Genomic DNA, 46,602 nt, shown 5'->3' on the forward strand with positions numbered 1-46,602 from the left:
GCACCTCGCCTAGGCTCGGTGTGCCCGAACGCAGGCTTGAATCCGTGGGCCGCCGTCATGGGCCATCCATGGCCCAGGACGGCTAACCCGGCGTCCTGCCGGGTTACCCACGGATTCAAACCTGCGTTCGGCCAGCGTGGTTTAACGGGGCGCCTAAGATCAAGATCAAAAGCAGATCAAGAGCAAGAGCAAAGCAAAAGCACGTGCTGCGCTGCGCTTAGTGTCCGGCCTCCAGCATGTTTTCCGGGCGTACCCATTGGTCGAACTGTTCGTCGGTCAGGTAGCCCAGGTCCAGCGCGGCTTCTCTTAGGGTCAGGCCTTCGGCGTAAGCCTTTTTGGCGATCTGCGCGGCTTTGTCGTAGCCGATGTGCGGGTTGAGTGCGGTCACCAGCATCAGCCCGCGTTCCAGGTGCGCGGCCATTTGTTCGGCGTCGGGCTCGAGGCCTGCGATGCAGTGTTCCTGGAAGTTGTTGCAGCCGTCGGCCAGCAAGCGGATCGACTCCAGCAGGTTATGGATGATCACCGGTTTGTACACGTTCAACTGCAAATGCCCCTGGCTGGCGGCAATGCCGATGGTTACGTCGTTGCCCAGGACCTGGCAGGCGAGCATCGACAGCGCTTCGCACTGGGTCGGGTTGACCTTGCCGGGCATGATCGAGCTGCCCGGTTCGTTGGCCGGCAGTTTGACTTCTGCCAGCCCGGCGCGGGGGCCGGAGCCCAGCAAGCGCAGGTCGTTGGCGATTTTCATCAGGGCCACGGCCAGGGTTTTCAGGGCGCCGTGCAGGGTCACCAGCGGTTCGTGGCCGGAGAGGGCGGCGAATTTGTTGGGTGCGGTCACGAACGGCAGGCCCGACAAGGCCGCCAGTTCGGCGGCAATCGCCTCGCCAAAGCCGTGGGGCGAGTTGAGCCCGGTGCCGACGGCGGTGCCGCCCTGGGCCAGTTCGCACACCTGGGGCAGGGCGCTGCGGATCGCGCGTTCGGCGTAATCGAGTTGGGCGATAAACGCCGAGAGTTCCTGACCAAACGTGATCGGCGTGGCATCCATCATATGGGTGCGACCGGTCTTCACCAGCTTCATATGGCGTGCCGACAATTCCGCCAGCCCGCCGGACAGGTGCGTGATCGCGGGCAGCAGTTGCTGGTTGACTGCCTGCACCGCCGCGATGCTCATGGCGGTGGGGAAGCAGTCGTTGGAACTCTGTGAGCGGTTCACATGATCGTTCGGATGCACCGGGCTCTTGCCGCCGCGGGCCTTGCCCGACAGCTCGTTGGCGCGCCCGGCGATCACTTCGTTGGCGTTCATGTTGCTCTGGGTGCCGCTGCCGGTCTGCCACACCACCAGCGGGAACTGGTCGTCATGCTGCCCGTCGAGCACTTCGTCGGCGGCCTGTTCGATCAGGCGCGCGATGTCGGCAGGCAGGTCGCCATTGCGGCTGTTGACCCGCGCGGCGGATTTCTTGATCAGGGCCAGGGCGTGCAGTACCGCGAGGGGCATGCGCTGCTCGCCGATGGCGAAGTTCACCAGTGAGCGTTGGGTCTGCGCGCCCCAGTAAGCGTCATCCGGGACTTGGACTTCTCCCAGGCTGTCGGTTTCGATACGGCTCATCGGGCACACTCCTTCAGGTTCGTTTGCGCAGTTTAGGCCGTGATCGACCCAGGGGGTTCCCTAAAAGACTTTTCATCGGATTCATCCACCGCAAATCCAGGCCCGACAAGGCCTGGGGTTGAGCCGCGAGGTTTTTTAGGCGCAGAATGGGCGCCCTTGGGGTCTGACCTCGCCTGCTAGAAAAGGAAACTCGATGACTCGTCTTCGTGCCATCTGTACCGCGGTTGCTCTGGTTTGCGCCAGCGGCCAGGTTTTTGCCGATACCGCCAGCCACAACGCCAGTGCCGAAGCCTTCCTTACCCTGGCCCACGCTGACAAGCTGGGGACCCCGGTGTACATGCAAGTGCAGCAAATGTTCGCCCAGCGTTTCGAACAGACCAAAGCGCCGGCCGCCAAGCAGTCCGTACTGGACAGCTACCAGGCCAAGGCCAATGCCGCCCTGGACCAAGCCATCGGCTGGCCAAAACTGAAACCGGACATGGTCAAGCTCTACACCAGCAACTTCAGCGAATCCGAGCTCAAGGACCTGGTTGCGTTCTACCAATCTCCATTGGGTAAGAAAGTCCTGGAAAAAATGCCGCAGTTGACCCAGCAATCGGCCCAGATGACTCAGGCCAAGCTGGAAAGCGCCGTGCCGGTGGTGAACAAGCTGTTGGAAGACATGACCAACGAGCTGACACCTAAAGCCGCCGCTCCGGCCAAGAAGAAGTAAGCAGGAATGACCATGCAACAGCGTATCGAAACGGCGCTTGCCGCCCTGGGCCCGGACCACTTGAGCGTGCTGGACGAAAGCCACATGCACAGCCGTGGGCTACAGACCCACTTCAAGGCCGTGCTGGTCAGCCAGCAGTTCGAAGGGCTTAACCGCGTCAAGCGCCACCAGAAGGTCTACGCCACCCTGGGTGACCTGATGAGCGAGTTTCATGCGCTGGCGCTGCATACCTACACGCCTGAAGAATGGGCGAAAATCGACGTAGCCCCGGCCTCGCCGACCTGCGCCGGCGGCCATAGCTGATGACCGGGTGTTTCTGACCCCCCGCATTTGCTAGAATCCGCAACGCGCCGCTTAGCCGGCGCGTTTTTTTTGCATCCGGTTCACCCCTTACGAGGGTAGCCACCTGGAGAGAACACCCATGACTCAACCGATTGTCGTGGCGGCACTGTATAAGTTCGTCACCCTCGAAGACTACGTCGCCCTGCGCGAGCCCTTGCTGCAGGCGATGGTCGACAACGGCATCAAAGGCACCTTGCTGATCGCCGAAGAAGGCATCAACGGCACCGTTTCCGGCAGCCGCGAAGGCATTGATGGCCTGATGGCCTGGCTGAAGAACGACCTGCGCATGGTCGATATCGACCACAAAGAGTCGTACTGCGACGAGCAGCCGTTCTATCGCACCAAGGTCAAGCTCAAGAAAGAGATCGTGACCCTGGGCGTCGAAGGCGTCGACCCGAACAAAAAAGTCGGCACCTACGTTGACCCACAGGACTGGAACGCGCTGATCAGCGACCCGCAGGTGCTGCTGATCGACACCCGCAACGACTACGAAGTCTCCATCGGCACCTTTGAAGGCGCGATCGACCCGAAAACCACCAGTTTTCGCGAGTTTCCCGACTACATCAAAGCCAACTTCGACCCTGCCAAGCACAAGAAAGTCGCCATGTTCTGCACCGGCGGCATTCGTTGCGAGAAGGCTTCCAGCTATATGCTCAGCGAAGGCTTCGATGAGGTTTACCACCTCAAGGGCGGCATCCTGAAGTACCTCGAAGAGGTGCCACAGGCCGAGACCAAATGGCAGGGCGACTGCTTTGTGTTCGACAACCGCGTGACCGTGCGCCACGACTTGAGCGAAGGTGACTACGATCAATGTCATGCCTGCCGCACACCGGTTAGTGTGGAAGATCGTACATCCGAGCACTACGTGGCGGGCATCAGTTGTCCACATTGCTGGGATAAGCTATCGGAGAAAACCCGTCGCAGCGCGATCGACCGGCAAAAGCAGATTGAACTGGCCAAGGCCCGCAATATGCCGCACCCGATTGGCTTCAACTACAAGCAAACCCCTTCCGAGGTCTGAGCCATGTCTGCGCGCCTGCTCTATGTGATGGACCCGATGTGTTCCTGGTGCTGGGGCTTTGCCCCGGTGGCCGAGGCGTTGGTCGAGCAGGCCCAGGTGGCCGGCGTGGAGCTGCACCTGGTGGTGGGCGGCTTGCGCACCGGCAGCGGCGCGGCGCTGGAGCCGGCGACACGGCGCTACATCCTGGAACACTGGCAGGCGGTCACCGACGCCACCGGGCAGACGTTCAAGCGTGACGGCGCGCTGCCTGAAGGTTTTGTCTACGACACTGAGCCGGCGTGCCGCGCCATCGTCACCGCGCGCAGCCTGGCGCCGGATTGCGCGTGGAAGCTGCTGGGGCTGATCCAGCATGCGTTTTATGTCGAGGGGCGCGACGTGACCCTCGCCAGTGTTCTGGTGGAACTGGCGGAAAAAGCCGGCATACCGCGCATCGAGTTCGCCGGGGCGTTTGACCGCGCCGAGCAGCACGCCGCCACCGCCGCCGATTTCACCTGGGTGCAGGATTTGGGGATCGCCGGTTTTCCGACGCTGCTGGCCGAGCGCAATGGCCAGTTGGCCTTGCTGACCAACGGCTACCAGCCGCTGTCCGCGCTGTCGCCGCTGCTCGCCCGCTGGCTGGAGCGAGCTGCCTGTGCCTGACCAGCCTGACGCCGAGCCCACCCACCACATTGATCGACTGACCTGGGCGGAAATACGCCGCCTGGCCTTGCGTCACAAAAAATCCCTGTGGGTCGCCAATGGTGTCGCCGTGCTGGCGACCCTGTGCAGCGTGCCCATCCCCCTGCTGTTGCCCCTGCTGGTTGACGAAGTGCTGCTGGGCCATGGCGATGCCGCGCTCAAGGTGATGAACCACGCGCTGCCCCTGGGCTGGCAGAAAGCTGCCGGTTATATCGGCCTGATGCTGCTGGTGACCCTGACCCTGCGCTGCGGTGCGCTGGTGTTCAACGTGGTGCAGGCGCGTTTGTTTGCGCGACTGGCCAAGGACATCGTCTACCGCATCCGGGTGCGCCTGATCGAGCGGCTCAAGCGCATTTCCCTCGGCGAGTACGAAAGCCTCGGCAGTGGCACCGTCACCACGCACCTGGTCACCGACCTGGATACGCTGGACAAATTCGTCGGCGAAACCCTCAGCCGTTTCCTGGTGGCCATGTTGACCCTGGTCGGCACCTCGGCGATTTTGGTGTGGATGCACTGGCAACTGGCGTTGCTGATCCTGCTGTTCAACCCGCTGGTGATCTATGCCACGGTGCAGTTGGGCAAGCGCGTCAAGCACCTGAAGAAACTCGAAAACGACAGCACCTCGCGCTTCACTCAGGCGTTGACCGAAACCCTCGACGCCATTCAGGAGGTCCGTGCGGGCAATCGCCAGGGCTTTTTCCTTGGCCGCCTCGGCCAGCGGGCCCGTGAAGTGCGTGACTATGCCATTCACTCCCAATGGAAAACCGACGCCTCCAGCCGCGCCAGCGGTTTGCTGTTCCAGTTCGGCATCGACATTTTTCGCGCGGCCGCCATGCTCACCGTGCTGTTTTCCGACCTGTCCATCGGCCAGATGCTCGCGGTGTTCAGCTACCTGTGGTTCATGATCGGCCCGGTGGAGCAGTTGCTGAACCTGCAATACGCCTACTACGCGGCGGGCGGGGCGCTGACGCGGATCAACGAGCTGCTGGCCCGTGCCGATGAGCCGCAATATGCCGGCGGCGCAGACCCGTTCACCGGGCGCGAAACGGTCGGTATTGACGTGCGTGGCCTGACGTTCGGCTATGGCGAAGACCGGGTGCTCGACCAGTTGAACCTCAGCATCGAGCCCGGTGAGAAGGTGGCGATTGTCGGCGCCAGCGGCGGTGGCAAAAGTACCCTGGTGCAACTGCTGCTGGGGTTGTACACACCGCAGGCGGGGAGTATTCGTTTCGGCGGTGCAACCCAGCAGGAAATCGGCCTGGAGACCATCCGCGAGCACGTCGCGGTGGTGCTGCAACACCCCGCGCTGTTCAACGACACCGTGCGTGCCAACCTGACCATGGGCCGCAATCGCAGTGACCAGGCCTGTTGGCAGGCGCTGGAAATCGCCCAGTTGGAGGCGACCGTCAAGGCCTTGCCCCTGGGCCTGGACAGTGTGGTGGGGCGCTCCGGCGTGCGCTTTTCTGGTGGCCAGCGCCAACGCCTGGCGATTGCGCGCATGGTCTTGGCCGAGCCCAAGGTGGTGATCCTGGACGAGGCGACCTCGGCCCTGGACGCTGCCACCGAGTACAACCTGCACCAGGCGCTGGCGCGGTTTCTCAGTGGGCGCACTACCCTGATCATTGCCCATCGACTCTCGGCGGTGAAACAAGCTGATCGGGTACTGGTGTTCGACGGTGGGCATATCGCCGAGGACGGTGACCATCAGCAACTGATCGCGGATGGCGGCCTATACGCCAAACTTTACGGACACTTGCAACAAGTGCGTTGATTTAGCCTACGCTGTGCTATCAGGAGCGGATGTCCGCGCGCGTATTTGGCTGTGCATGTGCAAGGGACTTCATGAAGCAGAAGCGGACTCTCGGAACGCCAAGGCTGTTGGGCATTGTCTGGCCCTTTATCGCCGTCGTATTGTTCCAAGTATTATTAGGTTGCATCAGTCTATATGTGCTTTCAGCGGTGCGCGTCTATGTGGCCGGCGAGAGTCTTTGGTCCAAGGGCCAGAAAGACGCCATCTACTATCTGACGCTGTACGCCGATAATCGCGACGAGGCCACCTACCTCAAATACCAACAAGCCATTGCCGTGCCTCAGGGCGGGCATGAGTTGCGTATCGCACTGGACCGCCCGGCCCCCGACCTCAACGCGGCGCGCCAGGGGATCATCAAGGGCGGCAACCACCCGGATGACGTCTCCAGTGTGATCTGGCTGTATCTCAACTTTCGCCATTTCAGTTACTTGGAAAAAGCCATCGAACGGTGGGCCGTGGGCGATGGCTATCTGGTCCAGCTGGACGACCTGGCCCAGGCGATGCACCGGGCGATCACCACCAGCCAGGTCCGTGATGACGATGTGCGGCAATGGAAGGCGCAAATATTTGCCATCAACGACGGCGTGACGCCGGCGGCAAAGGCGTTCAGCGATGCCCTGGGTGAAGGCTCGCGTTTCATCCTGCGGCTGTTGCTGATCACCAACCTGGCCACGGCACTGTGCCTGATCGCCCTGGCGCTGCTGCGTACCTATAAGTTGTTGACGCAGCGGCACGCCTTCGCCGATGCCCTGCAAGTGGAGAAGGAGCGGGCACAGATCACCCTGGAGTCGATCGGCGATGGCGTGATCACCACCGATGTCGATGGCGCCATTACCTACATGAACCCGGCCGCCGAGGCACTGACGCGTTGGACATCGGCCCGTGCCCAGGGCCAGCCCTTGGCGGCACTGTTCAACCTACTCGATGACGATGCCCAGCCCGATGCTTTCGCCCTGATCGAACACATCACCAAGGGCCACTTGAGTGGCGGCAGCGAACACTCCAAAACCATCCAGCGCCTGGACGGCAGTACCGTCTCGGTGACATTGGTGGGCGCGCCGATCCGCAGTGCCGGCAAAGTCAGCGGTGCGGTGCTGGTGCTGCACGACATGACCCAGGAACGGCAATACATCGCCAATCTTTCGTGGCAGGCGACCCATGACGCATTGACCGGCCTGGCCAACCGTCGTGAGTTCGAGTTCCGCTTGGAACAGGTGCTGCAACACGTCGGGCGTGAGCACAACGGGCGGCATGCCTTGATGTTCCTCGACCTGGACCAGTTCAAGCTGGTCAACGACACCTGCGGCCATGCGGCAGGCGACGAGCTGTTGCGGCATATCTGCGCACTGCTGCAATCGGATCTGCGGGACGGCGACACCCTGGCGCGCCTGGGCGGTGATGAGTTCGGTATCCTACTGGAGAACTGCCCGGCGACGGTGGCGGAAAAAATCGCCGAAAGCCTGCGCCACACCGTGCAGAACCTGCATTTCGTGTGGAAGGGCCGGCCATTCATGACCACCGTTAGCATTGGCCTGGTGCATATTTCACAGATCCCGACCACCCTGGAAACGTCGCTGCGCGCCGCCGACATGGCCTGCTATATGGCCAAGGAAAAGGGCCGCAACCGCGTGCAGGTCTACCATCCCGACGACTCCGAACTGTCCCTGCGCTTCGGCGAGATGGCCTGGGTGCAACGCTTGCACATGGCTTTGGAAGAAAACCGCTTTTGCCTGTACTCGCAGGAAATCTCGCCCCTGGGGCACACCGACGCCGGCAGTGGGCACATTGAAATCCTGCTGCGGATGCACGACGAGTCCGGCCGGATCATCCTGCCCGACAGTTTTATTCCGGCCGCCGAACGTTACGGGTTGATGAGCTCCCTGGATCGCTGGGTGGTGGACAACGTGTTCAACCTCATTGCCCGCTGCATGCATGAGCGCCCGGGCCGGCCCATGGCTATGTGTGCGATTAATCTGTCAGGCATAACTATTGGTGATGACGCTTTTCTCGGTTTTTTACGCGAGAAGTTTGCGGCTTACAGTGTTCCGCCAGAAATGATTTGTTTTGAAATAACTGAAACCTGCGCTATTGCAAATTTAGGCAGCGCAATTCGCTTTATTAATGAACTCAAAGAGTTAGGTTGCCATTTCTCACTCGATGACTTCTGCGCCGGAATGTCCTCATTCGCTTATCTGAAACATTTACCTGTAGACTTCTTGAAGATCGATGGAAGTTTCGTAAAGGATATGCTGGACGACCCGATTAACCGCGCCATGGTCGAAGTGATCAACCACATCGGCCACGTCATGGGTAAACGCACAATTGCCGAGTTTGTTGAAACGCCGCACATCGAACAGGCTCTACTTGAGATCGGTGTGGATTACGCTCAGGGCTACGTGATTGAACGCCCGCAATTGTTTACCTTTGATAGCTTGCAGTGTCGACCTGTGCGGCCGCAGCCTCTGTTATTCAAGGCGCCCGGCACATTCCGCTGAAACATTTGCTGGTCTGTACAATCACACTTAAAAAGGAGCCTTACAGTGATCGACACCTTCAACAGAACCGGCCCGCTTATGGAAGCCTCGAGTTACCCCGCCTGGGCGCAGCAATTGATCCAGGGCTGTAGCGAAAGCAAGCGCCGAGTTGTCGAGCACGAACTGTATCAGCGCATGCGTGATAACACGCTGAGCGCCAAGACCATGCGCCAATACCTGATCGGTGGCTGGCCCGTGGTTGAACAGTTTGCCTTGTACATGGCACAGAACCTCACCAAGACCAAGTTTGCCCGTCATCCTGGCGAGGACATGGCGCGGCGTTGGCTGATGCGCAATATTCGGGTGGAATTGAACCACGCCGACTATTGGCTGCATTGGGCCGGCGCCCACGGCGTCAGCCTCCAAGAGCTGCAAGCACAGAACGTAGCGCCGGAACTGCACGCACTGAGTCATTGGTGCTGGCACACCAGTTCGGCCGATTCGTTGATCATTGCGATCGCCGCCACCAACTACGCCATCGAGGGCGCGACGGGGGAGTGGTCCGCGTTGGTGTGTTCCACCGGCGTTTATGCCGCAGCCTTCCCAGAGGAAGACCGCAAGCGCGCAATGAAGTGGCTGAAGATGCATGCCCAGTACGACGATGCCCACCCTTGGGAAGCACTGGAAATCATTTGCACGTTGGCCGGCATGAACCCCAGCCGACAACTGCAGGCAGAGCTGCGCCAGGCCGTGTGCAAGAGCTACGACTACATGTACTTGTTCCTGGAAAGCTGCATGCGCCTGGAGAACGAAAAGCCTGCGGCCGCGACTGTTCGCGAGCGCCTGGTGCGCGTCGCCAGCGAAGCGTGATGTAAAACGCGTGGCGGGGATCTACCCCGCCATTGCCAAGCGGTTGCGACCTTCGCGCTTGGCTACATACAGGGCGCTGTCGGCCCGGCGCAAGAGGCTTTCGGCAGACTCGCCAGCCAACAACGTCGCGCAGCCCAGACTCACCGTCAGATCGATGCGTATGTCATCCGCCCAATATTCCTGGGTCTGTGCCGCCTGGCGCAGCCGCTCGCCGACGATCGCCGCCGCTTCCCGGCCGGTGTTGGAGAGCAGGACCAGAAACTCTTCCCCGCCAAACCGGAACACCATGTCCATATTGCGTAGCTGGCCCTTGATTGACGCGGCCACGGCGCGCAGTACCTTGTCGCCGACCGCATGGCCGTGAGTGTCGTTGACGCGTTTGAAGTGATCGATGTCGAGCATCAGCAGGGACAACGGGTTCGAGTGTCGCCGCGCCATGTCGATTTCGCGCTGCAGGGTCTGGTCCATGGCGATGCGGTTGCCGGTTTCGGTCAACGGGTCACGCAGGGCGCTGCGGGTGGCGGCGCGATAGAGCAGGGCGTTGCGCATCGGGTAGAGCAGGGTGGCGAGCAGGGATTCTAGCTGACCCAGTTCTTCCTCCAAAAAGCGTTGGTTGCGACGGAATACCAGCTCGCCCAAATGTTCGCCTTCATGGCTCAAGGCGTAGCTCACCGAATGATGGCCGCGATGGCCGAATTCCAGGCGTAGGTCGCTGGGCTGATGGACGTAGTGCATAGCGTCAAGGGGCACCAGGCGCTGGATCTCGCGAAAGAACAGGCCGAGGATGCGTTGCGGTTCCAGGCTGGTCTGCAATTGCAGGCCCAGTTGTTGGCGCAGTTGAACAACCGTGGTGGGGCGGTGCGGGAGAGAGGATGGCTGACCAAAGCCCAGGCGTTGCAATTTGGCACTGTCAAAGTCGATTGCGTGAGTCTGGGGCGGGGTTTTCATAAGCAGTCGGCCTCTAAGCACTTAGCTGTCTTACAGGCTCGATGCGAGTGGCGAGTACCAAGCGTCTTACTGTTCCTTCAGTTCCGTAAAACATTGGAAACAGTTTAAACCGCTTTGCCAGGGGTTATAACCCCTGGGCACTGCCACACGTCTTGTCATCGCATAACCTGCTTGAAAGGGTTAGAGCGAGATTCATGCCACTTTGTTGTTTTTTAATAAAATCCTTATAAATCAAAGGGTATTCAGTATGTCAAAAACAGCCGCTGCAGCTTAATGTCAGTTATTTGGCAGGTTGATGGCAGGTTGATGGCAGTTTTACACGCCGTGCTGAACCAAGGTGCTCGGGTCGATCTGCTCAATCGATGTCACACCGGTCAGTGTCATGGCCACACGCATTTCCTTGGCGAAGATATCCAGCAGGTTTTCCACCCCGTGCTGGCCATCGGCGGCCAGCGCATAGGCGGTCGAGCGCCCCAGCAGACACGCTTTGGCGCCCAGGGCGAGCATGCGCACTACGTCGAGCCCGGAGCGAATGCCGGAGTCCACCAGCACTGTCAGGTCGTCGCCTACCGCTTGGGCAATCGGCGGCAGTGCCTTGGCAGTGGAGAGCACGCCGTCCAATTGGCGGCCACCATGGTTGGAGACCACGATGCCATCGGCTCCGAAGCTCACCGCGTCCTTGGCGTCCTGCGGGTCGAGGATGCCCTTGATAATCATCGGGCCTTTCCAGAACTCACGTATCCACTCCAGGTCTTTCCAACTGATCGACGGGTCGAAGTTGTTGGCCAGCCAGCCGACGTAATCTTCAAGGGTGGTGGGCTTGCCCAGGTACTTGGAGATATTGCCCAGGTCGTGCGGGCGGCCCATCACGCCAACATCCCATGCCCATTGTGGTTTGGTGACGGCCTGCAGCATCCGGCGCGCCGAGGCATACGGTCCGGACATGCCCGAGTGCGCATCCCGGTAACGTGCGCCCGGCGTCGGCATATCGACGGTGAACACCAGCGTCGTCACCCCGGCGGCCTGCGCCCGTTCCAGCGCATTGCGCATAAAGCCGCGGTCCTTGAGCACATAGAGCTGGAACCAGATCGACTGCGCGCTTTGCGACGCCACTTCCTCAATCGAGCACACCGACACTGTCGACAGGCAGAAGGGAATCCCCTTGTTGGCCGCCGCCTTGGCCGCCTGCACCTCGCCGCGCCGCGCGTACATGCCGGTCAAGCCCACTGGGCTGAGGATGATCGGCATGGCGTGTTCCTGACCGAACAACGTGGTCTTCAGACTCAGGCTATCCACGTTGCGCAGAATGCGCTGGCGCAGGCTGATCTCGGCCAGGTCCGAACTGTTGGCGTGCATTGTGTGTTCGGCGTAGGCGCCGCCGTCGATGTAGTCGAACAGGAAGCGCGGCAGCTTGCGCTTGGCGGCAGCACGGTAATCGGATGCCGACGAAATGATCATGAACAGTGTCTCCGCAGGGCAAAGGGGGATTACGGTAAGCAAACATCTGGCATGATAAAAACAACTTTTATCGCTAGCGTCCAGTCGCAAAAGGAATACCGATGAACCTGAGAACACTGCGTGTCTTCGTCGAGGTGGTGCGTCAGGGCGGGTTTTCCCAGGCGGCGCAGGTGGTGTCGCTGACCCAGTCGACGGTGAGCAAGGCGGTCAAGACCCTGGAAGACGAGCTGGGCGCGCCGCTGCTTAATCGCCTCGGCCACAAGAATGAACTTACCGCCGCCGGCGAAATTGCCTACCGCCGCGCCCTGGTGCTGCTCGCCGAGCGCAGCGACCTGGTCGCCGAGATCAACGACCTGCGCGAGCTCAAGCGTGGCCTGCTGCGTATCGGCCTGCCGCCAGTGGGATGCGGCGTACTGTTCGCGTCCATGTTTGCGACCTACCGCAACCGCTACCCGGACATCGATATCGAACTCACCGAGCACGGCAGCAAAAAACTGCGCGAATGCCTGGAAGCCGGGGAGGTCGATCTGGCGGCCCTGCTACTGCCGGTGGACGAAGGCTTCGACTACCAGCCCGTGCGCAATGAGCCACTGATGGCCGTGCTGCCCATGAGCCATCCGCTCGCGCGGCGCAAGCGCATCGACTTCACCGACCTCGCGGATTCACCGTTCATTCTGTTCGAAGCCGGTTTTGCCCTGAACGCATTAATCCTCACCGCCTGCGAACGCAAGGGCGTGACGCCCAGGGTGACCGCCCGCAGCGGGCAGATCGACTTCATCGTCGACCTGGTGGCGGCAGGGCTGGGCGTCGCCTTCCTGCCACGCATGCTCGCGCTCAAGCACCAGCACGCCGGCATCGCGCTGATTCCTTTGGACGAACCCCACACCGACTGGCACATCGCCCTGGCCTGGCGCGCCAGCGCCCACCTGCCACCGGCAGCCCGGGCCTGGCTGGACTTGGCCAAGGAAATGGCCGTCGCGGGATAGAGGCGCACGCCAACTGTCCGAATGCGCCGATCAGGCGCTACGGAGTGCTTGACTTATCCTTTTTAATCAGTAACATACGGCAAATTCCGCGATAGCTCAGTTGGTAGAGCAAATGACTGTTAATCATTGGGTCCCTGGTTCGAGTCCAGGTCGTGGAGCCAGATAGGGAAAAGCCTGCAGCGATGCAGGCTTTTTTTTGCCTTGGATTTGACCCAGCAACCCAAGGCGGGTCGGGTAAGACCACGGTTGGCGCCAATCTGGGCGGATTTTGCGCCGATGCAGGCATCCGCACACGGCTCATCGATCTTGATACCTGATCCGCGCGATAAGTGGATGTGTACGGCAACATCGTGCAGCAGACTTTAGAGGTAGGTATTCCGCGCTCTCTAGCCAGCAAAAAATCGTATTCGCTAGCACTCAAATCACTGTCGATTTCTCGGTGGAGACGTCGTTGTAGTCAGCTTACGATAGCGCGATCTGCACCTGTCTTCTCTCGCCGGGGTACTACTGAATGACGCGACTAAGTACGGTTTTCCGTAACCTTCACCAGGATAATTTGTTGGTACTTGCCAACGTGGGTGATGCCGGCAGCGCACGTATTGTCGAGAGCGTGGGGAGTAAGGCGGTAGCGACCAGCAGCGCCGCTGTGGCTTGGGCGAATGGTTACCAAGATGGTAATCAGCTTCCCCTGAAATTGTTGACTACTACAGTGGAGTCAATGGTTCGTGTGCTGACAGTACCCCTCACAGTCGATGTCGAAGGTGGCTACTCCGACGATCTTGAATCGGTTGCCAAAGTCATTGATTGCGTGGTTAGGGCTGGGGCCGTTGGAATCAACATTGAAGACGGTGCGGGGAGCATCGATCTGATTTTGCGAAAAATCGAAGTGGCAAAGAAGGTGGCAAGCACACGCGGGATCGATCTGTTCGTGAACGTACGAACTGACGTGTATCTCAGATGTTTGGTAGCACCAGAACGACAACTGGCAGAAACCATTTCCCGTGCATCGTTGTTTGAGCAAGCCGGTGCTGACGGCTTTTTTGCAGCTGCAATGGTTGAGGAGTACGACATTGCCACGCTGTGCGAGGCAACTAGATTACCTGTCAACCTGCTTTCTTGGAGCGGCCAACCAGAGATACATGAATTGGCGAGACTAGGCGTCAAACGACTAAGCGCAGGTTCCAGCATTGCTGAGTTCTTATTGGGTGCAAACAACGCGCTCGCCAAGAGTTTCTTGCGCACGGGAAGGCTTTTTGAGCACCCATTGGACGCATTTACATACAGCGATCTGAATGGCCTTATGGCAAAAACCAACTGAGCCAAGATTAATCATTCACGTATTAATCTGTAATCCGCCTGAAAATTGCCACTGTTTCCCACGTCTAAAAATGATGTTCACGCCCAATGCAGGATGAGGCTACGGTCTATGAGATCTTACAACAACGATCTTCCGCCCAGAGGCGAGATGGTCAGCGCGATGCTGTGTAGCGACAGCGCCTATGAGGGCGTTTTTTTTACGGCTGTCAAAACTACAGGTATCTTTTGCCGCCCTACGTGTGGAGCACGCAAGCCAAAACCCGAGAATGTAGAGTTTTTTTCGCAGGCGAACGAAGCTATGGCAGCAGGCTATCGGCCGTGCTTACGATGCAAGCCGTTGGATCTCGCAGCTACCGCGCCAGATTGGGTCAAGGGTCTACTAGCCTCTATATCTGCATCGCCTGATGCTCGCTGGAGTGATGCTGAACTAACTAAGCGTGGTATCGACCCGCTACGGTTACGCAGGTGGTTCAAACAAAATTTTGGTATGACTTTTCATACATGGATGCGTTCCAGAAGGCTCGGTATTGCCTTAGGTCGCATTGCTGTGGGCGAAACGCTGGATAACACGGCTTTTGACTTAGGGTACGAGTCATTAAGTGGCTTTAGAGATGCCTTCAAAAAAACATTTCAAATTTCCCCTGGCAAGTCGGCCGAAACGTCGCTCCTGCTATATCGCCATCTGACTACGCCATTGGGGCCGATGATTGCTATGGCAGAGGAGCGAGGTTTGGTGCTCCTCGAATTTCTTGACCGCCCGGCGCTCACTGCTGAGTTAAATGAATTGCGTGGGCGTTATGGGTATTCAATTGCACCGGGCGAGCATCCCCACATCAAGCAGATCGAAGTGCAGCTGAAACTTTATTTTGATGGAACGCTAAAAAAGTTTTCAGTACCGCTGCACATGCCAGGCAGTTCTTTTGACAGGCTTGTGTGGGCAGCGCTTCTAAAAATCGACTATGGAACCATTTCAACCTACGGTGCCGTCGCTGGGAGCATCGGCAAGCCAGGTGCAAGCCAAGCGGTGGGCAATGCAAATGGACACAATCGCCTGTCCATTGTCGTCCCCTGTCACCGTGTCATAGCGACAAATGGTGCGCTCGCCGGATATGGCGGCGGACAGCCACGGAAAGAGTTTTTACTGCGTTTGGAAAAAACTGCTTTGCAGATGACGCAGCAGCATGAATTCCTATTGAATTAGTTACTAATCAGAATATACGCAGACACAGCTACGCCTCAGATTGTCTTTCTGTAAGCATTCGGGAGCACTCCTTGGCGAGCGTCTGGTTGACCCGGTAATCCAGGCGACCAACGTGATTTGCAGGAAGCCGTCTCACGTCTGGAAGCTAACCGGTGACAAATGAATGTCCGACTATTATAATTTGATTATCATTGATCGATTTAGGGTACAGGCCATTCCATGGAAAATAAGACTGCACGATTAACGGTGCTCATTGATCCCGTCAAGAAAAAAGCCCTTGAGGAGCTTTGTGCGTCTCAGGATCTGACGCCTTCTCAGGTCGTTCGTCAGCTTATTAGGGACTACCTGGAGACGCATGGCGTGTCCTACGCGACCAAAAGCAAAATTGCGGCCAATGGCAAATAATTCATCCCTGCATGAGCGGGCACGACAAATGCCTGCTCATCGCGCCTCATTCACGCCTGCCCCTCACGTCTAGTCCTGGGTCTCGTTAGTCGGGACATGGCTGACCAGTGCGCCGCTGAAGTCAGCATGATAATGCTGTGAACCAAGCGCCTGAAGAATCCCTGCCTTGTCGAGCTTGCCAAGCACTTTCTCGTTGGCTTCGCACAGCTTTACGACAATGTTGCGTTTTTGCAGTTGCTCTATCACTTCGAGCAGCGTTTGCAGGCCCGTGATATCCATAAACGGCACTCGCTTCAGGCGAATAATCAACGTCTCGGGATCGGTGTGCGTTTGCGCCAAAGCACGCTCAAGGGTTTCTGCTGCGCCAAAGAAAAGGGGGCCCTCAATGGTGTAAACCAAAACACCGGTAGGAAGATGTGTATGCCCATTCATGCGCAACTCCACCTCCAGCTCTTTTTCGACCATGAGCTGTACCTCCACGGAGGAAGCCATACGACGCATAAATTGCAGCATGGCGAGAATGACCCCGATGTTCACGGCGATCGTCAGGTCACTGAAAACGGTCAGGCCGAAGGTGATTAAAAGGATGGCAACGTCTGCTTTGGGGGCTCGTTTGACCATGCGCTTGAAGTGCTTCAGTTCGCTCATGTTGTAAGCGACCACGAACAAGATCGCCGCCAGCGCGCAAAGTGGGATATCCGAAGCCAAAGGAGCCAAGAAGAAGATCAGCAGAATCAACGTGAGGGCGTGCGTAAAACCCGCGATTGGGCTATTGCCGCCATTGCGGACGTTGGTTGCTGTTCGAGCGATCGCGCCTGTCGCAGCAAAGCCACCAAACAGCGGGGTAACCAGGTTGGCAATGCCTTGGCCGATTAACTCCTGATTGGAGTCATGTTTGGTGCCGGCCATCCCATCGGCGACAACCGCCGACAACAGTGACTCGATGGCCCCCAGCATTGCGATCGCAAACGCCGGGCCGATCAACTCAATGACCTGTGGCAGCGTTATTTGAGGAAGGCCTATTTTGGGAAGCCCTTGGGGAATGCCCCCAAAGGCACTCCCGATCGTGGCCACGCCGTCGAATTGAAAATAGGCATGCAATGCCGTCACCACGACCATGGCGATCAGGGGGCCAGGAACGCGCTTTACGCCGGGCAGTCTAGGTGTGAGGACCACCAGTGCCAGGCTCAGCAGGGCTAACAGTGTCGTGGGTACATGAAGGTTGGGGAATGCTTGGATGAGGTGCCACAGCCGCTCGTGGAAATGCTCGCCACTGATTTTCGGCAAGCCCAAAAAGTCTTTCCATTGTCCAACCCAAATGATCACCCCGATGCCGGCAGTGAATCCAACAATAACGGGATCAGGGATGAACTTGATGAGTGCGCCAAGTTTGGTGATACCGAGCAGTAATAGAATTGCCCCGGCCATCATTGTTGCGACCTGCAAGCCATCAACGCCGTACTTGGCTGTCACGCTGGCCAGAATGACGATGAACGCCCCTGTGGGGCCAGCAATCTGAAGCCGGCTTCCGCCGAACAGCGAAACCAGCAAGCCACCCACAATGGCCGTGTAGATCCCCTGTTCTGGCTTGACGCCGGAGGCGATGGCAAATGCCATGGCCAAGGGCAGCGCTACGACGCCGACGATGACCCCCGAGACGATATTTCTAAGCCAATGTTCGCGCCCTAACAAGCCCGCTTTCCAAGCTTCTCGTATCGCAATCATGACTAGCCTCGTTCTGGTGGCATGTGCATACTATTCACACCATGTGATAATAGCAAAGCAATTGGTCTAGCCTCGGCACACCACCTGCGACGCTCTAGATTCAGTGTTCAGAGAGCTGGACCCTATGCCCGGAGACCCCGCATGAAACGCGAAGATGTCAAAACCAATCACGGGGAAGGCATGCACTTCGACACGCATGTGATAGCCAATCCGGCCAACACGCACGAGTGGATCATTCTGTTCAAAAAGGATGCAGGGAGGAGCTATTTTCTGGTTAATGACAATGAGGAAGTGGAGTCATTTGGACGCCTCGATGATCTGATCCATGAGCTTCGCGAGCTGGGTATCAAGTCCGCTGAAGTTCATTTCTGACAGCTGCACTCAGGAAGGTTGATCATGTCTGTAAAGATTGAGCGGTGTTAAAGAAAGAATCGATGCCCCCATCCTTTCCGCGAATTCACCCTGCCTCGCCTAACACGGATCAACACTGATCCGAACCAATGAGCCACGCCGACGCCCTTATGTAACCGGGTCAAGCACTCGCACGAGTGTCGAAGCGCGTGGGTCAGCGTCCAAGACGCAATGAGAAAACCCTGAATCCAGATGTGCCGCGCTTAGGTCGTGGCCCATTGGGTATTCGTGCGCGCAAAAAAATGGCCACACAAGGCGGCCTAAAACGGGTTCAAGCATAGGAGGGCGCGATTGGCCAAAAAATACAGGCCCGCCCTGAAGTCTTAGGGCCAATAGCGTTGGTCTGGCGCTGATAAACCCCTTCATCAGCAGCATTCAAACCGGCAATTTGATCCTGGTCTGTGGCTCAGGACCTCATTGTCTTGCATTATAATAGTGTTAACATAAAATTATAATCAACGTCTAATTAGGGGCTCGCATGACTACCGACTTCAAAAAGGCTGCATTGGATTACCATGAATTCCCAACCCCAGGAAAAATCGGCATTGCGCTGACCAAGCCTGCCGACACCGCCGCCCAGCTCGCACTGGCGTACAGCCCAGGCGTAGCCGAGCCCGTTCGCGAAATCGCGAGGGACCCGGAGAACGCCTATCGCTTTACCGGAAAAGGCAATCTGGTGGCCGTGATCACAAACGGTACGGCCATTTTGGGCCTCGGCAATCTAGGCCCCTTGGCCAGTAAGCCGGTCATGGAAGGCAAAGCGTTGCTGTTCAAACGGTTTGCCGGCATCGACTCGATCGATATCGAAGTCAATGCTGAGAGTTCCCAGGCCTTTATCGACACAGTCGTGCGTATTGCTGACACCTTTGGTGGCATCAATCTGGAAGACATCAAAGCCCCTGAGTGCTTTGAAATCGAAGAAGCCCTGATCGAACTGTGCAGCATCCCGGTCTTCCATGACGACCAACACGGCACCGCCATCGTCACCGCGGCCGGTATGCTCAATGCGCTGGAAATTCAGGGTAAAACGCTGGAGAACGCGAGAATCGTTTGCCTCGGCGCGGGTGCCGCAGCCACGGCCTGCATGCGCCTGCTGCTCAGTCTTGGCGCGCAAAAAAGCAATCTGTACATGGTCGATCGCACCGGTGTCATCCACTCCGCCCGCAAAGACCTCAACCAATACAAAGCACAATTTGTCAACGACGGTGGCCCGCTTACGCTGATGGAAGCCATGAGCGGTGCCGACGTGTTTGTGGGGCTATCTGGAGCCAATCTTCTTCCTGCGCAAGCGCTGGCGGCGATGGCTCCCAAGCCGATCGTGTTTGCCTGCTCAAACCCCGACCCTGAAATCAGCTACGAACTGGCCATGGCCACACGTGATGACCTGATCATGGCGACCGGCCGTTCTGACTACCCGAACCAAGTAAATAACGTTCTGGGCTTTCCGTTCATCTTTCGCGGGACCCTGGATGTTCGGGCAACCCGGATCAACGAAGCGATGAAAATTGCGGCAGTGGAAGCACTGCGCCAACTGGCCAAAGAGCCAACCCCTGTGGCAGTGCTGCAAGCATTCAATGTCGATAAGCTTGAGTTTGGGCGCGATTACATTCTCCCCAAAGCACTCGATGCTCGCCTGCTCGGCGCAATCGCCGGCGCAGTGGCCAAGGCCGCTATCGACACCGGCGTTGCGAAGCTGCATTACCCAACGCACTACCCGCTGTAAGCTGAGATCAATCAGGCTGATGTGCGGCAGTTGCACGACCTTTTGCGCGGTTGGCAACTGTCGCACTCAGTGTGCATCCAGCCGCCGCAGCGCCTGAATATCGACAGCCCACCATTTGCAAGATCATCCGTTCTTGAACGATCCGAGCCACAACTCGTCTTCCTTTTATGCCTGCCTAAACGCGACCTCGCCCTGCCACGCACAGGCGTTCTAAGACCTTTGTCTCATCGGGAAAACGCCGCTTTCCACCACGTGGAATTAGCATTGTATGTTAATGTTATGCGCGTCATCGGTGGAGCAAATGACTGCACGCTTGATCCGGGCGCTCGCTCGTAGCAGCCGCGTTCATGCCCGTTTTGTGCGACGCGAGAGCTGACACCCACTCAGGTTGCTCGTCAATTGATCCGTGATGACCTGCGCAGTCACGGCGCGGAGGATGACACACGGCACTCTGCCGCGGTGAAAGCCGTCAGACAGTCAATGCCTATCAGCAGACTCGTGACACCAGTCTCAATGCCCCCATCAAAACAGCAGGCTGACAAAGCGCTGTTAAGGAAGAGACCATGAGCAAAACCATCGCAATCATCAAGGGTGACGGCATCGGCCCCGAGATCATGCAAGCGACGCTACGCGTACTCGATGCCCTTGACTGCAATCTTCAGTATGACTTCGTTGAGGCCGGTTTGGAGGCCTTGCAGCAGCATGGGCAACTGATGCCGCCCGTGTCCATCGAGACGATCGCCAAACACGGTGTCGCACTCAAAGGCCCTCTGACCACGCCGATTGGCCGCGGCTTCTCCTCGATCAACGTTCACCTTCGCCGCCACTTCGATCTCTACGCCAACGTCCGACCGGCGATCAGTTTCCCTGGTACTCGTTCACGCTTCGAAGATATCGATATCATCACGGTGCGCGAAAATACCGAAGGGGCGTACCTGCCAGAAGGGCAAAGTATTTCTGAGGACGGCGAAGTTGCTCTGGCGAGCATTCGCGTAACGCGCACAGCCTCCGAACGCATCGTGCGGTACGCGTTCGAGCTGGCTCGTAGCAAAGGCCGTAAAAAAGTGACCGCGGTGCACAAGGCCAACATCATCAAGTCTTGCTCCGGGTTGTTCCTTGAGGTGGCGCGTGAAGTTGCGGCGGATTATCCGGAAATCGAATTCCACGAGATGATCGTCGACAACGCCTGTATGCAGTTGGTGATGAATCCCCATCAATTTGATGTCATCGTCACCACCAACCTGTTTGGCGACATCCTTTCAGACTTGTGCGCAGGCCTGGTCGGTGGCTTGGGTTTGGCGCCGGGGTCCAACATCGGCGCCGATGCGGCCATCTTCGAAGCGGTCCATGGCTCGGCGCCGGACATCGCCGGCAAGAACATCGCGAACCCATGCGCATTGTTGTTGGCTGCCGCAGACATGCTTGATTACCTGGGCATGGTGGACAAGGGGACACGCGTGCGTACCGCTATCCGCGCTGTTCTGGAAAACTCCCGTGATCAAGTGACAGCCGACATGGGCGGGGCCGGCACCACTGAGTCGTTCGCTGACGCCTTGGTGGCCTACGTGCGTGGCTAAATAGCGCATCAGGAATCACGCGCGTCGTCCGATTCGCCAGCTCACTACGAGCTGGCGATTTTCTGCGTGTGTTCTACGCTGACCTACCCCGAGGGCAGCCTGCCGGGCTAAATCTTCTTATGCCCCACGGGCCGATCCGGCCATCCCTCAGCGTTCTTGCACCGTCGAGCGCTGTGCAACATGAAAATCAATTTGACTGACTAAGTTCCACGGCGCGCTACGGAAGTAGCAATACTGTGTTGTCGTAACGTTAGCGTTAATAGAAATTCATTAAATATTATTGTTTGCTGCTATCGCGCTTGTCGGCGGACGACAATGTGCGAGGGAATGAGTGCGGGGCTTCAATACGCTCTTTTAGCTTTTCTGCGTAATCTTTTGCACCCTGCTCATTGCGAAATTGAATGCGCCTGGCTCCAATGCACACAGACCATAGCGGTTCACTCTGGCTAGACAGCTGCTCGATTTTGACGGACATGACGACACTCCAAGGAAAACAATTCAAAAGTGAATTTCAGCAACCTTGATACCGATTTCTCGCAGTTCATGAATCAAATCATCAAGGTACCGGAAGGGTTCGATTTCTTCGTTGTCATTGACTAGGAAGAAGCTTCTTCCTGCATCCTTTTTAAAGAAGACGATCCACTCCTGGGTGTTGGCCGGGTTGGCAATCAAATGGGTATCAAACTGAATGCCTTCAGCGTATTTGGTTTTTACGTCCTCACGTTTCATACGGGTCTCCAAGCGCTCACGTATTGCTGTTCTCATGCATGTATTTACCGCCCCGCAATTGATTAAAAGACCTCGCCCCTGTCTGAAGCAGGGGCGAGTCGATTGCCTTTCTATTATCATTGCATGATAATATTATGCACATATGAGCCGCTGGAGGCTAGTCATGAGCAGGATTGTCGAGGCACCTGAGCCACGAGGGGCCGAGGAGGTCCGCCCAAGGCGTGGCTTTAAAGGTGCACGACCCTGCGGCCGGTTTTGCGTGATTGTTGAAGACCCCATAGGGCGTCATGCGCAAAGGCTCCAGATGAGCGCCTCGCAACAGCGGATCGCCCTTGCTTTTGATGCAACGCGTAAGGTTTTTGAATTTTAAGGACGGCAGTCATCATGCGCAAAACAGCAATTGAGAAGCGCCTTCCGCTGAATGCTCCGACCCTGGAACCAGGGCAACGAGTATTGGTTTGCCATGAGCAATGCGTCGTCGTTCAGCAGCGAGAAACAAGAATCTATCAAGTTGTATTCGACTGCAAATCACCCAAAACGATTCGAATTTTTTGGGCCGAATATGAGTGGATTTTCATCGGCAGGCTTAAGCAGCACGCCGAGAAAGATCCGTCATTGGAAAGCTTTGTATCAACGCTAAGAGCGGGTCTAAAGACTGTCTGGCGATAAATACGGTTCTGATCGATAACCCGCCGGGCCAAATCCAGCACAGACGGGCCTACGTCTTGCTGCTGCCGTGCTTTGCATAAAGTACGAACTTGATTGGGATAATCGTAGGGATATAAATCAGCAGGGTCTCATTGCAAAACAGATGCTTGTTTATCTATTCGAGTCAGGGGCGTGCCAGACAGAGAAAAGCCTGCAGCGATGCAGGCTTTTTGGGGCCTGGGATTTGCTCCAGCAATCCAGGCGCACAGCATGAGTTCGCCGAGTATCGTTTCAGTCCAGCAGGCGCTTCAACCCGGCGACGCCAACCGGCGGCTCCGCCGTCCAGGGCACCACGATGACGGCATGCTGGGTTTCGTCGGCCACCCTCGCCATTTGTTTGCGCTCGCTATCCAGGCGCGCTCGCAGCAGCGGGTCTGTCGTATCGGTGGCCAGTAACGACTTATTGACCACCCAGGCAAACGGTTCGATGTTGGCCCTGCGTAAGTCATCCTGCAGCGCCGCCGCCTGAGACACCGGTGTGGCTTCGGGCAGCGTCACGAGAATGATTTTGGTGTAGTCCGCATCTTGCAGGCGCATCAGTGGCGTGACGATGTGGTCCGAGGCTTTGCCTTTGAATTCGCGAACCATCTGGCGGTGATAGGCGCCTGTGGCGTCCATCAGTAGCAGGGAGTGCCCCGTGGGAGCGGTGTCCAATACCACAAATGCGCTTCTGGCTTGAGCAACCACGCGGGAGAACGCGTGGAACACCGCGACCTCTTCGGTGCAGGGGGATCGCAGATCCTCGATGAGCAAGGCTATTTCGTCTTCCGTCATACCTGGCGCGCGGGAAGCGATGATCTTGTTCACGTATTTTTGGGTCTCGACCTTAGGGTCGATGCGGCCGACGCTGAGTCCCTGCACCTCGGCGTTGAGGGTTACCGTCAGATGTGCGGCAGGGTCTGTTGTACTCAGGTGCACGGACTTGCCATGCTGCACGAGGCCCAATGCGATGGCGGCGGCAATGGTGGTTTTGCCAACACCGCCTTTGCCCATGACCATGATCAAGCCGTGCTGGTCGTGAGCTAACTCGGCAATCAACTCCGAGAGTGCGTGATATTCCAGGCGTGCCGGTGCCGGGGTTGCAGTGCTGGCTCGGCGAGCAAGCTCCGGGGTCAGCAGTGCGCGAAGCGCGGGCAGGCCTACGGAGTCGACTGCCTTGAGTGGGATGTAGTCGGCTGAAAGCTGGCGCAGTGACGCGGGCATCTCGTCGAGCGCCTGCTGGCCTACGGACTCAATCGCCGCTGCGATCGGGTCATGCAAATTGCTGCGTTTAAACACCGCATTCACCACCAGGCGCTGGTTTTTCAGGCCCAACTCACGGAGCTCATCGCTGGAGCGTGCCGCCTCGCCGAGCGCGCCTTTATCAGGGCGGGTCACCAGTACAACAGTGGTCAGGGCTGGATCGTTGAGCGCCGCCAATGCCTGATTGAATAGCTGCTCCTGCATTTTCAAGCCCGAGTGCGGCCCCAAACATGACGCACCACGATCATTGCCCTTCAAAAAACCGCTCCACGCTTTTGGCAGGCTCAACAGTCTGAGCGTGTGCCCCGTGGGCGCGGTATCGAACACGATGTGGTCGTAGGCCGCGCTGCCCTGCGACAGCAGGTGCGAGAATTCATCGAAGGTTGCGATTTCAGTCGTGCATGCCCCTGAGAGTTGCTCGCGCACAAGCGCAATGTCTTGATCGCTGGCCTGGGCGCCCATTTGCTCGACAACCCGGGCCCGATAGTCAATGGCTGCGGTCCCTGGGTCGATATTGAGCACGGACATTCCAGGCACGTGCGGCACCGCGACAGGCTGATTGCTTAACTCAACGCCGAGCATCTCATCAAGGTTCGAGGCGGCGTCTGTGCTGACCAGCAGCACGTTCTTGCCTGCGTCAGCCAGTGCGATTGACACCGCGGTGGAGACCGACGTTTTGCCGACGCCGCCCTTGCCGGTGAAGAACATATATCGGGTGGGTTGATCGAGCAGTTTGAGGGTGGACTGCATGGCACGCTGACTCCCTTGCGGAGCATGACTGGGTATCGGAGTTTAGACCGGTGTTCAGAATCGCCAAGGTGGTCATATCAATCAAACGCTGATTTTTGCCGTCCATTGAGCGCAATTGTCTGTGCAGGAGGGCTGCAACTCGCGGCCCAAGCATAGAGCAGGGGCCGCCCTGCGGCACTAACCTGGTTTTTCACGGTCAACAGCCCCCGCACCACCGTCGGTGGTCATCCGTTTACCCTTACCAAAAAGATCTAAAGCATGCACTTACGCAACATTGCAGTCGGGTTGTCGGCCCTTGTTTTGCTCTCGACCGGGGCCCACGCCCGCAGCCTGCCCAACCTCTATACCGCCACTGAGCAACGCGCGTCCTTTGATGGCTGTGCCGATCTTTTTCCCGCCGCGAAACCCATCAACACCGCCACCGTGCCTGCTGGCATGCGCCCCCTGGCCCTGTGCTCGGACAATTTCGCGGTGCTCTATTCGCAGACCAGCAAGACGCCGCTGGTGGTGGTCGAGCGCCTGAATGCCGCGCAGTTGCAGGATGCCAAAGGTGAGGAACGCACCAATCTGTTCTACCCCGACCCGCGCATCCCTAAGGGTGGGCGCGCGGAGTTGAGTGACTACCGCAGCCAGCATCCGGCCGTCGACCGTGGCCACCAATCCCCGGCCGCCGACGCACCGAACGCCCATGCCATGGCACAGTCGTTTGCGCTGTCGAACATGGTGCCGCAAGACCCTGTCAACAACCGTAAGATCTGGAGCAAGGTCGAGGCGGATGTGCGCAAGTTCGCCAAGCGCGCCGGCGGCGATGTGTTTGTGTTCACCGGCCCGTTGTTCGACCCAGGCTACGGCACCATCGGCGACAACAAGGTCTGGGTGCCGACGCGCCTGTTCAAGCTGGTGTACGACGCCTCGTCGCAACGCGCCTGGGCTTACGTGCTGCCCAACGCGCAGACGCGTATCCAACGGCCGATGGACTATGACGCGTTCGTGAAGAGTACCGGGCTGAAGTTGCTCGGTAATCTTCCGGTCTCCGGGTCAGTCGGACGCTCGTAAGGGGGCGAGTCGCCCGGCGTCGTCGCTACGCTGCATCGAGCGTGCGAAACTCGACGGTGAGGTGACTCACTTCATGCACCGGTTTGAGGCGTTCGCGAATGCTGTCGGCATCCGCTGTGGCGTGGCCGACGACGCTCACGATTGCCGCATGCACACCTGGCCCTACCTGCCAGACGTGCAAGTCGGTAATCGTCGCGTCGCCCGCTTGTTCCACCAGTTCCCGGATCTCCGCCGCAACATGCACGTCGGTCTGATCGAGCAGGACGCCGGCGGTCACGCCCATCAGGCTCCAGGCCCAGCGTGCAATCACGATGGCGCCGACGATGCCCATCGCCGGGTCCAGCCAGACCCAACCCAGATACCGCCCCGCCAGCAACGCAGCGATCGCCAGCACCGAGGTCAGCGCATCGGCGAGCACATGCACGTAGGCGGATCTCAGGTTGTTATCGTGGTCATGGTGGCCGTGGGCATGCTCGTGGTCGTGGTCATGCCCGTGGTTATGACCGTGGCCGAGCAACAGCGCACTGACGATATTGACCACCAGCCCTACGATAGCAATCAGGGTTGCCGTCCCAAACTGCACCTCGGTCGGCTGCAGCAGGCGCATGATCGACTCGATGCCAATGCCCAGGGACACCAGCGCCAGGATCAGCGCCGAGGCAAAACCGCCCAGATCGCCGACCTTGCCGGTGCCGAAGCTGAAGCGCGGGCTGGACGCATGGCGCCGGGCGTAGGCATAGGCCGCAGCGGCGATGCCCAACGCGCCAGCATGGGTGGCCATATGAAAACCGTCGGCCAGCAGGGCCATCGAGCCGGTCAGGGCGCCGGCGGCGATTTCCGCGACCATCATCACTACCGTCAGCATCACCACCCATAAGGTGCGCTTGGCGTTTTCTTCGTGAGCCGCGCCGAGGAAGACATGCTCGTGGGTGTGACCGTGCGTGTGATCAAGGCTCATTTGGAGTACCGCCGAATGGCTTCAAGCAGCTCTTCGACGCCCTGGTTACGTTCTTCCTCGCTGAGGGATGGGTCCGCCACATGCGCGCGGGCATGTTCTTCGATGATTTCTTCCATCAAACCGTTGATGGCGCCGCGTGTGGCGGCCACCAGGTGCAGGGTCTTGGCGCAATCGCTGTCCGATTCCAGTGCTCTTTCCACCGCTTGAATCTGACCGGCAATGCGTTTGACACGCTTGATCAGACTGTCTTTGTTGGCCGCTATATGGCTCACAATATACCCCCCCTACCTATGATTCGCGGATCATCGCATACCCCGTCCCCCTATACAATCCTTCAGCTCGGATGCCGATTCCTCCGGAGACCGACCCCTCGGTTTATACTCGATGGCTTCGTAATCAAACCCCTTCAAACGAATTGAGATACCTCATGAGCACCTCTCTTTCCACAACCTCTGCGCGCAAGCCCGTCGCGCCCCTGGTGGCTTTTGTGCTGCTGGTACTGGGCGCCGTGTTCCTGCATAACCTTGTCGGCGCGCGCCAGGTGCTGTTGCTGGTCGTCGGCGCCGCGCTGGGCTTGACCCTGTACCACGCGGCCTTTGGCTTTACCTCGGCCTGGCGTGTGTTCATCAATGACCGGCGCGGCGCCGGTTTGCGTGCGCAAATGGTGATGCTGGCGATAGCGGTGTTGCTGTTCTTCCCGGCGCTGGGGGCGGGCACGTTGTTCGGCCAGCCGGTGGTTGGGCTGGTAGCGCCGGCCGGGGTGTCGGTGGTGTTCGGAGCGTTCATTTTTGGCATCGGCATGCAGTTGGGCGGCGGCTGTGCGTCGGGCACCCTGTTCACCGTGGGCGGCGGTAATGCGCGCATGTTGGTGACGCTGTTCTTCTTTATCTGTGGTTCGTTGATCGCCACGCACCATGTGGGCTGGTGGTTTGCACTGCCGGCGTTGCCGGCGACGTCCATCGTCAAAAGTTTCGGGGTCATGCCCGCGTTGCTTTTGAACCTGGCAGTGTTCGGCCTCATCGCAGCCGTCAGCGTGCGCTTGGAAAAAGCCCGTCATGGTCAACTGGAAGCCGGGGTGACCAGCGAGCACCGAGGCGTGCGCCGTTTTCTGCGTGGGCCCTGGCCCTTGGTGTGGGGCGCGATTGGCCTGGCCCTGCTCAATTACGCGACCCTGGCACTCGCCGGTCGACCGTGGGGCATCACCTCGGCGTTCGCGCTGTGGGGCGCCAAGGTGGTGAGCGGCCTGGGCGTGGAGGTGGGCAATTGGGCGTTCTGGCAAATACCGGGCAATGCCAAGGCCCTGGCCGCGCCGGTGTGGGAAGACATCACCAGCGTCATGGACATCGGCATCCTCCTCGGTGCGCTCCTGGCCGCCGGCCTGGCCGGACGTTTCGCCCCCAGCCTGAACATTCCTGCGCGCTCGCTGGGGGCTGCGGTGATCGGTGGCCTGCTGCTCGGTTATGGCTCGCGCCTGGCCTACGGCTGCAACATCGGCGCGTACTTCAGCGGCATCGCCTCGGGCAGCCTGCATGGCTGGGTGTGGCTGGTGGCGGCGTTCATCGGCAACAGCGTCGGCGTGCGGTTGCGCCCGTTTTTCTTTGCCGGCGAGCGGCCGCAGGTGGCGTTGAGCGGGTGCTGAGCGATTGTTTCCGGTGATGTGCACCTTGCGCTGGGTCGCTTTTTAGCCCCGATCTGTGCATTGAATTGCCTTCCGTTGCGCCAATAATCGGGCCCTGCAATCCCCCGAATTTTGAACGCTATACGGAATGCACTGATGAGCGCCGCATCATAGTCTTAAAGGATGCCCAGCCAGATACTCGCGATCATCCCTGCACGCGAGCCCTCTGGCTGAACACTCTGTTCCAGCTACTCGAACATCCGAAGTTGACCCCATGGGGGTCTACGCATGCGTAAGCCCAGTCAACGTATCCGCAATGGTCTTGGTCCGTTGCGCAGTCCCCTCCGTCGCACGGCTTGACGCCTCCAGCGCATCGAGCATTTCGCGCAAGGCACCGACGCCGCTGGACTGGTCTTCAATCTGTTGGGCAACACGCTGGATTTCGCCGGATAACAGGTCGATATCCACGCCGATTTCCGCCGCATTCTTGCGGGTGATTTCCGCCAGCTTGCGCACCTCGTCCGCCACCACCGCAAAACCCCGGCCCAGGTCGCCTGCGCGCGCGGCTTCGATAGCCGCGTTGAGCGCCAGCAGGTTGGTCTGGCCGGCGATTTGTTGAATCACCTGTACAATCGACTGGATACGCAAACTCGAACCGGCCAGGGTCCGCGCGCCGACCACGGCATCATCGGCCTGGCTGGACAAGCCCTCGACCGTCGCACCGGCTTTCGCAGACACGGTGTTCTGCTGGTCGATGGTGCCAACCAGTTCATCCATCGAGGCGTGCAACTCGCCGGAGTAATGCTTGATCTGCGAGGAGATTTCCGCGTGTTGACGTTCGGCCTGGGCCAACACCTGGCCCAGGTCCGCCAGGCCCTCGAACACCGGCAAAATATTGCTGTCCAGCCCGCGGGGATTCAGGGCGCCGCTGAAGTCATTGTTTTTGAACGCCGCAATCTGCTTGACCACTACATGGTTCAAACCCGCCAGTTTATTCACCTGGCGACGTAGGAAGAAGGCTTTGAACTCGCCGTAGTGCGCAATGAAATTGTCCGCGTACTCGTCGCTGAAGCTGGCGCCCTTGGCCACCCGAAAGAAGAAAATTGCGGTCAGTGTCTGGTTCAGGTTCAAGCCCAGGATTTCACCAAAAGTCGACAGCCCTGCCAGCGGCACATCGCCAAACGTCCCGGCCATGCTGCCCAACTCGGTGGCGTTGTTCAGCCTGCGCAAAATGCAGTCATTAAGAATGCCCGCCACCGGCTGCCCGCCCTTGCCGCGCAGAAACTGTTCGTAGTCCACGCGGGTGGCCTCACGCAACGGCGTGCGTCGCACCATCACCAACTCCTCGCCGGGTGCCACGTCGCAATACAGTTGGACGATCTGGTGTTCATAGTCGATGCGTGCGATGGAGCGCACGAACAACTCACCGCCCACGCGGATGGCAAACGAGTAATCCGCCAACTTCGGTTCCAGCGCCTGGGGCGTGCAATTGAAGGCGTCACACAGCGCCTGCACCATGCTCTTGATATTGCCCGCGCTGTCGATCACCTGGTCAATCGTGCGGTCCTCTTCGGAGGCGGTCAGCACGCTGAAGGTCAAATCCGCCGGTTTGAAGTTCTGGCTTTTAAATACGCCATAACGCACATTCGCGGCGGTCTTCAGGAACACGATTTGTGCGTGGTTCTGGTAACTGCGCTGGCCGTCATGGATCAGCGTTTTCTGGAAATCCAGCTTGCCCCCGGCCGACCCGCCGACAAACAGGCAGGTGAAACGCCCCGATTCATACAGCGCCTCCATGAAAAACGACTCCGACGCCGACAACCCGTCGAACACCACATAGGCCAGCGTGTCGCGATGGTCGATCGGTGTGTGTACCTGCACGCGCTTGATATTGTTCGTCAGCTTGGCAATCCGCTCCTTCATGCCCATGCGCTTGCCGCCGCTGCGGATGTCTTCACACTCCAGCGGCACCATCACCACTTCGGCGGAGGCGATCAGGCTGTCGTCAAACAGCTGCAGCACAATCCGGTCCCAGCGCTCGCCGGTGGTGCAATACAGCGAATTCGCCGCGTTGCACAACTCGCCAGCGGAGGTACACAGGCTGATGCTGGTTTGCGGGAAGCGGCGCTTGAGCTTCGCGGCGACCTGGTCGATGTCCAGATGAGGGGAAATGAAACCGGTGATCAGCACCGGCGCGATGCGCAGGTTAGCCAATGAAGACTCCAGCTCATTGGCGGTGCAGGTGAGGGTAGCGGTGCCTTGTCGATCGGCCCGGGCTTTTTTTAGGAAGTTGAGTGGGTTCATGGCGACGGGCTCGATCCAGTGAGGGGACGCATGCAATAGGCTTGCGGCTAATAAGGTTATCGGCCGATGTGGCGGAGACTGGAGGAGGAGAAGCGCGGAGGCGGAGAGTTGACGAGGTGCAGGGGGCCAATTTTTACCGGCATTTACATCCGAACGGGTGGGTATCTCTGCACAACCCTGCAAGCACAGAAACAGCATAAAAGTGGGGAAGGAAAGTTTGCGCATGTATAAAACCATGCGCTCGCTCAATCGATAAAAGCTCAGTCTTTACGGTTGCGCTGTCCACACGGCCAGTTCATAGCCGTCAGGATCAATGAAGTGGAACCTGCTTCCACCGGGGAACGAAAAGGTTTCGCGGGAGATCACCGCGCCCACAGCCTTGAGCCGCCGCTGTGCGTCCTCGAGATTGTCCGAATACAAGATGACTAAAGGACCGCCCGGCCGCACCGGCTCCCCCTCGGTGAAGCCACCGGTCAGCCGGCCATCGCTGAATTCGGTATAGGTCGGGCCGTAGTCGACGAACGTCCATCCGAACGCGTGGCCGTAGAACGTTTTGCTGCGGGCAATGTCGCTGACATTGAATTCAATATTGTCGATCTGTCGATCTTGACCACGAACGCTCATGGCTGCCTCCTTGGCGAATGTCCAAAGTGGCGATTGTAACGGATCGGTCGTTGAAGTGGCGCTGGGAGCAAGGCGCTAAGCCTTGCCATACGCCATGTACTCGTTCTGCAACACGATGTGATCTGCCACGTACTTCGCATCATGCCAAACCCCGTAGATAAACGACGACGCCCGGTTCACCAGATTCGGCAGGCCCAGGAAGTAGATCCCGCTCTGTGCCGAAATCCCGCGTTTGTGGAACGGTTCGCCGTTCTCGTCGAACGCATCGACCTTCAACCAGTTGAAGTCGAACTTGAAACCGGTGGCCCACAGAATCGTGGTCACGCCGGCTTCGGCCAGGTCCAGGCTGAGGATCGGGTCAAGCAGGCATTGCGGGTCGGGCAGCAGTTCCCAGGCTTGCGGTTCTTCGGGGAACGGCAAGCCGTTTGCCTCGATATAGGCATCGGCGTCGCGCAGTACCTCGAAGTACGCTCGATCCCCCTCTGCCACGTTGGCGGCCAGGCCAGGGGCGAAGGTCATGACGCCTGCGTTCCAGTGTTCAGTGGCGCCCACCAGGGTGATCCCTTGGTGTGCGAGGCGGCGGAAGTCGACGGTCTTACCGCCTTCGTAGCCGCTGACGGCAAAGGCTACGTGTTTTTTCTTCGGCTGGATTTTGACTTCGTCCCACAGGCCCAGGGCGCCGAGCCACCAGCAATAGTCGCGGCCGCGGTAGGCGCGGGGAGGGCGGTAGTGTTCGCCGACCGAGAGGTACACGGTTTTGCCGGCCTTTTGCAGTTCTTCGGCGATCTGCGAGCCGGAGGCACCGGCGCCGACCACCAGCACAGCGCCTTCGGGCAGTTGGCCCGGATTCTTGTAGGCGCAGGAATGCAACTGATGCAGCGGCGCGCTGGTGGGGACGATGTCCGGGATCGAGGGGCGTTGGAACGGCCCGGTGGCGGCCACCACGTTAGCGGCCTCGATCACGCCCGCCGAGGTGGTCACCTTGAAGCCGGGGCGACCGACATGGCGCTCCACTTGCAACACTTCGACGCCGGTACGCACCGGGGCGTTGAGCATCTCGACATAGGCTTGGAAGTAATCGGCCATGCGCTCCTTGGGCGGGAAGGCTTCGGGGGAGATGCCCTCGAATTTCAGGCTAGGAAAGCGGTCGTGCCAGGCCGGGCCGTTGGCGACCAGCGAGTCCCAGCGCTCCGAACGCCAGCGCTCGGCGATGCGGCTGCGCTCCAGCACGATATGCGGCACGCCCATCAGCGACAGGTGCTCGCTCATGGCGACGCCGGCCTGGCCTGCGCCGACTACCAAGGTGTTGATTGTTTCGACGGACATAGGCGTTTCCTGAAAAGTTAGAGGTTTATCTGCAACACCGCAGAGCCGCATTTGATCGATGATCGGCCTGCTCACTGCTGCGGCTCTTTGAGCAGCTCGGCCAGCGCCGTGAGTGCGAGTCGGTAACCCAGCGCGCCCAACCCGGCGACCACGCCGGTGGCGGCTTTGGACACGTAGGAGTGATGCCGGAAGCTCTCGCGCTTCCAGATATTGCTCATGTGCGCTTCGATGATCGGGCCGTCGAACGCCAGTAGCGCATCGAGGATCGGCACCGAGCTGTAGCTCAGTCCGGCGGCGTTGATCACGATGGCGTCGGCGTTCAGGCGGGCCTCTTGAATCCAGTCCACCAGCACGCCTTCATGGTTGCTCTGGCGAAAGTCCAGGGTCAGGCCCAACTCAGCGGCGTGGCCCTGGCAACACGCTTCGATGCTGGCGAAGCTGGCGCTGCCGTAGGTGCCGTGCTTGTCCAGCCCGTAGAGGTTGGCGTTGGGGCCATTGAGGAAGTACACGGTGTGGGGCATGGGGTTCTCCGGCTTGTTCCGCGAGGTGCAACACGACTTCGGCGTCGGCCGCCTTCATACGGTCCAATCGTCCGGCACCACGGCGATCACATCGATCTCCATCAACCACTCGGGTTGGCCCAGGCCGGAAATCACCAGCCCGGTGGAAATCGGGAACACGCCCTTGAGCCATTTGCCGACCTCCTGATACACCGGCTCGCGGTAGCGCGGGTCGATCAAATAGGTGGTGGTCTTGACGATATGGGACAGGTCGGAACCCGCCTCCTCAAGCAGTTGCTTGACGTTTTTCATCGCTTGTTCGGCCTGGGCGCGCGGGTCGCCGAGGCCGACCAGGTTGCCGTCGAAATCAGTGCCGATCTGGCCGCGCACATAGATGGTGTTGCCGGCGCGCACGGCCTGGCACAGGTCGTTGTCCAGCGTCTGGTTGGGGTAGGTCTGCTTTGTGTTGAACATGCGGATGCGGGTGTGGGTGGGCATGGCTGGCGACTCGTCGGAAGCGGGATGCAATCAGCTTCACATCGCCTGTTGCCGGGCGAAACCAGCATTTGTGCGGGGTAGTGCTTAGGAAAAACCGAAGCCCGTGCTGGTCATCGCCCTGCGCAGGCCCCGCGCCTATCCCGGCATGAACCCTGCAACACGCTGGGCATACAGTCATTACCGAGGTACAGGCCTGATGCTCAGTCGTATTACTCAGCGCCAACTGGAATATTTTGTCGCGTCGGGCGAGGCCGGCAGCATCAGTGCCGCCGCTGAACGCATCCATGTCTCCTCGCCGTCGATCTCGGCGGCGATCACTCATATGGAGGCTGAGCTGGGCATCCAGCTGTTTATCCGGCATCACGCCCAGGGCATTTCCCTGACGGCAGTGGGGCGTCTGGTGATGCAAGAAGCCAAGCAGATCATGGAACAGATGAGCAACCTCTACACCATCGCCTCGGAGTCATTGAACACCGTGCGCGGGCCGCTGCGGGTGGGCTGCCTGGAGTCGCTGGCGCCGATGATCACCCCCGAGTTGGTGTTTGGCTTTGGTCGCGCGTTTCCGGGCGTGCGCGTGACCCAGGCCGAGGGTAACCACGAGGAACTGCTGGAAAAACTGCGCAGTGGCGAGCTGGACATCGCCCTGACCTACGACCTGGTGACCAGCCCCGACATCGACTTCCAACCCCTGGCACACCTGCCGCCGTATGTGATGGTCGGCGAGTACCACCCGCTGGCGAGTCTGTCGGCGGTCAGCATGCAGGACCTGGAGGCGTACCCGGTGGTGCTGCTCGACACGCCCTGGAGCCGCGACTATTTCCTCAGCCTGTTTATGCAGGCGGGCACCACGCCGAACATCATCATGCGCTCCACCAACCTCGAAACGGTGCGCGCCATGGTCGGCAACGGGATCGGTTATTCCTTCGCGAATGCGCGGCCCAAATCGAACCTGTCCCAGGACGGTAAACGCGTGATCCGCCTGCGCCTGGCGGGCACGCACCGACCGATGAAGCTGGGCTACGCCACGGCGAGCAACACCCAGCTGTCACGCGTGGTGTCGGCGTTTGCCGAGCGCTGCCGGATGTTTGTGTCTGACCAGTACATCCCCGGCATGGCACCGCCGAGTTTTTTTGACCCGCATGCGGTGCGCTCGCTCAGCAGTGTGAGCTGAATTTGCACCAAAAGGTCGCGTGTTCGGCGCGGTGAGTTCAGGCGCGCACCCTTTCGGTCAGGTCATGCGGCCTATCCAATGTGGGAGGGGGCTTGCCCCCGATTGCACTGGGTCAGCTTGCTGATGTGTTGCTGATGCGCCGCTATCGGGGGCAAGCCCCCTCCCACATTGATTTTTGGTGGTTTCGAGGGCGGCGGCGGGCTGCGTAGGTTCTGCCTACCCAGTGGACCGGGTTTTACGAATTGACCCCAAGGGCCCGTCCCCACGACTCTGATTTCATTGATGCAGATCAATTTCCTTCTTTTGGGGCAGGGCACCGCGACGATGACATTCGACTGGAATTACACGTTTGGTCTGCTGGGCGACGCCGAGTTCTGGCGCGCGACCTGGACGGTGATCAAGCTCAGCACCTTGACCTGGGTCTTGAGCATCGGTCTGGGCTTTCTGCTGGCGCTGGCCAAGCAATCCAGGCATGGGCTGCTCAGCGTTCCCGCTCGTGGCTATATCTGGCTGTTTCGCAGCCTGCCGCTGTTGGTGCTGTTGATCTTTATCTACAACCTGCCGCAAGCGCTGCCCGGCACTTCGGCGATTCTGGCCGACCCGTTCTGGTCCGGCTTGCTGGCCCTGGTGATTTGCGAAACGGCGTATGTGGCCGAGATCCATCGCGGCGGTTTGCTCTCGATCCCCAAAGGCCAAGGCGAGGCGGCGCGGGCGTTGGGCTTGAAGTTTTTCGGCACCCAATGGCGCGTGGTGATCCCCCAGGCATTGCGGGTGGCGCTGCCGTCCCTGGCCAACGAATACATCTCCATCGTCAAGCTCACCTCCCTGGTGTCGGTGATCTCGCTCACCGAAATCCTGATGGTCGGCCAGCGCCTGTATTCGCAGAACTTCCTGGTGATCGAAACCATGGCGGCGGTGGCGTTCTTCTACGTGTTTATCGTCACCGTGTTCGACTTCCTGCTCAAACGCCTGGAGCGCTTTCTCGACGTCAACCAGCGCAATGTGTCGCGGGTTCCCGATGCGGCGGTGCTGGCCCTGGCCACACAACAACGGGTCGCGCTGCAACGTCCGGCCACCAGCGGGGCCCCGGCGCTGCAAGCCACGCGGCTGCACAAGGCCTACAACGACATCGAGGTGCTGGGCTCGGTCAACCTGCAGGTCCTGCCCGGTGAAGTGGTGTCGGTGATCGGGCCGTCGGGGTCGGGCAAAACCACCTTGATTCGCCTGCTCAACGGCCTGGAGCAACTGGACAACGGCGAGATCAAGATCAACGGCCAGCCGTTCATTCACCTGAACAAAACCGGCGCGCAGAAACCGCAGTACATCGAGCACGCCGAGCATCGCTTGAACATCGGCATGGTGTTCCAGAGCTTCAACCTGTTCCCGCACTTGAGCGTGCTCGACAACCTGCTGATGGCGCCGAAATACCACGGCCTGGGGCGCACCGACGAGCTCAAGCAACAGGCCTACGCGCTATTGCACAAGGTCGGCATGCTCGACCACGCCTGGAAGTACCCGCACCAACTCTCCGGCGGCCAGCAGCAACGCGTGGCCATCGCCCGCGCCCTGATGATGCGCCCGCAGATCATGCTGTTCGACGAGCCCACCTCGGCGCTCGACCCGGAGAAAGTCAACGAAGTGCTGCAGGTCATCGAAGCCTTGGCCGAGGAGGGCATCACCATGGTGATCGTCACCCACGAGATGAATTTCGCGTTCAAGGTCTCCGATCGCATCGTGTTCATGGAGAAGGGGCGTGTGGTCTGCGACGACACGCCCGCGGTATTGCGCAGCGGCCAGAACCCACGCGTGGAGGCGTTCCTCAAGGACGTCTCGCTGGCGTGACCCCTCTAACGTTCAGGAAACATAAAATGATCGAGCAAGATGAAATCGAGCAGTTCCGGCGCGACGGATACCTGGTGGTGGAAGGCGTGTTGTCGATGGACGAAGTGGCCGCGCTGCAGCACGACTTCGACCAGTGGGTAGAAGAAAGTCGCGGCCATGATCAGGGCTGGGGCACGACCTTGGATGGCCGCGCACGCTTCGATCTGGAGGGCGACCATCGCGCCGATCACCCGTCGCTGCGCCGGGTCAGCTCGCCCACCGAGATTTCCCCAGTGTATGAACGCGTGGCGTTGCATTCACGCATGGCGGCGATTTCCGCGCAGTTGATCGGCGCCAGCGGCGCACGCTTTCACCACAGCAAGATCAATTCGAAGCTGCCCCACACCGCGACCCAGGTGAAGTGGCACCAGGACTTTTTATTCACGCCCCACAGCAACGACGACATCATCACCGCCTTGCTGATGGTCAGCGAAGTGACCCCGCAAAACGGCCCGCTGAATGTGATCCCCGGCAGCCATAAAGGCCCGCTGTGGTCGCACTGGCAGAACCAGCGTTTCACCGGTGCGGTGGACGACGCAGTGGTCGCGGAACACTGCCGGCAACCGATCGCCTGCTACGGCCCGGCCGGTTCCGTGTGCTTCATGCACACCCGCTTGCTGCACGCCTCCAGCCCTAACGAGACTGAACTGCCGCGCACCCTGTTCATCAGCGTCTACGCCGCTGAAGACGCGCTGCCATTCGGCGAAAACCCTCTGCCCAGCGCACATGCCGGCCTGCTGGTAGCCGGTGAAGAAAGTGGCTTGATACGTTCCACGGACAACCAACTGCGCTTGCCGCAGAAACCCCGTGGTGCGTCTTTCTTTGTGCAACAGGCCGGACAAGATTCTGCCACTGCCTAACCTCCCCACTCCCTTGCAGGTATTGACCATGACAGCGTTTCGTAAAAGTGTTCGTCCCCTTGCCGTGTGCCTGCTGGGCGCAGCGGTTGCGATGACCTCGTTGGCGGCTTCGGCGTTCCAGCAGGACGGCAAGATCATCGCCGGTTCCGATGTGACGTTCTTCCCCTATGAATACATGGATAACAACAAGCCGGCGGGCTTCGATATTGAGTTCATGGACGGCCTGGGCAAGGTCATGGGGCGCAAGGTCGAGACCCTCGACACGCGCTTTCCCAACCTGATTACCGGCCTGCAGGCCGGGCGTTTCGATGTGACCAACTCGTCGATGTACATCACTGCCGAGCGGGTCAAGGTCATCGACATGATTCCCTACCTGAAAAGCGGCGAGTCGATCCTGACCCTCAAGGACAGCACCTTCCAACCCAAGACCCCGGAAGAGTTCTGCGGCCACAAGATCGGTTCCATGGGCGCTACGTCCTGGCTGGCGCAGATGAACAAACTGTCGGCCGAGTACTGCGTGGCCAAAGGGTTGAAGCCGATCCAGATCAGCGAGTACAGCACCGACCCGCAAACCACCCAGGCCCTGCTGGCCCATGCGGTCGAAGCGCAGATCACCGACGCGGCCGTGGCACGTGGTGTGATCGACAAACTGGGCAGCCGCGTGGTGATTTCGTCCGACGCCTTGATCTACCCGGTGCTGAACGGCTTCGGCGTGAAGAAGGGCAATGACACGGTCAAGCAGGCCTTGCTCGACGGTCTGGAGAAGTACCGCACCACGCCGGAATACGCGGCCTTGCTCAAGAAGTACAACTTCGAGGCGCCTACCGATGCCGACCTTGCGGCGCTGATGCCCAAGTAAGCCTATTGCGCGGCCGCAGTCTTGCGGCCGCGCCCTGCGGAGACCGATCCATGGCGTTATCCCTCGAAGAACAGACGCGCATCGACCTGGCGGCGACCTTTCGCATCGTTGCCCACCTGGGCATGCACGAGGCGGTGGCCAACCACTTCAGCGCTGCCGTGTCGGCCGATGGCAAACAGTTTTTGCTCAACCCGAAGTGGAAGCACTTCTCGCGCATTCGCGCCAGCGACCTGCTGCTATTGAACGCCGACGACCCCGCCTGTGCCGACCACCCGGACGTGGACGCCACCGCCTGGTCGATCCACGGGCAGATCCATCGACGGCTGCCGCACACCCGTGCCGTGCTGCACTTGCACCCGGTCTACACCACGGCGGTGGCGTGCCTGGCCAAGCCGCACATCCCGGCGATCGACCAGAACACCGCACGCTATTTCAACCGCGTGGCGGTGGACGAGCTCTACGGCGGCATGGCCGACACCGAGGCCGAAGGCGCACGCCTGGCCGGCTTGCTCGACGGCAAGAGCCGCCTGTTGATGGGCAACCACGGTGTGATGGTGACCGCCTCGTCTATCGGTGAAGCGTTCGACGATATCTGGACCCTGGAGCGCGCCTGCCAGATCCTCGTCACGGCGTGGTCCACCGGGCAGCCGTTGCGGGTGTTGTCCGATGAAGTGGCGGAAAGAACCGCGCGGGGCTGGGAAGGCATCACCGATTTCTCGCGCCGGCATTTTGAAGAAATGAAGCACATGATGATCGATGCCGATGCGTCGGTGCTCGACTGAGGAAGCCCTATGACCTTTTCCGTTGTCGCCCGCTGTGCCGAGACGGGCCAGTTGGGGATCGCTATCAGTTCGTCGAGCATCGCCGTGGGCGCGCGTTGCCCGTGGCTGCGCCCCGGTGTAGGCGCGGTGGCGTCGCAGAACATCACCCTGCCGAGCCTGGGCCCGCAGATTCTCGACCTGCTGGAGCAGGGCATGGCGCCGAGTGAGGCCGTGGCGGCGGTGTTTGCCGGGCAGGACCACCGCGACTATCGGCAGGTGACGGTGATCGATGGCCTGGGCCGCACCGCACATTTCAGTGGCTCGCAAACCCTTGGCATTCATGCGGCGCTGAGTGGCGAGCAATGCGTGGCGGCCGGGAACATGCTGGCCAATCCCGATGTAATCGCTGCGATGGTCGGCGTGTTCGAGAACGCCTCCGGGCCTCTGGCGGACCGGCTGCTCGCCGCGATGCATGCTGGCCAGGCCCACGGCGGTGAAGCGGGGCCGGTGCATTCGGCGGCCCTGATGGTGGTCGATGAGCTGTTGTGGCCCATCGTCAGTCTGCGCGTGGACTGGGCCGACGCCGACCCGATTGGCGCCCTCGATCTGCTCTGGCAGGCCTATCGCGGGCAACTGCAAGACTACCTCGACCGCGCCCTCAACCCGCACATCGCGCCGGGCTATGCGGTGCCGGGAGATGACCGATGAGCCACAGCCGTGACCTGCTGGCGCAACTGGTGCGCTTCGACACTACCAGCCGCGAATCCAACCTCGCGCTGATCGACTTCGTGCGCACGTATTTGCAGGGCCACGGTGTCGCCTGTGAACTGGTGTTCAACGAACACAAGAACAAGGCCAACCTGCTGGCGACCATCGGCCCGGCGGATGTGCCTGGCATCGTGCTGTCCGGGCATACCGATGGGGTGCCGGTGGACGGCCAGCGCTGGAGCGTGGCGCCGTTCGACCTCACCGAAAAAGACGGCAAGTTGTACGGGCGTGGTACCGCCGACATGAAGGGCTATATCGCCTGTGTGTTGGCCTGTGTGCCGACGCTGGTGCGGGCGTCGCTGCGTATGCCGGTGCATATTGCGCTGTCCTATGACGAAGAGGTGGGCTGCCTGGGCGTGCGTTCATTGATCGAAAGGTTTCACGCGCAGCCGGTCAAGCCGTTGTTGTGTGTGATCGGCGAGCCCACCGAACTCAAGCCGGTGCTGGGGCACAAAGGCAAATTGGCCGTGCGCTGCGACGTGCAGGGTGCGGCGTGTCATTCGGCCTATGCACCATCAGGCGTCAACGCCATTGAGTACGCGGCCTGCTTGATCCGGGAACTGGTGCGGCTCGGTGAGGAACTCAAGGCGCCGCAACACCTGAACGTGGCGTTCGATCCGCCGTTTTCCACGGTGCAAACCGGGGTGATGAGCGGCGGCAAGGCGCTGAATATCGTCCCGCAGCAGTGCTGCTTTGATTTCGAAGTGCGCTCGCTGCCGACCCAGGACCCGTGGCAGGTGGCGCACCAGTTACGTTTGTATGCCGAGCAAACCCTGCTGCCGGCGATGCGGGCGGTGAGTGCGCAGTGCGCGATCGGCTTCAGTGAGTTGTCCAGCTATCCGGGGTTGGCGACTTCGTCGCAAAGCCAGGCGGCTGAGTGGGTCGCGCAGTTTTGCGGTTCGCAGGACTTCGGCACCGTCGCCTTCGGCAGCGAAGGCGGGCTGTTCGATCAGGCGGGGATTCCCACCGTGGTGTGCGGACCCGGCAGCATGGAACAGGGGCACAAGGCGGATGAGTTCATCAGTCTGCAGCAACTGGATGCGTGTGATCGAATGCTGGAGCGGGTGGTGGAGTTTGTGCGTCAATAGCCCTCGCACTGACACTCGTGGTGAAGAAGGAACCGCAGTTGAACGAACACACATTGTCCATGCGCCTGGAGCGCGTAGCCGCGCATGTGCCGGCTGGGGCGCGGTTGGCGGATATCGGCTCCGACCATGGCTACCTGCCGGTGGCGTTGCTGCGTCGTGGCCTGATCGCGGCGGCGGTGGCGGGGGAGGTGGCCGCGACGCCATTCCAGGCCGCCGAACGCACCGTGCGTGAAAATGGCCTGGAGCAACACGTCAGCGTGCGCCTGGCCGATGGCCTGGCAGCCATCACGGCTGCCGACGCGGTCACCGCGATCAGCGTCTGCGGCATGGGCGGCGAGACGATCCGCAACATCCTCGACAGCGGCAAGGCGCACCTCACCGGCCAAGAGCGCTTGATCCTGCAACCCAACGGCGGCGAGCAACCGCTGCGCCAATGGCTGATGGACAACGGTTACCGCATCCTGGTCGAAGAGTTGTTGCGGGAAAACCGCTTCTACTACGAAATCATCGTCGCCGAGCGCGCCGAACCGGTGGCGTACAGTGCCGAAGAGTTGTACTTCGGTCCGCTGCAGTTGCAGGCCCGCAGCCCGGCCTTCCTGGCCAAGTGGCAGCGCCTGCTGCGGCAAAAGCAGAAAACCCTGGCCAGTTTCGAGCAGGCTCGCCAGGCGGTGCCGCAGGCCAAGGTGCAAGAGGTCGCCCGGCAGGTGCAGTGGATCACCGCGTTGCTGGCGTGAGCTGGCCTTTCATTGCCGCACCGGGTTGATCGAACCCACTCGCTACTCGGTCGTTCCCTTGATTGAGTGCTTTCGCCCCATTTTCGAGCACTGCGCGCGATTTTTTGCGTGCCGCACCGCCTATTCAGGGGCTCGCTAGTGGCGGCTCGTATCTTGCTTGGGCCTTCCCAATCAATGACATGGCACTTTGCCGTGATTCATTTCAAGGCTTCGTCCATCGTTGCCTCGCGTGGGTTGTTTTGGGGAGTAGTCGGCCATGCACAGTCTGTTGTCACCCGGTATCCGCCTGCTCGGACGTTTCGGCTTCGCCCGCAAATTCCAGATCCTGTTCATTCTGTTCATGCTGCCCCTGGTCGGGAGCCTCTGGATGATCGGGCTGGACTATCGCGACAAACTTGCGGTGATTTCCAGCGAAAAGTCCGGCGTTTCTCAACTACTGGCCCTGGACGCGTTAGATGGCCAATTGATTGCCCAGCGCAACCTCGCCTCGCGCTGGAAAGCGCTGGACCTGCTGCGTGAACCGACGCCCGCAGCCAAGGCGGCGATGGACAAGCTGGATGCGAACAACCCGCTTATCCTGCAAAGCCTGCAAGCTCTGGGCGATGCGCTCAAACAACAGGGCGCGAGCGTCGACACCCTGGCGCGCTTCGACGCGTTGCAGGCAATGGTCAAGGGGATGGATGTGCAATCCCTGCGCACCGTGGGCTGGTGGCCGGACGGCTACGATCGCTTCACCTCGGCGCTGACCGCCATGCAAACCCTGCGCGAACAGATCACCCTCGACGCCGGCCTGATCCTCGACCCCTGGCTGGAGACTTATCTGCTAATGCAGATTTCCACCCAGCACACGCCGGACCTGATCGAGCGTATCGGCCGCATGGCCAGTATTGGTCAGTCGTCCATCGCCTCGGGGCAGTTCACGTTGCAAAGCCGCTTGCAGATGCGCGACCTGCGCGGCCGTATCGGCGATGCGCGAGACCAGTTGGTCAAGGCCGCTGCGTCGCTCAAGGCCAAACCATACCTCGGCCTGGAGCCCTGGACCGCGCAGTACGATAACAGCCTGCAACAACTGGACAGCGAGCTTAAAGTGCTCGACGACGGCGTGTTCGGTGGCACCATCAAACTCGACCCTGCCGGTTTCGAGCGCAGTGTCGACACGATGCTCGGCAGCCTGGGCGCGCTGCGCAACCAGTCGCTCCGCTCGCTGGATGCACGCCTGACCTATTACCACGATCGCGCCTTGCAGCAATTCATCCCCGTCGCGGCCATCTTCAGCCTGCTGGCCCTGGCGGCGCTCTACCTGTTCATGTGTCTGCAAGCCTCGATCCGTCGCAGTGCCAGCGGCATCACCACGCTGGCCCAGTCCCTGCGCGACGGCAACCTGTGCGTGGAAGTGGCTGTTGACGGCCGCGATGAACTGGCTGCGATCAGCGCCGCGCTCAACGTGGCGGTGGTGCAACTGCGTACCAGCCTGCTGGGCGTAAATCACGAGACTCAGCAGCTTGGTTCGGCGGTGCTCACGCTCAACTCGCAATCGGGCAGCACCCTCACCGACGTCGAAGACCAGCAATACCAGATCAGCCAGATCGCCGCAGCGGCTACGCAACTGGCCGCCACTTCCATGGGCGTCGCCAAAAGCTGTGAACAAGCCTCAGGTAGCGCCCAGCACACTCGACGCATCGCCGAAGACAGCAGCCGCGATAGCCAGCGCACCACGGCCAGCATCCAGCAACTCAACCGGCGCCTGACCGACACCGCCAACGCCCTGGAACAAGTGAGCCAACAGGGCCAGCAGATTCAGTCGGTGGTCGACACCATTCGTGGCATCGCCGAGCAAACCAACCTGCTGGCACTTAACGCCGCCATAGAAGCCGCGCGCGCCGGCGAACAGGGCAGGGGCTTTGCGGTGGTCGCTGATGAAGTGCGCAGCCTGTCGCAACGCACCCAGGCCTCCACCGCGCAAATCGCTAGCACCGTGGACAGCTTGCGCGCCACGGTCAGCCAGGCGGTCACATTGATGAGCGCCGCCTGCGCTCAGGCCCTGACCGACGCCGAGTCCGTCACCGGGCTGGGCACGCGGCTGGGCGAGATCGCCGGGGCGGTGCAGAACGTCACCGACACCCTGGCGCACATCGCGGCGGCGGTGGAAGAGCAGGCGACGACGGCGGATGAAGTGAGCGGCAATATCCAGCAGGTGGACCAGGCGGCGGGGCGCTTGCTCGATGGCGCGCGGGCGGTGAACCGGGCTGCGGATACGCTGAGCAAGGGGAGCCGCGCGTTGAGTGACAACACCGCACGTTTCCGCCTGAGCTGAGTGGGCTGCCGAGAGAGCTTTGCCGGGGGTAAACCCGTCCAAATGTGGGAGCTGTCGAGCTTCAGCGAGGCTGCGACAGGATCACCTCGGTGTGCCTGCTAAACCTCAGCGCCTGCATCGCAGCCTCGCTAAAGCTCGGCAGCGCGTGCAGGGCGCCGGTTCAAGCACTCGCCAAAGGCCTCATCGCCCGTCACTTCGCAAACGCATACTCCCCACCCTGTTCCAGCGCCTTGCGATACGCCGGTCGCGCCTGGAACCGCTGCACCCACGCCGCCAGGTTCGGATACGCCTGCAACTTGCCCTGTGCGTTGGCGATTTCGCCGATAAAACTCATCTGAATATCCGCGCCACTTAATTCGTCACCCACCAGATACGGCGTGTGCGCCAGCGCATCGTTGAGATAACCCAGGTAATTGGCCACCTCGGACTCGATTCGCGGATGCAACGGAGCGCCGGCGTCACCCAGGAACCCGACGTACAGGTTGAGCATCAACGGCAGCATCGCCGAGCCTTCGGCGAAGTGCAGCCATTGCACGTACTCATCAAAGGCGGCGGTGCTTGGGTCCGGTTGCAGGCGGCCCGCACCGTGGCGACGGATCAGGTAATCGATGATCGCGGCGGACTCGATCACCACGCGCGAGCCGTCTTCAATTACCGGGGACTTGCCCAGCGGATGAACCGCCTTGAGTTCCGGCGGCGCCAGGTTGGTCTTCGGGTCACGCTGGTAACGCTTGATCTCGTAAGGCAGGCCGAGCTCTTCGAGCAGCCATAGAATGCGCTGCGAGCGCGAGTTATTGAGGTGGTGGACAGTGATCATGGGAACTCCGCTGGGCGAGAAGGGGCGAGGAACAGACTGCTACGCCGCTATAGAGTGCCTTGAATCAGGTTTCGTTGTCTGGGGAACTGCTGGCGTCCTGATCGGACCCCTCCGCCAGTTTCAAGCGGTCCGCTTTACTGACGTATTTATCTTTGCTTTTAGGTGCCAATTTGGCACTGGCCTTCTTTGCGTTGGCCTTTAATAGCTGATTGATCTTTTTACGACGGTTCATGATTGCTACTCAGCAGGTGAATGCCGGAATGATATCAGCTTGAAACAGTGAGCCACTGCAACCCGATGGCGTTCGAGGCAGGCGCTATCGCTTGGTGGTAACGGCATAGGGGCCTGGGTGTCATATTTTATTCATGAGTGCGTCGGACACTCATGCGCGGTTTTCATTTTGGACAATGGATTTTAAGGAAAGCAATGTCGCACATCATGCGGGTCGTGACCTCCGGCTCCGCCTATCTGGATATCGACGCCTTCGCCTGCTGTATCGCCTACGCCGAGCTGTTGAACCATCAAGGTATCAATGCTCGTGCAGTCAGCAGCGCACCGCTCAATTTCAGCATCCCCAACACCCTACTCGACTGGCCCTCTGCCCTGGACAACTACTTGCCCGGTCCAGGCGATGAATTTGTCCTGGTGGATGTCTGCGACCCTCACCACTTTGACCCGCTGGTGGTACTCGACCAAGTGGTCGAGGTGATCGATCACCATCCGGGCTTTGAAACCTACTGGGCGCAGACCCTGGGTACTGCCGCCGACATTCGCCCTATAGGCGCGGCGGCGACCCTGGTTTTTCTGCGCTGGGAAGCGGCAGGCCTGTTGCCGATGATCAGCCAACACAGTGCTGCCTTGCTGGCCACGGCAATCCTGGACAACACCCTCTATTTCACCGGGCAACTGACCACGCCGCAGGACCGGCGCGCCTATGAGTGCCTCGCACGGTGCGCGCGGCTGGCTGCGAATTGGCCCGAGCAGTATTTCGCCGAATGCCAGGCTGCGATCGAGTCCGACCTGATCGCAGCCCTGGCGGCTGACCTGAAACGGATGACCGTCACTGACCAACTGCCACACCTGTTCGCGCAGATGACGGTGTGGGACGCCGGGGCGCTGATACGGCGGCATCGGCCGGCGATTGCGCGCTGGCTTGCGGGGCAGGGGGACGATTGGATGTTGAACGCAATCAGCATCCGGGAGAGCAAGGGGTACTGGTTGGCGGAGGCGGTGGCCAGCCAGCAGAAGCTGAGCCAGCTACTGTCTATAGAGTGGCAGGAAGGAATCGCGGTGATCGAGCCGTCGTTGCAGCGTAAGGACCTGCTGAAGTTGGCGTTGTCGGCGTCATCCTTTCAATAATGTGCTCTACGACCTTGGAAGTTTGCAGCCTGACAGCCCAGGCTCCTGGGTAAGGAAAAGAATTTTCAGGCGGGGGTTGACCACGTAATTTAATCCTGTATTATTTTCCTCCCGCTAACGAGCAGTTCACTGCTGGTCTGGCTTAAGTAGTTGATTTCCTTAGTGAAATTAAAAACTTTTAAGGTTGCTACTTCGGGGGGTGTGCTGTAGAGTGCGCTCCTCGGTTGAGACGAAAGATCTTAACCAACCGCTCTTTAACAACTGAATCAAGCAATTCGTGTGGGTGCTTGTGGGGTCAGACTGATAGTCAACAAGATTATCAGCATCACAAGTTACTCCGCGAGAAATCAAAGATGTAACCAACGATTGCTGAGCCAAGTTTAGGGTTTCTTAAAAACCCAAAGATGTTTGAA

At 59.8% G+C, this 46,602-nt stretch carries 43 protein-coding genes, 1 tRNA gene and 1 pseudogene; 29 read left to right on the top strand and 16 right to left on the bottom strand.

The features are described 5' to 3' along the window. Positions 1-217: 217 nt before the first annotated feature. Entirely contained in the window at positions 218-1,606 is a 1,389-nt protein-coding gene (locus ACP7CJ_RS27645) for a class II fumarate hydratase (RefSeq protein WP_276194126.1), read from the bottom strand. Positions 1,607-1,799: 193 nt separating this feature from the next. Between ACP7CJ_RS27645 and ACP7CJ_RS27650 the strand changes: the two genes are divergently transcribed. From ACP7CJ_RS27650 to ACP7CJ_RS27680, 7 genes are all read left to right on the top strand, one after another. Beyond that, the gene (locus tag ACP7CJ_RS27650; RefSeq protein ID WP_010567461.1) at positions 1,800-2,318 is read left to right on the top strand and encodes a DUF2059 domain-containing protein; all 519 of its coding nucleotides are present in this window, start codon (positions 1,800-1,802) and stop codon (positions 2,316-2,318) included. A 6-nt stretch (positions 2,319-2,324) separates the two neighbouring features. Continuing rightward, entirely contained in the window at positions 2,325-2,621 is a 297-nt protein-coding gene (locus tag ACP7CJ_RS27655) for a BolA family protein (protein ID WP_426102641.1), read from the top strand. 118 nt (positions 2,622-2,739) lie between these two features. Next, the gene (locus tag ACP7CJ_RS27660; protein ID WP_276194125.1) at positions 2,740-3,681 is read left to right on the top strand and encodes a rhodanese-related sulfurtransferase; all 942 of its coding nucleotides are present in this window, start codon (positions 2,740-2,742) and stop codon (positions 3,679-3,681) included. A 3-nt stretch (positions 3,682-3,684) separates the two neighbouring features. Further along, positions 3,685-4,320 carry a DsbA family protein gene (locus ACP7CJ_RS27665; protein WP_426102643.1) on the top strand — a complete coding sequence of 212 codons (636 nt, stop codon included), beginning with the start codon at positions 3,685-3,687 and terminating at the stop codon, positions 4,318-4,320. After that, positions 4,313-6,130 (top strand): ABC transporter ATP-binding protein, encoded by a 1,818-nt coding sequence (locus ACP7CJ_RS27670; protein WP_426102645.1) that lies wholly within the window; start codon positions 4,313-4,315, stop codon positions 6,128-6,130. The genes ACP7CJ_RS27665 and ACP7CJ_RS27670 overlap by 8 nt, the downstream gene beginning before the upstream one ends. 71 nt (positions 6,131-6,201) lie before the next feature. Continuing rightward, on the top strand, positions 6,202-8,664 hold the full coding sequence (locus ACP7CJ_RS27675; protein ID WP_276194122.1) for an EAL domain-containing protein: 2,463 nt from the start codon (positions 6,202-6,204) through the stop codon (positions 8,662-8,664). Between the two features lie 78 nt (positions 8,665-8,742). Next, a complete protein-coding gene (locus ACP7CJ_RS27680) occupies positions 8,743-9,513 on the top strand; it encodes a TenA family transcriptional regulator (RefSeq protein WP_426102677.1) in 771 nt (256 codons plus the stop codon). Between the two features lie 21 nt (positions 9,514-9,534). Here the strand turns inward: ACP7CJ_RS27680 and ACP7CJ_RS27685 are convergent, their stop codons facing one another. Together ACP7CJ_RS27685 and lldD are read right to left on the bottom strand one after the other, a co-directional pair. Then, positions 9,535-10,461, bottom strand: coding sequence for a GGDEF domain-containing protein (locus tag ACP7CJ_RS27685; protein WP_426102647.1), 927 nt, complete (start codon positions 10,459-10,461; stop codon positions 9,535-9,537). A gap of 315 nt (positions 10,462-10,776) precedes the next feature. Next, entirely contained in the window at positions 10,777-11,919 is a 1,143-nt protein-coding gene (lldD, locus tag ACP7CJ_RS27690) for an FMN-dependent L-lactate dehydrogenase LldD (protein ID WP_426102649.1), read from the bottom strand. A gap of 101 nt (positions 11,920-12,020) precedes the next feature. On the opposite strand from lldD, the gene ACP7CJ_RS27695 reads away from it, so the two are divergent. The 6 genes and pseudogenes from ACP7CJ_RS27695 (at position 12,021) to ACP7CJ_RS27720 (ending at position 15,828) form a co-directional block, all read left to right on the top strand. Then, positions 12,021-12,905, top strand: a complete 885-nt coding sequence (locus ACP7CJ_RS27695) for a LysR family transcriptional regulator (RefSeq protein WP_276194118.1) — start codon at positions 12,021-12,023, stop codon at positions 12,903-12,905. A gap of 85 nt (positions 12,906-12,990) precedes the next feature. Continuing rightward, a tRNA-Asn gene (locus ACP7CJ_RS27700) sits at positions 12,991-13,066 on the top strand. Positions 13,067-13,087: 21 nt separating this feature from the next. Beyond that, a pseudogene (locus ACP7CJ_RS27705) lies at positions 13,088-13,216 on the top strand (ParA family protein); the annotation flags it as partial. Positions 13,217-13,416: 200 nt separating this feature from the next. Beyond that, complete coding sequence (locus ACP7CJ_RS27710) at positions 13,417-14,223, top strand: isocitrate lyase/PEP mutase family protein (RefSeq protein WP_426102651.1); 807 nt, start codon at positions 13,417-13,419, stop codon at positions 14,221-14,223. Positions 14,224-14,331: 108 nt separating this feature from the next. Then, positions 14,332-15,423, top strand: a complete 1,092-nt coding sequence (locus ACP7CJ_RS27715) for a bifunctional transcriptional activator/DNA repair enzyme AdaA (RefSeq protein WP_276194112.1) — start codon at positions 14,332-14,334, stop codon at positions 15,421-15,423. Between the two features lie 219 nt (positions 15,424-15,642). Beyond that, a complete protein-coding gene (locus ACP7CJ_RS27720) occupies positions 15,643-15,828 on the top strand; it encodes a ribbon-helix-helix protein, CopG family (RefSeq protein ID WP_019694382.1) in 186 nt (61 codons plus the stop codon). Between the two features lie 69 nt (positions 15,829-15,897). Here ACP7CJ_RS27720 and ACP7CJ_RS27725 read toward each other — a convergent pair whose 3' ends face one another. Next, entirely contained in the window at positions 15,898-17,553 is a 1,656-nt protein-coding gene (locus tag ACP7CJ_RS27725; protein WP_276194111.1) for a SulP family inorganic anion transporter, read from the bottom strand. Positions 17,554-17,694: 141 nt separating this feature from the next. Between ACP7CJ_RS27725 and ACP7CJ_RS27730 the strand changes: the two genes are divergently transcribed. From ACP7CJ_RS27730 to ACP7CJ_RS27740, 3 genes are all read left to right on the top strand, one after another. After that, positions 17,695-17,925, top strand: coding sequence for a hypothetical protein (locus tag ACP7CJ_RS27730; protein WP_198717600.1), 231 nt, complete (start codon positions 17,695-17,697; stop codon positions 17,923-17,925). 517 nt (positions 17,926-18,442) lie between these two features. Then, complete coding sequence (locus ACP7CJ_RS27735; RefSeq protein WP_276194110.1) at positions 18,443-19,687, top strand: malic enzyme-like NAD(P)-binding protein; 1,245 nt, start codon at positions 18,443-18,445, stop codon at positions 19,685-19,687. Between the two features lie 563 nt (positions 19,688-20,250). After that, positions 20,251-21,264 (top strand): isocitrate dehydrogenase, encoded by a 1,014-nt coding sequence (locus ACP7CJ_RS27740; protein WP_247398167.1) that lies wholly within the window; start codon positions 20,251-20,253, stop codon positions 21,262-21,264. 277 nt (positions 21,265-21,541) lie between these two features. Here the strand turns inward: ACP7CJ_RS27740 and ACP7CJ_RS27745 are convergent, their stop codons facing one another. After that, a complete protein-coding gene (locus tag ACP7CJ_RS27745) occupies positions 21,542-21,739 on the bottom strand; it encodes a hypothetical protein (protein WP_247398169.1) in 198 nt (65 codons plus the stop codon). Between the two features lie 23 nt (positions 21,740-21,762). Further along, the gene (locus ACP7CJ_RS27750; RefSeq protein ID WP_017845892.1) at positions 21,763-21,993 is read right to left on the bottom strand and encodes a hypothetical protein; all 231 of its coding nucleotides are present in this window, start codon (positions 21,991-21,993) and stop codon (positions 21,763-21,765) included. 384 nt (positions 21,994-22,377) lie between these two features. Here ACP7CJ_RS27750 and ACP7CJ_RS27755 point away from each other — a divergent pair, with 384 nt between their 5' ends. Next, positions 22,378-22,662, top strand: coding sequence for a hypothetical protein (locus tag ACP7CJ_RS27755; protein ID WP_276194109.1), 285 nt, complete (start codon positions 22,378-22,380; stop codon positions 22,660-22,662). A gap of 270 nt (positions 22,663-22,932) precedes the next feature. Here ACP7CJ_RS27755 and arsA read toward each other — a convergent pair whose 3' ends face one another. Next, positions 22,933-24,693 carry an arsenical pump-driving ATPase gene (gene arsA / locus ACP7CJ_RS27760; RefSeq protein ID WP_426102653.1) on the bottom strand — a complete coding sequence of 587 codons (1,761 nt, stop codon included), beginning with the start codon at positions 24,691-24,693 and terminating at the stop codon, positions 22,933-22,935. A 258-nt stretch (positions 24,694-24,951) separates the two neighbouring features. Here arsA and ACP7CJ_RS27765 point away from each other — a divergent pair, with 258 nt between their 5' ends. Continuing rightward, a complete protein-coding gene (locus ACP7CJ_RS27765; protein WP_276194107.1) occupies positions 24,952-25,749 on the top strand; it encodes a DNA/RNA non-specific endonuclease in 798 nt (265 codons plus the stop codon). 25 nt (positions 25,750-25,774) lie between these two features. Here ACP7CJ_RS27765 and dmeF read toward each other — a convergent pair whose 3' ends face one another. Together dmeF and ACP7CJ_RS27775 are read right to left on the bottom strand one after the other, a co-directional pair. Next, positions 25,775-26,707, bottom strand: a complete 933-nt coding sequence (gene dmeF, locus ACP7CJ_RS27770) for a CDF family Co(II)/Ni(II) efflux transporter DmeF (protein WP_426102655.1) — start codon at positions 26,705-26,707, stop codon at positions 25,775-25,777. Beyond that, positions 26,704-26,979, bottom strand: a complete 276-nt coding sequence (locus ACP7CJ_RS27775; RefSeq protein ID WP_017849380.1) for a metal/formaldehyde-sensitive transcriptional repressor — start codon at positions 26,977-26,979, stop codon at positions 26,704-26,706. Before ACP7CJ_RS27775 ends, dmeF begins: the two co-directional genes overlap by 4 nt. 155 nt (positions 26,980-27,134) lie before the next feature. Between ACP7CJ_RS27775 and ACP7CJ_RS27780 the strand changes: the two genes are divergently transcribed. Then, complete coding sequence (locus ACP7CJ_RS27780; protein WP_426102657.1) at positions 27,135-28,346, top strand: YeeE/YedE family protein; 1,212 nt, start codon at positions 27,135-27,137, stop codon at positions 28,344-28,346. A 261-nt stretch (positions 28,347-28,607) separates the two neighbouring features. Here ACP7CJ_RS27780 and ACP7CJ_RS27785 read toward each other — a convergent pair whose 3' ends face one another. The 5 genes from ACP7CJ_RS27785 to ACP7CJ_RS27805 form a co-directional block, all read right to left on the bottom strand. Further along, positions 28,608-30,629, bottom strand: a complete 2,022-nt coding sequence (locus tag ACP7CJ_RS27785; RefSeq protein WP_276194104.1) for an FIST N-terminal domain-containing protein — start codon at positions 30,627-30,629, stop codon at positions 28,608-28,610. Positions 30,630-30,896: 267 nt separating this feature from the next. Beyond that, positions 30,897-31,253, bottom strand: coding sequence for a VOC family protein (locus ACP7CJ_RS27790; RefSeq protein WP_426102659.1), 357 nt, complete (start codon positions 31,251-31,253; stop codon positions 30,897-30,899). 75 nt (positions 31,254-31,328) lie between these two features. Continuing rightward, on the bottom strand, positions 31,329-32,579 hold the full coding sequence (locus ACP7CJ_RS27795) for a flavin-containing monooxygenase (RefSeq protein WP_276194102.1): 1,251 nt from the start codon (positions 32,577-32,579) through the stop codon (positions 31,329-31,331). A 71-nt stretch (positions 32,580-32,650) separates the two neighbouring features. Further along, the gene (locus ACP7CJ_RS27800; RefSeq protein WP_426102661.1) at positions 32,651-33,100 is read right to left on the bottom strand and encodes a type II 3-dehydroquinate dehydratase; all 450 of its coding nucleotides are present in this window, start codon (positions 33,098-33,100) and stop codon (positions 32,651-32,653) included. A gap of 54 nt (positions 33,101-33,154) precedes the next feature. After that, positions 33,155-33,577 (bottom strand): RidA family protein, encoded by a 423-nt coding sequence (locus tag ACP7CJ_RS27805; RefSeq protein ID WP_276194100.1) that lies wholly within the window; start codon positions 33,575-33,577, stop codon positions 33,155-33,157. A 196-nt stretch (positions 33,578-33,773) separates the two neighbouring features. On the opposite strand from ACP7CJ_RS27805, the gene ACP7CJ_RS27810 reads away from it, so the two are divergent. The 9 genes from ACP7CJ_RS27810 to ACP7CJ_RS27850 all read left to right on the top strand — a co-directional run bounded on the left by ACP7CJ_RS27810 (position 33,774) and on the right by ACP7CJ_RS27850 (position 44,013). Next, positions 33,774-34,748, top strand: a complete 975-nt coding sequence (locus ACP7CJ_RS27810; RefSeq protein WP_276194099.1) for a LysR family transcriptional regulator — start codon at positions 33,774-33,776, stop codon at positions 34,746-34,748. 324 nt (positions 34,749-35,072) lie between these two features. Further along, positions 35,073-36,590 (top strand): amino acid ABC transporter permease/ATP-binding protein, encoded by a 1,518-nt coding sequence (locus ACP7CJ_RS27815; protein WP_276194098.1) that lies wholly within the window; start codon positions 35,073-35,075, stop codon positions 36,588-36,590. Between the two features lie 26 nt (positions 36,591-36,616). Then, positions 36,617-37,489: a phytanoyl-CoA dioxygenase family protein gene (locus ACP7CJ_RS27820; protein WP_426102663.1), complete on the top strand. Its 873-nt coding sequence runs from the start codon at positions 36,617-36,619 to the stop codon at positions 37,487-37,489. Positions 37,490-37,517: 28 nt separating this feature from the next. Further along, positions 37,518-38,348: an ABC transporter substrate-binding protein gene (locus ACP7CJ_RS27825; RefSeq protein WP_426102665.1), complete on the top strand. Its 831-nt coding sequence runs from the start codon at positions 37,518-37,520 to the stop codon at positions 38,346-38,348. Between the two features lie 50 nt (positions 38,349-38,398). Further along, positions 38,399-39,130: a class II aldolase and adducin N-terminal domain-containing protein gene (locus ACP7CJ_RS27830; RefSeq protein ID WP_426102667.1), complete on the top strand. Its 732-nt coding sequence runs from the start codon at positions 38,399-38,401 to the stop codon at positions 39,128-39,130. A gap of 9 nt (positions 39,131-39,139) precedes the next feature. Further along, positions 39,140-39,817 (top strand): DUF1028 domain-containing protein, encoded by a 678-nt coding sequence (locus ACP7CJ_RS27835; RefSeq protein WP_426102669.1) that lies wholly within the window; start codon positions 39,140-39,142, stop codon positions 39,815-39,817. Beyond that, positions 39,814-40,965: an acetylornithine deacetylase gene (gene argE, locus ACP7CJ_RS27840; protein ID WP_426102671.1), complete on the top strand. Its 1,152-nt coding sequence runs from the start codon at positions 39,814-39,816 to the stop codon at positions 40,963-40,965. Before ACP7CJ_RS27835 ends, argE begins: the two co-directional genes overlap by 4 nt. 38 nt (positions 40,966-41,003) lie before the next feature. Beyond that, positions 41,004-41,699: a tRNA (adenine(22)-N(1))-methyltransferase gene (locus tag ACP7CJ_RS27845; RefSeq protein ID WP_426102673.1), complete on the top strand. Its 696-nt coding sequence runs from the start codon at positions 41,004-41,006 to the stop codon at positions 41,697-41,699. A 256-nt stretch (positions 41,700-41,955) separates the two neighbouring features. Further along, complete coding sequence (locus ACP7CJ_RS27850; protein WP_426102675.1) at positions 41,956-44,013, top strand: methyl-accepting chemotaxis protein; 2,058 nt, start codon at positions 41,956-41,958, stop codon at positions 44,011-44,013. Positions 44,014-44,203: 190 nt separating this feature from the next. Here the strand turns inward: ACP7CJ_RS27850 and ACP7CJ_RS27855 are convergent, their stop codons facing one another. Together ACP7CJ_RS27855 and ACP7CJ_RS27860 are read right to left on the bottom strand one after the other, a co-directional pair. After that, positions 44,204-44,830 (bottom strand): glutathione S-transferase family protein, encoded by a 627-nt coding sequence (locus ACP7CJ_RS27855; protein WP_247408184.1) that lies wholly within the window; start codon positions 44,828-44,830, stop codon positions 44,204-44,206. 64 nt (positions 44,831-44,894) lie between these two features. Then, on the bottom strand, positions 44,895-45,062 hold the full coding sequence (locus ACP7CJ_RS27860; RefSeq protein ID WP_247408186.1) for a DUF2986 domain-containing protein: 168 nt from the start codon (positions 45,060-45,062) through the stop codon (positions 44,895-44,897). Between the two features lie 206 nt (positions 45,063-45,268). Here ACP7CJ_RS27860 and ACP7CJ_RS27865 point away from each other — a divergent pair, with 206 nt between their 5' ends. Beyond that, positions 45,269-46,189, top strand: coding sequence for a DHH family phosphoesterase (locus ACP7CJ_RS27865; RefSeq protein ID WP_426102679.1), 921 nt, complete (start codon positions 45,269-45,271; stop codon positions 46,187-46,189). The last annotated feature ends 413 nt before the right edge of the window (positions 46,190-46,602 follow it).

Source organism: Pseudomonas sp. PSPC3-2 (genome assembly GCF_049897085.1).
GTDB classification, from domain to species: domain Bacteria; phylum Pseudomonadota; class Gammaproteobacteria; order Pseudomonadales; family Pseudomonadaceae; genus Aquipseudomonas; species Aquipseudomonas paraveronii.

Excerpts from the sequence above, each read along its gene's own strand:
- ACP7CJ_RS27750 (WP_017845892.1), bottom strand. The coding sequence starts at position 21,993 with ATGAAACGTGAGGACGTAAAAACCAAATACGCTGAAGGCATTCAGTTT.
- ACP7CJ_RS27800 (WP_426102661.1), bottom strand. The coding sequence starts at position 33,100 with ATGCCCCACACCGTGTACTTCCTCAATGGCCCCAACGCCAACCTCTAC.
- ACP7CJ_RS27660 (WP_276194125.1), top strand. The coding sequence starts at position 2,740 with ATGACTCAACCGATTGTCGTGGCGGCACTGTATAAGTTCGTCACCCTC.
- argE (WP_426102671.1), top strand. The coding sequence starts at position 39,814 with ATGAGCCACAGCCGTGACCTGCTGGCGCAACTGGTGCGCTTCGACACT.
- dmeF (WP_426102655.1), bottom strand. The coding sequence starts at position 26,707 with ATGAGCCTTGATCACACGCACGGTCACACCCACGAGCATGTCTTCCTC.
- ACP7CJ_RS27665 (WP_426102643.1), top strand. The coding sequence starts at position 3,685 with ATGTCTGCGCGCCTGCTCTATGTGATGGACCCGATGTGTTCCTGGTGC.
- ACP7CJ_RS27785 (WP_276194104.1), bottom strand. The coding sequence starts at position 30,629 with ATGAACCCACTCAACTTCCTAAAAAAAGCCCGGGCCGATCGACAAGGC.
- ACP7CJ_RS27650 (WP_010567461.1), top strand. The coding sequence starts at position 1,800 with ATGACTCGTCTTCGTGCCATCTGTACCGCGGTTGCTCTGGTTTGCGCC.
- ACP7CJ_RS27855 (WP_247408184.1), bottom strand. The coding sequence starts at position 44,830 with ATGATCACTGTCCACCACCTCAATAACTCGCGCTCGCAGCGCATTCTA.
- ACP7CJ_RS27675 (WP_276194122.1), top strand. The coding sequence starts at position 6,202 with ATGAAGCAGAAGCGGACTCTCGGAACGCCAAGGCTGTTGGGCATTGTC.
- ACP7CJ_RS27730 (WP_198717600.1), top strand. The coding sequence starts at position 17,695 with ATGAAACGCGAAGATGTCAAAACCAATCACGGGGAAGGCATGCACTTC.
- ACP7CJ_RS27790 (WP_426102659.1), bottom strand. The coding sequence starts at position 31,253 with ATGAGCGTTCGTGGTCAAGATCGACAGATCGACAATATTGAATTCAAT.
- ACP7CJ_RS27825 (WP_426102665.1), top strand. The coding sequence starts at position 37,518 with ATGACAGCGTTTCGTAAAAGTGTTCGTCCCCTTGCCGTGTGCCTGCTG.
- lldD (WP_426102649.1), bottom strand. The coding sequence starts at position 11,919 with ATGATCATTTCGTCGGCATCCGATTACCGTGCTGCCGCCAAGCGCAAG.
- ACP7CJ_RS27720 (WP_019694382.1), top strand. The coding sequence starts at position 15,643 with ATGGAAAATAAGACTGCACGATTAACGGTGCTCATTGATCCCGTCAAG.
- ACP7CJ_RS27835 (WP_426102669.1), top strand. The coding sequence starts at position 39,140 with ATGACCTTTTCCGTTGTCGCCCGCTGTGCCGAGACGGGCCAGTTGGGG.
- ACP7CJ_RS27780 (WP_426102657.1), top strand. The coding sequence starts at position 27,135 with ATGAGCACCTCTCTTTCCACAACCTCTGCGCGCAAGCCCGTCGCGCCC.
- ACP7CJ_RS27865 (WP_426102679.1), top strand. The coding sequence starts at position 45,269 with ATGCGGGTCGTGACCTCCGGCTCCGCCTATCTGGATATCGACGCCTTC.
- ACP7CJ_RS27715 (WP_276194112.1), top strand. The coding sequence starts at position 14,332 with ATGAGATCTTACAACAACGATCTTCCGCCCAGAGGCGAGATGGTCAGC.
- ACP7CJ_RS27740 (WP_247398167.1), top strand. The coding sequence starts at position 20,251 with ATGAGCAAAACCATCGCAATCATCAAGGGTGACGGCATCGGCCCCGAG.
- ACP7CJ_RS27645 (WP_276194126.1), bottom strand. The coding sequence starts at position 1,606 with ATGAGCCGTATCGAAACCGACAGCCTGGGAGAAGTCCAAGTCCCGGAT.
- ACP7CJ_RS27860 (WP_247408186.1), bottom strand. The coding sequence starts at position 45,062 with ATGAACCGTCGTAAAAAGATCAATCAGCTATTAAAGGCCAACGCAAAG.
- ACP7CJ_RS27755 (WP_276194109.1), top strand. The coding sequence starts at position 22,378 with ATGCGCAAAACAGCAATTGAGAAGCGCCTTCCGCTGAATGCTCCGACC.
- ACP7CJ_RS27795 (WP_276194102.1), bottom strand. The coding sequence starts at position 32,579 with ATGTCCGTCGAAACAATCAACACCTTGGTAGTCGGCGCAGGCCAGGCC.
- ACP7CJ_RS27685 (WP_426102647.1), bottom strand. The coding sequence starts at position 10,461 with ATGAAAACCCCGCCCCAGACTCACGCAATCGACTTTGACAGTGCCAAA.
- ACP7CJ_RS27810 (WP_276194099.1), top strand. The coding sequence starts at position 33,774 with ATGCTCAGTCGTATTACTCAGCGCCAACTGGAATATTTTGTCGCGTCG.
- ACP7CJ_RS27805 (WP_276194100.1), bottom strand. The coding sequence starts at position 33,577 with ATGCCCACCCACACCCGCATCCGCATGTTCAACACAAAGCAGACCTAC.
- ACP7CJ_RS27820 (WP_426102663.1), top strand. The coding sequence starts at position 36,617 with ATGATCGAGCAAGATGAAATCGAGCAGTTCCGGCGCGACGGATACCTG.
- ACP7CJ_RS27765 (WP_276194107.1), top strand. The coding sequence starts at position 24,952 with ATGCACTTACGCAACATTGCAGTCGGGTTGTCGGCCCTTGTTTTGCTC.
- ACP7CJ_RS27695 (WP_276194118.1), top strand. The coding sequence starts at position 12,021 with ATGAACCTGAGAACACTGCGTGTCTTCGTCGAGGTGGTGCGTCAGGGC.
- ACP7CJ_RS27850 (WP_426102675.1), top strand. The coding sequence starts at position 41,956 with ATGCACAGTCTGTTGTCACCCGGTATCCGCCTGCTCGGACGTTTCGGC.
- ACP7CJ_RS27710 (WP_426102651.1), top strand. The coding sequence starts at position 13,417 with ATGACGCGACTAAGTACGGTTTTCCGTAACCTTCACCAGGATAATTTG.
- ACP7CJ_RS27745 (WP_247398169.1), bottom strand. The coding sequence starts at position 21,739 with ATGTCCGTCAAAATCGAGCAGCTGTCTAGCCAGAGTGAACCGCTATGG.
- ACP7CJ_RS27735 (WP_276194110.1), top strand. The coding sequence starts at position 18,443 with ATGACTACCGACTTCAAAAAGGCTGCATTGGATTACCATGAATTCCCA.
- ACP7CJ_RS27725 (WP_276194111.1), bottom strand. The coding sequence starts at position 17,553 with ATGATTGCGATACGAGAAGCTTGGAAAGCGGGCTTGTTAGGGCGCGAA.
- ACP7CJ_RS27655 (WP_426102641.1), top strand. The coding sequence starts at position 2,325 with ATGACCATGCAACAGCGTATCGAAACGGCGCTTGCCGCCCTGGGCCCG.
- arsA (WP_426102653.1), bottom strand. The coding sequence starts at position 24,693 with ATGCAGTCCACCCTCAAACTGCTCGATCAACCCACCCGATATATGTTC.
- ACP7CJ_RS27815 (WP_276194098.1), top strand. The coding sequence starts at position 35,073 with ATGACATTCGACTGGAATTACACGTTTGGTCTGCTGGGCGACGCCGAG.
- ACP7CJ_RS27680 (WP_426102677.1), top strand. The coding sequence starts at position 8,743 with ATGGAAGCCTCGAGTTACCCCGCCTGGGCGCAGCAATTGATCCAGGGC.
- ACP7CJ_RS27830 (WP_426102667.1), top strand. The coding sequence starts at position 38,399 with ATGGCGTTATCCCTCGAAGAACAGACGCGCATCGACCTGGCGGCGACC.